The organism is Winogradskyella aquimaris, assembly GCF_042676105.1.
In the GTDB taxonomy this organism is placed as follows: domain Bacteria; phylum Bacteroidota; class Bacteroidia; order Flavobacteriales; family Flavobacteriaceae; genus Winogradskyella; species Winogradskyella aquimaris.
Map to the genome: position 1 here is coordinate 461,373 of NZ_JBHTJQ010000016.1, position 57,671 is coordinate 519,043.

A 57,671-nucleotide genomic window follows, 5' to 3' on the forward strand; every position below is an offset into this window, starting at 1 on the left:
TATCTTAGATACCCACTCATCTTGAACAACACCTTCAAAAACTTTAGATTTTGAGCCACTTCCATAAGCTATAAAACCTATGGTTTTTCCAGACAAATCCAAGTCATTATTGTAGCTATCGGATAATAGGCTCAAAAGCGACATGAATATCGATGCCGTGTACATATTACCAATTTCCGAGGAAGCTAACTCACCTTGTGCAATTTTTGAGTTGATAAACGTTGTATACATTTCAGACTTGTAGGCTTTTTTAGACCATTCCTTTTTATCGGTATCCACCATTGGACCAATTTCATTCTCTAGACTGAAGTACAAACCAGAGGATTTAAGCCAATTGAGCCAGTTATCAAAAATAATACGTCTACCGTGAAACGCATAGGGTAGATGAAACACAATTTTATGCCAATTATCATTAAAGGACACCTCCTTTTGTTCGCTAAAATGATTGAGTGCTTCCGTTATCCTATCATTGTAGCATGCGTTAGAGAATTGTCCGTCAAAAACAGGTTCTTCCTTAAAGACTTCAACATTCGTATTGCTATCCGACCAGAATTCAGAATCTGAAGACGCCATAAACTCTTGAATCTTCTCATCGGATGCATCTAAATTTAAATCTTTAAATACTGCTTTTAGAAGAGCTGCTTTTTTGAACGTACGTCTGGGTTTAAAAAAATCACCCTCACTCTTGGAAGCTACACCCCAAACATCCTTTATTTCTAATATAGATGGGTTATGGCTTATTAATAGGGCAACGGCACCTGCGCCCTGTGTATATTCTCCAGTAGAATTTATATCATATTTAGATAGATCTGAAGCAATAACGACAGCTTTTCTCTTAGGGTTATTTCTTACCCAGTCTAAACTGTTGTGTAAGGCGTCAACGGCACCTACACAAGCAAAGGTCATATCTAGGATATCACAATGTTTAAAACTGCGCTCGCCATAAGTGCTTGCAAGTTGGTTTTCAACGATTTCTACGGCATAAGTCGCTGTAGGTTTTGAGCCATCAATGGCGCTTTCCGTACCTAAATACACGCGCCCAATGTCGTTTGGATTAATATTGTTCTGCAGGATTAAATTTAGCAATGCATTAGCTGCAAAAGTTGCGGCATCTTCACCAATATTTGGTACTGCCATTTTTTGAAGCCCTAATCCTTTTTTTAATTTTTCAGCAGGTATACCTCTTGCCTCGGCAAGCTCATCCATTGGCACATAAAGTTGAGGTACGTAAAAAGCGATGGCATCAATTCCTGTAGCACTCATAATTTTAGTTTATAACATTCCTAATTCTAACTTAGCCTCTTCGCTCATTAAATCTTGAGACCAAGGTGGGTCAAAAGTGATTTCGACTTCGGCATCTTTAATCTCGTTTATGGATTTTACTTTTTCCTCAACCTCAAGTGGTAAAGTCTCAGCGACAGGACAGTTTGGTGTCGTTAGTGTCATTAGTATTTTTACCTCGTGATCTTCATTTACAAAAACGTCATAAATTAAACCAAGTTCATAAATATCTACAGGAATCTCTGGATCGTAGATTGTTTTTAATACCCTTACGATTTTATCTCCTAAAACATTGGTATCTATAGTGGATTCACTCATCTTAATTCAATTGTGTTTGGTATGCTATAGCATACATTTTTAATTGTTTAATCATGCTAACTAATCCGTTAGCTCTAGTTGGTGACAAGTGTTCTTTTAAGCCTATCTTATCAATAAAGTCTGTATTAGCTTCAATAATATCCTTTGGATGTTGATTGGAGAATACTCGGATTAAAATTGCAATTATACCCTTAGTAATAATGGCATCACTGTCTGCAGTAAATTCTACTTTATCGTCATTCAATTCGGCATGAACCCAAACCTTGCTTTGGCACCCTTTTATGATATGGTCATCTGTTTTGTATTGTTCATTGATAAGCGGAAGTGTTTTTCCTAAGTCTATCATGTATTGATAGCGTTCTTCCCAATCATCAAACATAGAAAACTCGTCAATAATTTCGTTTTGAATTTCTTCGATACTCATCATCATTTTATTTGGTGCAAAGTTACAAAATCACTCTTGTTTCGTTAGCTTTTCCCTTATGGTTAATATTTTATTAACTAATGCTTCAATTTCTTTAGGTGGATGCCCATGGTCAAAGGTAGGTGTCATCAATTCATTCTCACCTCTTATAATTGTGACTGTGGCGTGCGCAGCCCCATCATAATGACGTTTGCTAGTGGGCGCTTCAAGATTAACAAATTTTACTTCATCGATGGCTGCAACCATCGAATCGAGAATTTTCCAATCGTCATTGGCTGTCGGATAGTATCTTTTCTTTTCAAAATTACGATCTTCGGTAAGCATAACCTCATCTTTTGAGATTAAGGTGTATTCAAATACCCCTCTTGTTGAAGCTCTGTATGCTATTTCAAAATCGCTAGAGTTTTGAAAGTTCTTTTTTTCCATGGCTAACTTTTCTGTGTTACCGGCAACGCTTTCCCTTCTAGTATTGCAAGATTCCGTAACTATGACAAAGGCTAAAAGACTAAGTAAAAATTTCATAGGTTTATATTTAATATCAAATATAAAGATTTATAATCCAAAAACATGCCATAAAAAAAGGCGCTATATAAGCGCCTTTAGAAACGGTAGTTATCTACTATTAATTACCTGTAAATTCTGCTCTTGGTCCACCAGCTGCTAAAACAGATCGCATTCTTATTTTTTGTCCTTCAGTGAATAATCCCATACAATCATCGTCTGTATAATCCATGTAATTCTCAACCATGTCCAATGATCTACAGTGTGTAACAGCGCCTGGGCAACCATAGTTTGGTCTGTCAGAACTAGGAGTGTCATCCACAAAATCATCTCTGTTGCATCTACCATCTCCCCAAATATGTCTTAAGTTTAACCAATGACCAACCTCGTGAGTTGTAGTTCTACCACCATCAAATGGTGCTTGTGCTGTACCGGTTGTTCCGAAATATTGAGGTGAAACTACAACACCATCGGTTGAGGCATTCCCCCCTGGAAATTGAGCATACCCAAGAATCCCACCTCCAATATTTGCTACCCAAATCGTTAAATATCCAGGTTGTGCAGGATACACGGATTTGACGGCATCATTGGTTCCCCATTGGGAAGTAGAGTTTGCACGTCTGTCTACTACAGCTAAAGAAAATGTAATATCTACATCTGCACCTCTCTCTGGATATGAACTCACATCACTAAAGTTGGTGTCATTAAAATCGGCATTTAAAACACTAATTTGCGAATTAATTTGAGCATCACTTATATTTTGACTACTGTTTGCATAAATAACATAGACATAGACTGGAATATTAATAGAACCTAAACCATCATCTACTGGGTCTCCGCCGCCAGTATCACCGCCACCGCCATTATTTCCACCTCCATTACCATTACCATTGCCAGGCCTTAGATGATAGGTAAACTCCCTTGATTTTTTTTCAATCTCATACATTTTTTGATATAAATCCGGTTTTTCATTGAGTTGTCGGTTAAGAATTTCCATTGATACACAGTTTTTTCCTCCCACGGCTCTATTCGCCGTTCCAGCTTCTACAGGATCGGTATAAGCATAGAAATCACTCATGTCAATTTTTTGTTGGTCAAGCTCTGTGTTTTGGTTTTGGTCGTCGCTACAACTGACAAAAACTGTAGCTGCGATAGCCAAACCTAAAATAGATTTTTTCATAAAAAAATGGTTTGTTGTTAAATAATTGGTTGAATATATAACAAAACAATAAAGATTTAAGAAAAAATTAACAATAAAATGATAAAATTCGATGAACTACAAAATGACAGAATTTTGTTCTCGGTGGTAGGTTAATTTTAACTAATTGTTTGTGAGTAATTTAAGACAGCATTAAGATGGCTTTCTTCAAAGCCGAAATAAATATATCGATTTCCTCTTTAGTATTGTAGAACATGAATGACGCTCTAATAGTGCCAGGGATCTTATAAAAGTCCATGATTGGCTGGGCGCAATGATGTCCTGTGCGTACTGCAATTCCCATTTTATCTAATATGGTACCGATATCATAAGGATGAATGTTACCAACGTTAAAGGAAATAACTGAAGTTTTATGTTCAGAGGTGCCATAAATCGTTAAGCCTTCAATGTTTTGAAGTTGCTTAGTGGCATAGACTAAAAGTTCATGCTCGTATTGCACAATAGCATCAAAACCAATAGAGTTCATGTAGTCTATAGCCGCACCAAAAGCAATGCCACCACAAACATTTGGTGTACCAGCTTCAAACTTATGAGGTAAATCGGCGTAAGTGGTTTTTTCAAACGAAACTTCGGCAATCATTTCGCCACCTCCTTGATAAGGGGGTAACTTTTTGAGCCATTCTTCTTTTCCGTAGAGCATACCAATACCTGTAGGGCCACAAATTTTATGTGCTGAACATACATAGAAATCAACATCTAATGCTTGTACATCGGGTTTTATATGCGGGCACGACTGTGCACCATCTACTAATACTGCAGCGCCAACTTTGTGCGCTTTTTCTATAATGGTTTCAATAGGATTAATAGTCCCTAAAGCATTTGATATATGATTAACAAAAACAAGTTTTGTGTTTTGATTAAGCAGTTTGTCAAATTCTGAGAGTACCAAATCACCATTTGTGTTCATTGGTATAACTTTAAGAACAGCACCAGTGCTCTCGCAAAGCATTTGCCATGGCACAATATTGCTATGATGTTCTAAGGCAGAAACAATGATCTCATCTCCTTTCTTTAAAAGTGAAGAAAACCCATTGGCCACCAAGTTAATACCGTGTGTAGTGCCAGAAGTAAAAATAATCTCGTACGCTTTAGCGGCATTAAAGTGCTTTTGAATTTTAATACGTGCTTGCTCGTAAGCATCAGTAGCTTCTTGGCTCAATGCATGAACACCTCTATGTATATTGGCATTATAATTAGAATAATAATCAACTATTGTATCGATAACTTGCTGTGGGGTTTGTGAGGTTGCAGCATTATCGAAATAGATTAAAGGCTTACCATTAACTTTTCGCTTAAGGATAGGAAAATCCTTCCTTATCTGTTTTACATTGAACGTGGTATGACTTAAAGCTTCACTCATTTATAAATCAAACCCAATATTAACTCCTAATTTTCCGGCTATAATTTTAGTGATTCTATTTTTAATTTCTGGGATTTTCACAGAGTCCAAAACGTTATTACTAAACGCAAACATTAACAGTCCTCTGGCTTCTTTTTCAGGAATACCACGAGATCGGAGGTAAAACATAGCACTTTCATCCAGCTGCCCAATAGTACAGCCATGGGAGCACTTGACGTCGTCTGCAAAAATCTCAAGTTGAGGTTTAGTGTTTATTGAAGCTTTATCACTTAACAAAATATTATTATTCGCTTGAAAGGCATCCGTTTTCTGCGCTTCTTTTTCAACCAAAACCTTGCCGTTAAACACACCTGTTGCACTATCGCCAAAAATACCTTTATAATCCTGATGGCTCTCGCAATTAGGTTCAATATGGTGCACCAAAGTGTTATGGTCTACGTGTTGTTTATTACCAATAATGGTAATGCCTTTCATGGTCGAGTCGATGCGCTCTCCGTTTTGATAAAAGTTTAGATTGTTTCTAGTAATCTTTCCGCCAAAAGAGAAGGTATGCACCTTTGCAATACTCTCTTGTTTCTGGTTGATAAACGTGTTATCGATTAATGAAGCCGTTTCTCTATCGTTCTGAATTTTGTAGTAATCTACAATGGCACGTTTGTTGGCAAATATCTCTGTCACAGAATTGGTTAAGACAGGATTGTCTGTTAAGCTCTGATGACGTTCTATAATCTGAACATGCGAATTTTCGTCAACAACAACTAGATTTCGAGGTTGAAGCATTAAAGCTGCTTCATTACCTGTAGAAAAGTGTAAAATTTGTATTGGCTTTTCAACCAATTTATTCTTAGGAATATGAATATAAGCACCTTCTGCTGAGAACGCAGTATTTAAAGAGGATAGACCATCTTTAGCAGCGATTTTATTGAAATAATTTTCAATGACCAATCTGTATTTTGGCTTGGTCAGTGCAGCAGACATTAAACAAACATCGATGCCATCATGTGTAGTTTGCGATAAATGGGAAGAATATTTACCATCAATAAAGACGATTTTGTAAGCGTCTATATCGTGGATAAAATACTTCTTTACGTCTTTGAAATCTAATGCTTCTTCATGCTTAGGAAATACACTATAATCGTACTTTAAAATTGAATTTAATGAGGTATACTTCCATGCTTCCTGACGTTTGGTAGGAAACCCTTCGTTTTCAAAATGTTTTATAGCCTCCGTTCTTATATCATGGACTGGTGAGTCTACATCTACCGTATCCTCAAAAGCCATAAAAGAAGACACTAACTTTTCTTTTAATTCCATTTTGCTTTCCAATTAGGCGTTTACTTCTTCTTTAATCCAATCGTAACCTTTAGCTTCTAACTCATGGGCTAAGTCTGCAGATCCAGATTTCACAATGCGTCCATTGTGTAAAACGTGAACATAATCTGGAACTATGTAATCAAGCAGTCTTTGGTAATGGGTAATAACAATAACTGCGTTATCTTTTGATTTTAATTTGTTAACACCGTTGGCAACAATTCTAAGGGCATCGATATCTAAACCTGAGTCAGTTTCATCTAAAATAGCCAGCTTTGGTTCTAACATCGCCATTTGAAAAATCTCATTACGCTTTTTCTCACCACCCGAAAAGCCTTCATTTAATGAACGTGATAAGAACTTTCGATCTATTTCTAACAGCTCCGATTTTTCGCGAATCATTTTCAACATCTCGTTAGCAGGCATATCCTCTAATCCTTTAGCTTTTCGGGTTTCGTTGATAGCTGTTTTCATAAAGTTGGTAACGCTTACTCCAGGTATTTCTACTGGATATTGAAAGGATAAAAATACACCTTTGTGTGCGCGTTCTTCGGGTGCAAGTTCATTAATGTTTTCACCTTCAAAAATAATATCGCCTTCCTCAACCTCGTAATCTTCTTTACCCGCTATGACAGATGCTAAGGTGCTTTTTCCAGAACCGTTCGGGCCCATTATAGCATGGACTTCACCAGGCTTAACCTCTAAGTTAATTCCTCTTAATATTGCTTTGTCTTCTACACTGGCGTGTAAGTTCTTTATCTTTAACATAATATCTAGTTTGCTAATTTTATAACGTCTTCTTTATTTGAATTCGGTTTTTCAACCTTTAATATGTCTTTAATTTCAACTCTATATGGCCACCCTTCCTCGTTTTCCGGCTTTTCAAATTTTCTCACTCGTATAGTCACTGGAACCATATCGGTAGCTTCCTTTTTAAAAGGTTTGACCTGATTGTTCAGGCGGTGCATGTTTTCGTCGACAACCACACCGTAAATTTCATTTTGTGTCTGAAAAACGGCTGCATCTGCGTAATACAAAAACTCACCTTTCATGGTTATGTAGCCATCATTTTGGTCGTAGGACTTTGAACGATTTTCCTCAAGATTAACTTCAGTTTTTGTATCGTTTTTACAACCTAAAAAACCTATGACAGCCAATAAAATGAATATGCTTTTTTTCATGGTCTTATCCTACAGAACCTTCTAAACTAATCTCTAATAATTTTTGAGCCTCAACAGCAAATTCCATTGGTAACTTATTCAATACCTCTTTACTAAAACCGTTGACGATTAAGGCAATGGCTTTTTCGGTATCAATCCCTCGCTGGTTACAGTAAAAAATCTGGTCTTCACCAATTTTACTAGTTGTAGCCTCGTGTTCTATCTGTGCTGTTTTGTTTTTAGCTTCTATGTAAGGGAAGGTATGTGCACCACACTCATTGCCCATCAATAAACTATCACACTGGGAAAAGTTACGTGCGTTTTCTGCTCTTGGACTTATTTGTACCAAACCTCTATAAGAGTTTTGTGATTTACCTGCCGAAATACCTTTAGAAATTATGGTTGACCTGGTATTTTTTCCCAAGTGAATCATCTTAGTTCCTGTATCTGCCTGCTGAAAATTGTTAGTCACTGCGATGGAGTAAAATTCACCAACAGAATTATCGCCTTTTAATATACAGCTCGGGTATTTCCATGTTACAGCAGAACCCGTTTCTACCTGTGTCCATGAAATTTTTGAATTTTTTTCACACAAGCCACGCTTGGTTACAAAATTGTATACACCACCTTTGCCTTCAGCATTTCCTGGGAACCAGTTTTGTACGGTTGAATATTTTATTTCCGCATCCTCTAATGCAATTAATTCTACAACCGCAGCGTGCAGTTGGTTTTCGTCTCTACTAGGCGCCGTACAGCCTTCTAAATAAGAGACGTAACTACCTTCATCTGCAATAACAAGCGTTCTTTCGAATTGACCTGTTCCAGCTTGGTTAATACGGAAATACGTCGATAGTTCCATAGGGCACTTAACGCCTTTTGGAATGTAACAGAAACTACCATCACTAAATACGGCAGAATTTAGAGCCGCATAGAAATTATCTTTTTTGGGCACAACCGTACCAATATATTTTCTGACAAGTTCAGGGTGCTCTTTGATAGCTTCTGAAATACTCATGAAAATAATTCCTTTTTCGGCTAAGGTTTCTTTAAAGGTCGTTGCAACAGAAACCGAATCTACGACGACGTCCATCGCGACACCAGCTAATTTCTTTTGTTCGTCCAAAGAAATCCCCAGTTTGTTGAAGGTTTCTAATAGTTCAGGATCTACCTCATCCAAACTATTGTACTTTGGTTTTTTACTGGGTGCAGAATAGTAAGAAATAGCTTGAAAATCTGGTTTTTCATAATGTACATTTGCCCATTCCGGCTCAACCATATGTTGCCATATTCTGAAAGCTTCAAGTCTCCATTCTGTCATCCATTCAGGCTCTTCTTTCTTTTTAGAGATAGCCCTTACGATGTCTTCGTTTAGGCCATTAGGGAATGTTTCAGATTCAATATCTGTATAAAAACCATACTCGTATTCCTTGGTCTTTAATTCTTCTCTTAAATCGTCTTCAGTATATTTACTCATTACGTTTTTTTAAAGTGAAAATGATTCTCCGCAACCACAAGTGCGATTGGCATTTGGATTATTAAATACGAAACCTGTACCGTTTAATCCTCCTGAATATTCTAAAGTGGTACCTATGAGATATAAAAAACTCTTTTTGTCGACAATGATTTTTACACCGTTATCTTCAAAGACTTTATCTTCTTCTGCTTTAGTTTTATCAAATTTTAAATCGTATGACAAACCAGAGCACCCACCACTTTTAACACCAACTCTAATGTAGTCAGTGTCAGGGTTAAAGCCATCGTCATTCATAAGCTCGATGACTTTTTTCTTTGCTTGTTCAGAAACTTTAATCATAATATTAAAGTAGATTAATTCTAAATTGAATGCAAATATACGATATAACTAAGGTTTAACCATATTTACTAACATTATATTAGCATATGATTTAATAGAGTTTTCCTATGAATTAGGAAAATTTTGGCTTTGAGGATTGAAGCTTAAGATGAAACAAACGCCTTAGGGTAGTTTGAACATGTTTGTTGGATATACTTATTGCCTCAAAATTGCCATTCGTGTCTGTTTTTACAACCGTATTACAGTGTGAGCAGACTAACTCTAATGTGTGGTCAGGGTTTGTTTTGGATTTAACGTAATTATGACCAAACACAGCACAAGGTAATGCTTTACTTGAAGTAGGTTTCATCTCATAAGAATTGGGACCGAAAATTTAAATAAATGAAACGAGTAATAAGATTAAAAACTCTATTTTTCGATGAACAACATTAATTAAAATGAAATATCCTACAAACTTAATTTTGAAAGTTTGGATTATTTAAGAACGAAGGATCGGATAGGGTTAATAAAAATGCCTTTAAATCTGCTTTTTCTTGATTGGTTAATTGTACCCCTCCTTGGGCAATTTGCTTCATAAGCGGGTCAATAGTAGGTGAATTTTGTAGTCCTTCACTGTAATGGTCTATTACTTCATCTATAGTCGCAAATCTACCATCGTGCATATATGGTGCGGTAAAGGCTAAGTTTCTTAACGAAGGGGTGCGAAATTTTCCATTGTCATTTGGGTCTCCTGTAACCGCACCTAAGCCCAAATCTGTAAAGGTAGCATCCAGGCCATTATTATGAAAATCATTATCCGTCCATAGTGGATTGTTCGGGTTGCCATGACAGTGAAAGCAGTCTCCCTTGTCTTCTCTCAAGAAAATATCAAGTCCGTTCAGTTCTTGCTGTGTCAGCGAAGTTTGGCCTAAGGTGTATTTGTCAAATTTAGAGTTAGCCGAGATTAACGTGCGTTCAAACTGAGCAATAGCCTTGGTCGTTAACGCTTTTGTAATGGTTGAGGTATTAAATGCCAGTTGAAATAGTTGGGGATACTCCGGATGATTCTGTAATCGCTCTACAACATTATCCCAATTACTATGCAGTTCTATAGGATTTTGAACAGGTTCTTCAGCTTGTTGTTCTAAACTTAAGGCAGAGCCATCCCAATTAAAACGATCTCCATAATTCCAAGCAAGGTTAAATAATGGCATGGCATTTCGCGTTCCGGAAACTCCATCGATACCAATACTTTTAGGCAGATTGTCGGCAAAAGCTTTTTGTGGTGCATGGCAGGTTGCACAAGATTGGGTGCCGTCTGCAGACAAAATTCTATCAAAGAAAAGTTTTTTTCCAAGTGCTACTCCTTCTACAGTTTGTGAATTGTCATTTGGCAAAACGGGATCAATAATGTAGTTTGAAAAGATATCTGGAATATCCAATGGTTGTGCTGTAGGTTGATAACCTGAATTATTAGAGTCATCCGAACATCCTGCACTTACTATTAGTATCAGAATAAAAAACCAGCCTTTTTTCATATTCTATTATTCGTCGCTTACATCACCCAAGGTAAAAACACTTTGCCCATTTTCATACATTAAAATTTGGGCTGTTGAGTTGGGCATTAGCGCTTGATTATAAACATTTAAATCCCAAAGGTTGGGATTTTTAAACCAACCGGCAATATTCATTTTTACTTCAATTTCAACAGTATTGGTAATGCTTATAGCACCAAGATTAACCGTAAAGAAAGTGTCTTGTGGAAATGTTGGGTTATCACCAGGATTATCTACTGCTCTAATGGCATGATAGTTAAAGCCTTGCTCTTCCATATTGTTATTAATGAATTTACCATCAAACTGCATGTAATGGTAGCCGCCACCCAGCATGTCAGGTACATTAAAGGATGCTGAGTTTAAATCTGGATAATTTTGGGCATTATCTTGGTTATCAAATCCAAAAGTGAAGGATACATTTGAATAATTCCCAACGGGAATTGTACTTTCAAGAGCATAGTTTAAACCATTATTGTTGGTCACATCCACAAAATTATAAAGGTTGGTATTTAAAACCTCGCCATTATTGGTAGTAAAGGTGATGTCTGAAATGACGTAGCGTAACCGTTCAATACTCACTGATTCTCCATTTTCAGTTGTGAATATAAAATCATTAAAGTCCGAATTGCTAACAGGTGTACCATCCCAATTATGGGTAAAAACAAATGTTGGTGATGTTTGCGCTGTATTTATAGCACCACTATCATCACTGTCACATGCCCAAAGGCAGAGGCCAATACAAAGAAGCAGTATGTTTTTTTTCATCATTTTCAATCTTCAATTTTTAGTATGAGTAAATCGGTAAACCCTTTATTTTCTATAATGTCTCCATCATTACTTGCTGTATCACCAACGGCAATAATAGAACCATCCAATAGTTCGGCAATATCATAGGCGAAATCTATATTAGAGCCACCTACTGTTTTTTCCCAAATTAAAGTTCCGGCGTGATCTGTTTTTAACACCCAGGCATCATTTTGTCCATTGTTTTCAGACACATCCATATCACTACTTCGGGAACTGCCCGAAAGTAAGAATCCATTATTTGCAGATTTTTTAATGGCTCGGGCCACATCAAAACTAGAACCTCCTATGGTCTTTTCCCAAATGAGGCTTCCATCGGGTGAAATATTTACCAGCCACAAATCAGCGGCACCGTTATTTTGGGAAACGTTGTTATCATCACTCCGTGTATCACCGGCAATAATAAAGTTACCGTCAATGGTGTTTACGACACCTCTAGCTTCATCGATTTGAGAACCTCCAAAAGACCTTTCCCAAATTAGTTCACCAGACAATGACAGTTTAATCACCCAATAATCATAGGTGCCAATATTGTTGGAAATATCGGTATCATCACTATCTGAGCTGCCTACAATAATGTAAGCATTGTCATTAGTTTCTATTGCATTATAGGGTGTATCTGTAAAATTGCCACCAAAATAGCGGCTCCATTCCAAGTCACCCGAACTATTTAATTTCAACACCCAGTAATCTCCACCTGCATGTCTATTGGCCGTTCTTGAAGAATTTCCTTCACCACCTGAGGCGGTGACATCTAAAATACCTGATAATAAAAAACCTTGGTCACTGGTTTCAATAATTGAAATACCAGAATCCGCTCCTTGGTATCCAAAGGACTTTTCCCATATGATATTTCCATTAGCATCTAATTTTACCAACCAGTAATCTTGTAAACCCGCATTTGTGGTAACATCACCATTATTACTAAAACTATAGCCTAAAATGGCATAACCACCATCTGAAGTTTGTATAATAGCATTACCTCGGTCGTCACCACTACCTCCATAAGTCTTTTGCCATTGCAATTGATCTTGAGCGTCAAATTTTAAAACCCAATAATCAAAACTTTCATCTTGCTTATCGGTAATATCGTCATCGTTACTTTGGGTGTAACCCAAAACGGCATAGCCTCCATCGGTGGTTGCAATAACGGATTGGGCACTATCATTTTTTGAACCTCCAAAAGTTTTCGCAAAGAGAATCTCGGCATTGGTACTTGAATTGCTTGCATCATCACTGCTACAGTTTAACAGAATCATACCCATGAAACAATATGTGATGGCTTTGCCAAGCATAACTTTAATTTGAAGGTCTTACAATAAACAAACCTCCATCAATATCACTAACCAAAATATGTCCGCTCTCGAAGAATGGATAAATGTTCCAAGCACCATTAAAGGCCGTATTATCATTTGGTATAAAGGTGTCTATATATCCAACTTCGGTCATGATTCCAGCATCTAGGCTCGAAATGTCTATGGCTCTTAATCCTGCTGTATAATTGGCAACATAAAATGTATTGCCTACAACATATCCATTGTGATCAATAGCGGCAGTTGGTCCAAGATATTCCATGTGATATTCAGGGTTGTCCAAATCACTAAAATTAAAAACTATAGTTCTCGAATTAAGGCCAAAATTGATTTCATCAACCTCGTCCCCAAGCAGAAAATAAACCATATCATCGGTAAACCAACCTTGGTGGGCATAACCCAGGTTCCCATAATCTATCGTTGAGATTTGAACCGGATTGGTCTTATCAGTTACATCTACAATGACGACTTCGTTTTCATTACTGCCTATTAAAATTTCTCGACCAATATAATCAGCGTCAGGACCGTTATAAGTCACGACTTGAGCATCGTGGGAATAAGCGTCTTCAGCATAACCACCTGCGGCAATCGGAGATGTGGGGTTTTGGATATTCACAAAATGAGGACCTCCGTTAAACGTATCTGACCCTACGGCATAAGCAAAGCCACTTTCTTCATTAATCACAATATTATGAGCGCTGCCAAAACCATTATAATTGGCATCTGCTGTAAAGGTCTCAGGTGGATTTGTGACCGATCTTAAACGGGTTAAATCAAATACCTGCATACCGTGCCCAGGAGCTTCACTTACTACAAAGGCGTGATTGTTATACACTTTAACATCGCGCCACGGACTATTTGCAGTTGCTGTAGGGAGCGTTCCTACTATAATGGGATTTGACGGGTCAGAGATATCCACAAACGCCGTGTTTGTAGTGGTGCACATTAAGGCATATTCAATTCCGGTTTGGGGATCTGTCCAACCCCAAGAATCATTACCTTCTGCACCAGCACCACCTAAATCAGCAATTGGAATATGGCTCATTAAATCAAACCCACTACATGGGTGTCCGTTGGCAAATCCGTTTTCACAAGGAAACTGCGGTAAAATTGTATTGTCATCACAGGCATCACCAAGGCCATCATTGTCGGCATCTTCTTGCAAAGGGTTTGCCGTTAAGGGACAGTTGTCGTTTTCATCCAAGATGCCATCATTATCATCGTCTTCATCACAGGCATCACCAAGACCATCACCATCGGTATCCAATTGGTCTTCATTGGCAATGGTTGGGCAATTATCAGAACTGTCAAAAATGGTATCGTTATCTGTATCTAAATTGGCTGGCGTATCATCATTGGAACATCCTAAAACCATGAAAACCATAAAAATCACACTAATAACTGAGAAGAAATATTGTTTTGGAGCCATAAATTTCATCAACTTTTTTTTAGCAATTTACAGTAATTTTTGAATATGCTTAAAATTAGGGATTAATAAACGTTGACAATGATGCTTTTATTTAAAAAAAGCATAATATTTTTGTAGTATGATAGAAGATAAGAACCCTAAGCGTACTCCCTTAAGTGAGCTAGGAGAGTTTAAATTGATAGACCACCTCACGGAACATTTTAAGATTAGTCACAAATCGACTGTAAAAGGGATAGGTGATGACGCAGCTGTTTTAAACTACGGTAAAAAACAAATCGTGGTCTCTACGGATTTGCTGGTCGAAGGAGTGCATTTTGATTTGAGCTATGTGCCCTTAAAACACTTAGGGTATAAAGCGGTTATGGTGAACCTTTCCGATATTTATGCCATGAATGCGGTGGCAAGCCAAATCACGGTCTCGATAGCGGTTTCCAACCGCTTTCCACTGGAGGCTTTAGAAGAACTTTACGCAGGGATTACTACGGCCGCTAATTTGTATCATATTGATGTTGTTGGTGGTGACACCACCTCGTCAACTTCTGGACTGATCATTTCCATTACAGCGATTGGTGAAGTTGAAAAAGGACGAGAAGTGTTGCGCTCAGGTGCCAAGCCAAATGATTTACTCGTCGTGACTGGTGATATTGGTGGTGCGTATATGGGATTGCAAGTACTAGAACGTGAAAAGGAGGTCTTTAAAGTAAATCCAAATTCACAACCAGACTTATCCATGTACACCTATATTGTTGAACGACAATTAAAACCGGAAGCGAGAAAAGACATCGTTGAGTTACTTCAAAAATTAGAAGTAAAACCAACAAGCATGATTGATATCAGTGATGGTTTGTCTTCAGAGATTATTCATTTGTGTAAACAAAGCAAAGTGGGTGTTGATCTTTATGAAAATAAAATTCCTCTAGATCCCCAAGTGATTTCAACTTGTGAGGAGTTTAATGTTGATAGCACCACCGTGGCCTTAAATGGAGGTGAGGATTATGAATTGTTAATGACGATTTCACAAAAGGACTATCCGAAAATTAAAGGGAATCCCAATCTAACAGTGATTGGTTACATGACAGAGGAAGCGCAAGGTATGCATCTGGTCACCAGAGGAGAACAGAAAATTCCGATAATTGCAAAAGGTTGGAATGCGCTTAATAATCAGCCATAAAAAGCTTTTGGCTTTTTTCAAGACGCTTGTTGTGTACGCGATTTAATACCGAGTTGATTTCTTTGTACTTTGGGGTTAAGGGAATAAATCGTCCATTACCATCTATGGTCATTTCAGATTTACAATGCTTGCACTTGTATTCCTTAACATGATAGGTAACTACTTTGGAGACTTTATATTCATGTCCGAATAACGAGCAATACAGATGTTTCATTGTGAGGGCTATTTTTCTTAATTAAGGATTAATCTCTTTTAAGGAAACTAAATATAAGAAAAACAGTTATTCACAGGTTATTAACAATCAACAAATCGATGAATTGAGTGTTTTTCGCTTTAAACGCAACATTCTATTGTTATAAATACGTTCTAAAGCCGAATTGATATCCTGATATTTTGGGGTTAATTCGGTAAGAGTACCATTGCTGTCTGTAGTGAGCTGTTTCTTGCAACAGCTGCACGTATACTCCTTAACGTGGTTGGTTACTTTTCTAGTCATTTGATAGTTGTGACCAAAGAAGTCGCAGTAAAGTTTCGTTGCTGACATAGTAGGTTAAATTTAGGGTAAACATGATTTACACGTTAAACTTAAAATAATTTCCACAAAAAAACGCCTAAGAGTATTATTTTTCGATAAAATGTAATAAAAAGTAAGTTAATTCTGATTTATTTTCAATATGGCTCATGTGTCCTTCAGATAATTCAGCATAATCTATATCCGTATTTTCAAGTTTTGAAAGGAGTTGTTCTCCATTGATAAGCGCATCTTTTTTGCCAATAATAATCAGCTTATGAGCCTTAAGCGATTTGAAAATTTCAAATCGATTAGACCTTAGCTTCATACCTTCATTAGCAGCCATATAGCCTTGTAGTGATGTTTTAAGGGCAATGTCCAAGGCCCATTCATATTCGGTTTTAAAGCTTACTCGGCTTTCAGGGGCAAAGAGGTTGGCAAAGGACATGCGGACTAAATTATCAAAATTGGTTTTGGCCATGTCGTTAGCGCGCGTCCTTAAGCGCTTTCGTTCTTTACTATCCGCTTCAAACGTAGAATTCATTAAACAGAGCCCTTCAAAAAGCTGAGGTTGTTGTTCTGCCAATGCCAAAGCCACATAGCCACCCATAGAATGGCCTACCACTTTAGCTCTTTTTATCTTTAAGTGTTTTATGACAGTTAGCACGGCATCCGCCATGTCTTCCATGGTGTGCACATAGCCTAAAGATTCCGTTTGGCCATGGCCTAACAAATCGATACAAATTACTTGATGGGTTCTAGCAAATTCAGGTTCTAAATCTTTCCACATTTCGATGGTTTCTAAAAAACCATGCAACAGAACTACAGTGTCACCTTTGCCTGAAACCGTATAATGTAATTTAATGTTTTTGTAGTCTAAGGTCATGCTTGCAAAGATAGGCTTAGATTTGTCATCAATAAATATTTCAATCATAACATTTGTTATATTTGAAGTCTTTCATATTAACTCATAAATCCATGCTTTTAAAACGCTTGTTTGTCGCCATTCTTTTTGTATGCAGTTCCTATGCCTTTGCTCAACTCGAAGAAGCTGAAATTGATAAACTCGTCCAAGAAACGCTCATTACCTTCGATGTGCCTGGTATTTCGGTTGGTGTGTTTAAAGACGGCCAAGAAGTTTATGCCAAAGGGCATGGAGTGCGTTCCCTAACTACTAGGAAGGAAATGAATTCTGAAACCTTGGTTGGGGTAGCTTCCAACAGTAAGGGATTTACCTGTTTTGCATTGGCCATGCTTGTTGATGAGGGTAAATTAAATTGGGACGATCCCGTACGTAAATATATTCCTGAGTTTCAATTGCACGACCCATGGGTTACCGAAAATTTTACCGTTAGAGATTTGGTAACGCATCGCAGTGGTATGGGCTTGGGTGCTGGTGATCTCATGTTTTTTCCTGAAGGCAATGATTTCACAGTTCAAGATATTATTGAAAACGTGAAGTATTTAGAGCCCGAAACCTCATTCCGAAGTCAGTATGCCTACAATAACAACATGTTTATTATTGCAGGTGAAGTGTTGAAACGTGTGATTGGTCTGTCGTGGGAAGACTATATTGAAACTCGAATCATGAAACCTGTGGGCATGACCAGCTCTAAAGCATCTTATAATCGCGTGAAGGACAAGTCAAATATTATAGACGCGCACACCAGAGCTGAAGGAAAAGTGATTCAGATTCCACACGACTGGAGTGAAACCGCAAATGCAGCAGGAGGCATTGTCAGTAATGTACACGATATGATGACTTGGGCAAAGTTCTTAATGAATGATGCAATTACCGAAAACGGAGAACGTTTATTGAGTGAAGCCCAATTCCATGAACTTTGGCAATTACAAACTCCATTAAAAGTAAGAGCCAACGATTCCTACGATTCTAATTTTAGAGGTTATGGTTTGGGTTGGTTTGTGACGGATGTAAAAGGGGGTTACAAACAGGTCTATCACACAGGTGGCTTGATTGGTACTGTGACGCAGTTTACCATGATTCCAGATTTAGATTTGGCCATTGTGGTGTTAACTAACCAAATGAACGGTTCGGCGTTTAACACCATTACCAACACGATTAAGGATTCCTATTTAGGCTACGACAATAGAAACTGGTTAGAACGTTTAGGGAAAAATAATGCCGACTTTTTAAAGTATAACGACAGTATTAAAGCTGAGGTGTTTGCCCAAGTTGAAAAGGCAAAAACGCAATTGACCATCCCAAATCCTGAACAAATCGTAGGGACGTACACTGACGATTGGTTTGGTGATATTACGATTTCCCATGATGGCAATCAATACAGTATCAATTGTGAACGCTCGCCACGTTTGTTTGGAGAACTATTACCCTACAACGCCACCACCTTTGTAGCCAAATGGAAGGACAGAAGTTACGATGCCGATGTCTTTGTGCAGTTTACCTTTAATGAGAAGGGAGACGCTGTTTCTGCCACCATGAAATACATAGCTCCCATTACCGATTTCAGCTTTGACTTTCACGATTTAGAACTTAAAAAGACCAAGTAATGAGCGACACCAAGCGTATTTTTCTATTTGGCTTTGCTTTATTTGCTGGCTTTTTTGGAGCAGGAAATTTAATCCTTCCACCATTTTTAGGGTTCAACGCTGGGCCAGATTGGTGGTTGGTAGCCATTGGCTTTATGATTACTACAACGGTAATTCCAATGCTCTCGCTGTTTGGTCATGCCAAACTGCAAGGTACCATGTTGGATTTTGGGAAAAAAGTATCATCGACATTTAGTCTGGTGTATTGCTTAGTGATGTTTCTTATCATTATTGTATTGCCAGCACCGCGTACAGCAGCGGTTACCCACGAAATGGCCATAGCACCATTATTTGGAACGTCTCCCTTGCTAACCAGTTGCATCTATTTTGCCTTAGTGTTGCTTTTTGTACTGAACCGTTCAAAAGCATTGGAGATTTTAGGAAAATACCTCACACCTATCATCGTGATTATGGTGTTAACCATTGTGGTGTTAGGACTGGTGGCACCACCAGATCTTATGCGTTTGGGGAGTTTAAAAGCACCATTGGTAGATGGCTTGTTGGAGGGCTATCAAACTTACGACGCTGTTGCAGGTATTGTGATGGGAAGCGTGATTATCATTTCCCTAAATAAAGACGGTTTAAAAACTTATACCGAAAAGAAACGCATTATTGCCAAATCTGGCTTTATTGCCATGTTTGGTCTGTTTGTTATTTATGCAGGACTTATTGCCTTAGGCGCTTTATATAGTAATGCGTTTTCAGAAGAGACTACCAGAACCGGTCTGTTGTTGGGCTTGTCCAAAACCATGATTGGAGATATAGGTGGTACTTTTGTAAGTGTTTTGGTAGCACTTGCTTGTTTTACCACAGCGGTGGCTATTGTGGTCTCCTTGGCCGATTTCTTTAAAGCGCTGTATAACCAAAACGAAAGAGCCTATGTTATTGTAGCCATTATTTGCTGTGTGTTTGGAGTGATTATGGGCAGTTACGATGTGGGTTTTATTATTGATATTGCGCTACCAGCCTTATTCTTTATTTATCCCATGTCTATTGCTATGATCATTCTTAATGTATTACCCGATAGATGGGCCACACCACTGATGTTTAAAATAGTAGTGATGACTACCATGGTGTTTAGCATACCTGATGTGATTGGATATTTTAGTCCAGAGGCTATCAATGCATATGTGGAACTTATGCCATTGGCACAATACAGTTTAGGCTGGTTATTACCAGCTTGTGTAGCTTATGCCATTTCAATGATGGTACAACGCATACAAAAACGTGGTCTATGAAATACATGGGAAGCAAGGCACGTTTTGCCAAGGACTTGTTGCCAATTATTTTAAAGGACCGTCAGCCAGGACAAGCTTATGTGGAGCCTTTTGCAGGCGGTATGAATATGATTGACAAGGTGGATGGCATTAGAATTGCCAACGACCAGCACGAGGAACTCATGGCGATGTGGCACGCCTTGATTTATGAGAATTGGGATCCGCCAAAATCGGTAAGTGAGGATGAATACATAGCCATTAAATACAACCAAGAAGACTATCCAAAATACCTTGTGGCTTATGTAGGTTTTAACTCCTTTGGTGGCAAATGGTTTGCAGGTTACCGACGCGATAAGCAGGGCAAACGCGATTATTGGTCTGAGCATTACCGCAACATCACCAAGCAAGTGCCCCATTTAGAAGGAGTACAACTCTCTTGTCAATCTTATCTCGATTTAGAAATACCCAAAAACAGCATCATTTATTGCGATCCACCTTATGCCTCTACGACCAAATACAGAGATGGTTTTGACCATGAGCAATTTTGGGAGTGGTGCAGACAACAACATAAAGCAGGGCATCACGTCTTTATTAGCGAGTACAAGGCACCAGAGGACTTTACCTGTATTTGGGAAAAAGGTGCCAAAACCACCTTTTCTTGGCATGCCGAAAATTTAGCTCCTAAAGAAAGTATAGAACGGTTGTTTGTTTATCGATGATTGCTAGTAGTAAAACAGCAATATTTTACTTTTAGTTGATATTAGCGGCAAGATAGAAACCTTACAGAAGTTGCAATTTTATGTGTTTGAGGGTGATTTTGTGTGAGTTTAGTTTTACCTTATTCAATCTTTTTGACTTCTAAATGATACTTATTGTATGTTGAATACTGCATACAATAAGTATAGTTTTGGTTTATGGTGAATCAATTCATATTAAAAGAATTTGGAAATCGAATACGTTTTTTAAGAAACCAAAAAAATCTCAGTCAAGAAGAACTCTCCTTTATTACAGGTTTTCATAGAACTTATATTGGAATGATTGAGCGTGGTGAACGCAATATTTCGTTGACCAATATTTTGGTTTTCGCTAAAGCATTTGAAATGGATGTATCAAAGTTATTAGATTTTCAAGAGCAAAATTCAAAAATCAATTACAAAGATTATCAATTTAAAAACTAGAAATGAGTATAGAATCAATAAGAGAATTTATAAAAGAAAAGTCAATAGAATTTGGGGCAAAACCAGAAAATGAATTCAATAAGCCATATGTTGAGAGGAATAATACAGGAAAGGAGGCTCTGAAAGACAATGGCGCTTATTTTGGTTTTATTCATTCTGAGGAGGAAGCTTCTGGGCCTTTCCACGATTTTTCATTTACTATTTTTCCAAGTGAAAATGATAAGCCTTGGTTGATTTGCTTAGGTGTTGGGTCAAGTGGGTTTAAAAATGATTACGAACTCGCAACCTTTCCAGGTTTAAGAAGATTGTATTCAAGACTTACTAATGATAGAGGGTTTTGCAAATCTGATTTCTCTGATATTGAAACCAGTTTACCAAAAAGTATTACTGCTAATTCAGATTTACAACATTTAAAGAATACCATAAAAACATATACTAAAGTTTTACCCGCATGTCAGATAGTTGATAATCCGGAGAGTATAGACGGTAAAAAGGTGATTGCAGCTTTTTTAGCTGGTTATGCTAAATTAAGAGACTGGCCAACAAATAAAAGTCATCGTAAAGCAATTTCTGATGCTTTAGAACCTTTCATTAAAGATGAATTGGTAGATGACAGCGTTGAGATTAAAAAACTATTTGAAGATAGAAAATATTTAGTTTTACAAGGCCCACCTGGAACCGGAAAAACAAGAATGGCAAAAAAGGTTGCAAATGAAATTGGTGCAAGAACATTCTTTACCCAATTTCATGCAGAAACAACATTTTCTGATTTCATTTACGGCATTAGACCAGATATAAAAAATAAAGAACTAAGTTATAAAGAAACTTTAGGCATTTTCACACAATCATTGAAATACGCATTGAACAATGATAATGAAAAAGTTATTTTAATTGTAGACGAAATTAATAGGGCAAATCTTTCTAATGTTTTGGGACCTGTCTTTTATTTATTTGAACATAAAATGGAGGTATCTAATATTCAAATAGAAATCACACCAGAATTAAAAATTACTAAGTTGCCAGAAAATTTTTATGTTATCGCCACAATGAACACAGCTGATAGAAGTTTAGCGGTTGTTGACTTTGCACTTAGAAGAAGATTTGCTTGGTATTCATTAAAACCTAAACCAATCAAAGCAAAAAGCTTTTATAAGGAAGATTTTGCTAGGATACAAGAAATATTTGATTGGTATGCATCTAGTAGTGAACTTTCTTTACAGCCAGGACAAGGATACTTTATTGCAGACAGTAATGAAGAGATGGAAAATAGAATTAAATATGAAATATTTCCTTTAGTAAGGGAGTATTTGCAAGAAGGACTATTAAAGAATGCAAAGGAGGAGTTCAATAATTATTTCACTTCTAGAATAAACCAATCTTTATTTGAATAACTCAAAGTATGGATGTATTCTGCGAAATACCTTGTTTAACTGAAAATTCAAAGCAATTTAATGGAATATTTTTACAAAAAAAGTGGTTTAAATCCGCAGATAAACGGGTAATTGGTCAGTATCTTCAAAAGTTTATAAATTACAACGCTAAGGAGTTTAAATTTTTAGATGTTCAGCCTTTAATAGTTGGGACAGACCAAAATGTTTCAATTGCTTTTCGTACTTCACGACTTATAGGTTCTATACCATTAAGAGCACCTGATACAGGTAAACAAATTGGTGATTTTGTAGTTACACCAAGGTTTTCAGGATATAATCGGTATGAAGATTATATTGAAATTTTAAATCTACTTGATACAGAAATAAGTCCAGATATTTTAGATAGTCTTCCGTTGGCTTCAGGGAAAAATTTTAGACCACCCTTGTACCTTGAAGCTGTTAAGTACATTAAATCCTTAGAGAGTTTGATAAAATTGAATTGGAGAAAATTTGACAATATTGAAAAAACTTCAGGGGAACCTACTGGTAAAATAAATTGGCAGAAATATTCCAAAATTGAATATAAAGTTGAAAACCGATTAAAGTTTCCTGTACGTAAGAATATTTTAAGTGAATTTCATCCAGAATATTCAGAGTTACGCTTTGTTTTTGATATATGTAAAAAAGAAATACTTTCAGCAAATACTCCAATTAGAATAAAAACGAACTTAAGAAGTAGACTAAATTTTTTAGAAGAAAAATTGTATTATCATCAACCGAAGTATACCACAAACATATCTATTAAGTTTTCAGATAACCCTAAAGTTACTAAATGTAAGCAGCAGGCTAATAAAATTTTAAATTTTAACTTGTTAGATAGTACAGCATGGAAGGTCGATTTTTCGGATGTTTTTGAAAAATTTGTTCAACATATTTTTAAGCTTGTTGCAAAAGAGGTTGGTGGGCAGCTTTTAACAAATTATAAATTAAAGGCTTATTCAAAAAAGTTTTACTCATGGGAACTCAAACATATTGAGCCAGATGCTATATATCAGAAGAAAAATTTACTTGTGTTTATTGACGCAAAGTACAAGTCTAATCTATATAATAAATTTGGTGATAGCGAAAATCTTAAAGACGACCATCGTCATGATTTGCACCAAATTATGGCGTATTCATCGTTCAGTAAAACAATTTCAAAAAATGGTGTCCTTTGTTATCCTTCAGAAAAATTAGAATCAAAAACTATTGAGTATAGGAATCGAATAAATGAAGTTTCGAATTTAATTACTATCATTGGAATCCCATTGAAAAAAGAAATTATTCATCAAACTAAAACTCTTTTAATGAGTGAAATTCATGCAATTGAAAAATCATATTCTAATTAAAGTAACTAATTCATCAACTCCTCAATCTCTTCCACTTCAATTGGGATGTTACGCATCAAGTTAAACGGTTCTCCAGAGTCTTGGATCACCACATCATCCTCTAAACGGATGCCAAAGCCTTCGTCTGGGATATAAATACCAGGCTCTACAGTAAAGACCATGTTGGCTTGCATCGGTTCGTGCAGCAATCCGTAATCGTGGGTGTCCAAGCCAATGTGGTGCGATGTTCCATGCATAAAGTACTTTTTATAGGCTGGCCAATCTGGGTTTTCGTTTTGCACATCGGCTTTGTCCAATAAACCAAGGCCTAATAATTCTGAGGTCATCAGTTTGCCTACTTCCACATGATATTGTTCCCAAAGCGTGCCAGGCACCAAGAGTTTGGTGGCTTCGTCCTTCACATGGTTTACGGCATTATACACTTGCTTCTGTCGGTCGGTAAACTTACCAGATACTGGAATGGTTCTGCTCATATCACTAGAGTAGTTCGCATACTCAGCGCCAACATCCAATAAGATGAGGTCGCCTGCTTTACACTGTTGGTTATTTTCAATATAGTGCAATACATTGGCATTGTTGCCTGAGGCGATAATCGGTGTATAGGCAAAGCCTTTGGAACGGTTATTTAAAAACTCGTGCATAAATTCGGCTTCAATATTGTATTCCCAAACACCAGGTTTTACAAAATTGAGGATGCGTCTAAAGCCTTTTTCGGTAATATCACAGGCTTTTTGCATCAGTGCCAATTCTATCGGGTCTTTTACAGAGCGTAAACGTTGTAAAATGGGATTGCTCTTGGCCACACTATGTGCAGGATATTTGTCCTTTAGCCACTTGGTAAAGCGGTCTTCGCGGGTTTCGGTCTCCACATTGGCGCGGTAATGCTCATTGGTATTAACATACACGGTATCGCATTGCGTCATCAGTTCAAACATAATTTTTTCCATATCCTGAAGCCAATACACGGTTTTAATACCTGAGGTTTCAAAAGCTTTTTCTTTGGTCAATTTTTCACCTTCCCAAACCGCAATGTGCTCGTTCGTTTCTTTTAAGAATAAGATTTCACGATGCTTTTCCTTTGGACAATCTGGAAAGATGACCAAAATACTTTCTTCTTGGTCCACACCACTCAGGTAAAAAATATCGCGATGCTGTGCAAACGGTAAGGTGCTATCGGCACTCACTGGATAAATATCGTTAGAGTTAAAAACCGCTAAACTGTTGGGCTTCATTTGAGCCGCAAAGTTTTTACGGTTGTTTATAAAGAGGTTACGGTCTATTAAATCGTATTTCATTTGTTGGTTATTTTTAGTCCCACAGTTTGCACTCAAATCTATTGAGTAGAAAGTGGAAATCTTATTAAACAAAGTATGGTCCCAAAAATACTATTTTGAAAGGCATAAAAAAAGGCAATCCGTAATAAGATTGCCCACTTTTAGGTTCGTTATATGAAAGTTACTTGGCCATCGCTTTTTTTACCATGCCAATGATAGCCATTAAGATACCACCACCAACGCCACCGCCAGCAACACTTCCTAAAATACTGCTTAAATCCATACTAGTAGATGCTTCTGCTGCTTCTACTCCTGTTAATCCCAACATCCCTAATACGCTTCCTCCTAGCCCACCACCAAGAATACCAACAACAGAATTCCATAAGGTGCCAAGAGATGAATTTTTCATGAGTTTGCCGGCAAGATTTCCACCAACAGCTCCACTAATTAATTGAATAATCAAAGGTAAATACTCTTCCATTTTATAAAAATATATTAGTTAATTAATCCTAAAGTAGTGAAATAATTTAATAAAGTGTTAAAAAAGTAAGAAAAACAGAATAAATAAGTGTAAAAAATATGAAATACATAAATCATTATGAGTGTTAAACTTGTGTTGACTTTTTTGAGGTTTGTGTCAATATTCATTAATTTCATACATCTTAAAACTAACCGACATGACATATTCAAGATTCTTTTCGTTCTTACTTCTCGTAAGCTCGTGTTTTACCTTTGCACAACAACCTGCAACCGCTGCAGAAACTGTTAATAAAGCCTTGGAGCAAAAGCGCGACATGGCAAAAACTTCATTGGTAAAGAATGTTCCTTTTGAAAATATTGGTCCGACCATAATGAGCGGTCGTGTGGTGGATGTGGATGTGAATCCAGACATGCCTTCAGAGTTTTATGTGGGTTATGCCTCTGGTGGTGTTTGGCATACCGTAAATAACGGAACCACGTTTACTCCGATTTTGGATAGTTCGGATACACAAAACGTGGGTGATATTGCAGTGCACTGGCCAACACGAACTCTGTATGTGGGAACTGGCGAAAATAATGCATCGCGTTCCTCTTATGCTGGTATTGGTTTGTTAAAGTCCACCGACAATGGCAAAACTTGGGAGAATCTTGGGTTGATGGATGCGCATCATTTTGCACCCATTTTAATTCACCCAGACAATCCTGATGTGTTGACCATTGGTGTGACAGGGCATTTGTATTCTCGAAATCAAGAACGTGGTGTTTACAAAACTACTGATGGTGGTAAAACATGGAAGCAGACCTTGTTTGTAGATGATATGAGTGGTATTATTGATTTGCAACATAGTCCTAATAATTATAATGTGATGTTTGCCACGTCTTGGACCAAAGATCGTAAAGCTTGGAATTTCAAAGGAAATGGAAGCAATTCTGCCATATACAAAAGTACAGATGCAGGAGACACCTGGACCAAAGTTTCTACTGAAAAAAGCGGTTTCCCAATAGGTGATGGCGTTGGTCGCATTGGTGTAGCCGTGTTTAATGATGATGTGGTGTATGCCGTTCATGACAGTCAGTTTAGACGACCAGACGATAAAAAGAAAGGAGACAATGACGGTTTGACCAAAGACGATTTTAAAACCATGTCCAATGCCGATTTTCTGGCTTTGGATAACAAGAAACTCAATACTTTTTTAAGAACGAATGGTTTTCAGGAAAAATACAGGGCTGAAAACGTTAAGCAAATGGTGCGTTCTGGCAACGTAAAACCTATTGATTTAGCCAAATATCTTGAAGATGCCAATTCGATGTTGTTCGATACTCCTGTGGTTGGTGCTGAGGTGTACAAAAGTACCGATGGAGGTAGTACTTGGAAGAAAACCCATGAAGATTATCTAGATGGCATTTACTACAGTTATGGCTACTATTTTGGACATATTCATGTGTCGCCAGCCAACGAAAATCATATTTATATCTATGGGGTACCGATTGTAAAATCTAAGGATGGTGGTAAGACGTTTACAAGCATTAGTGCAGAAAATGTCCATGCCGATCATCATGCACTTTGGATCAATCCTAAAAACCCAAATCATTTAGTGGATGGTAATGATGGTGGTATCAATATTAGCTATGATGATGGTGCGAATTGGATAAAGAACAATTCGCCTTCCGTGGGACAGTTTTACGCTATTAATGTGGATAACGAAAAGCCATACAACGTTTATGGCGGTTTACAAGACAATGGTGTTTGGGTCGGTGCTCACAATGCGCGCGAAAACAAAGCCTGGCATCAGCAAGGGCAATACCCTTGGAAATCCATAATGGGAGGTGATGGTATGCAGGTGCAGATCGATAACCGTAATTCTAATATTGTGTACACAGGGTATCAATTTGGAAACTATTACAGGCTCAACCTCGACACTGAAGAGCAAACCTATATTCAACCGAAGCATACTTTAGGTGAAAATCCGTATCGCTTCAACTGGCAAACACCGATTTTATTATCGCCACACAACCAAGACATCTTGTACTTAGGTGGTAATAAACTCATGCGTTCTATGAATCAAGGGAACGATTGGGAAGCCATTAGTGCCGATTTAACCAATGGTGGTAAAAAAGGCAACGTGGCCTATGGGACCTTAACCTCCATTTCCGAAAGTCCGTTTCAATTTGGATTGATTTACACTGGAAGTGATGATGGTTTGGTGTATGTTACTAAAAATGCAGGTGGTAGTTGGACTAACATTTCAAACGCATTTCCAAAGGATTTATGGGTGAGTCGCGTTATTGCTTCGCAGCATAAAAAAGAACGTGTTTACGTGACTTTGAATGGTTACCGTTGGGACGATTTTAAAGTTTATGCGTATATGAGTGATGACTATGGACAGACTTGGAAAGACATTAGCGGCAACATTCCAGCCTCTCCAGTCAATGTGATTAAGGAAGATCCCAAAAACGAAAACATGTTGTACTTAGGAACTGACAATGGAGCCTACCTCTCTTTTGATATGGGACAATCCTGGGAGGTATTTTCTGAAGGATTACCAAACGTGGCCATTCATGATATGGTTGTGCAATCTGAAGCTAATGATTTGCTATTGGGAACGCATGGCCGAAGCATTTACAAAGCCAATATTGAGGCCTTACAACAAATGAATACGGATTTAACTGCAAAACCAATCACTATTTTTGAGGTGAGCCCTGTAAGACATTCTAGCCGTTGGGGAAGCGCTTGGAGTCAATGGTCAGATGCTTACGAACCGAGTAAAACCATTCAGTATTTCAGCAGTACATCGGGTGAAAAAACAATGACGGTGATGTCTGAAAATGGTGCGGTCTTAAACAGTATGCAGCTGAAGGCAGATAAAGGGTTCAATTACGTGGATTACGATTTAACATTGTCTGAAAAAGGAAAGAAAGCCTTAGAAAAAGCAAATAAAGAATTACAAATTGGTAAATCTGGCAACGGAAAATATTATTTGCCAAAGGGGAATTATACTTTAAAGATTGGTGAATCCGTGGCAAAATTAGAAATAAAGTAGGCTATCTAATTAAAACGATTCTAAATAAATAATTATAGTTTACACTTGTTGTCAAAACGCCATTTCTACTGTATTTTTGTAGGACTAACAAAAAGATTAGATCTACAATGAGCGGAATTCTAAATTCGTCAATTGGAAGAAAGTTTGCCATGGCACTTTCGGCACTCTTCCTAATGGTTTTTCTCGTAATGCATGTTTCCATCAATTTCACTTCAGTGTTTAGTGAGGAACTATTTAATGAAATGTCACATTTCATGGGAACGAATCCTTTAGTACAAGGGGTGATGCAACCGATATTAATTTTTGGAGTCATTTTCCATTTTATAATGGGATTTGTGCTCGAAGCTAAAAATAGAGCATCTAGAAATATAAAATATGCTAAAAATGAAGCCTCAGGAAACTCTAGTTGGGTCTCAAGAAACATGTTGTTAACTGGGTTGGTAATTTTAGCATTCTTAGGGATTCATTTTTACGACTTCTGGGTACATGAAATGACGGTTAAATATGTGAATGGTGACATGAGTGGCCTTATTGATCCTAATAATGCAGAATCAGGCTACCGTTATTATGAGGAATTAAGGGAAAAATTTGTAAGTCCTGTCAGAGTAGGGATTTATGTAGTGGCATTTATCTTACTTTCATTACACTTACTTCACGGATTTAATTCGGCATTCCAATCTATTGGTGCAAACAATAAGTATATTAAAAGTCTTAAAGGATTTAGTAAAGTGTATTCGATAGGAATTCCTGCTTTATTCATCTTTATTGCAGTTTACCATCACTTTACACACTAAAAAATAAAGCTATGTCAATATTAGATTCTAAAATACCAGAAGGTCCTTTAGCGGACAAATGGACTAAACATAAAAATGAAATTAATCTTGTTAATCCGGCCAACAAACGTTTAATAGATGTTATCATCGTTGGGACAGGTTTAGCAGGTGGATCTGCTGCTGCTACTTTAGCTGAGCTGGGGTACAACGTTAAGGCGTTTTGTTTTCAGGATTCGCCAAGACGCGCACACTCTATCGCAGCACAAGGTGGTATCAATGCGGCAAAGAACTATCAAGGAGATGGTGACTCTACCTACAGACTTTTTTATGATACTGTAAAAGGTGGGGATTACCGCTCTCGCGAAGCGAACGTTTACCGATTAGCAGAAGTTTCTACAAATATTATTGACCAATGTGTGGCACAAGGTGTGCCTTTTGCCAGAGAGTATGGTGGACTATTAGACAACCGTTCTTTTGGGGGTGTATTAGTATCCAGAACTTTCTACGCCAAAGGTCAAACAGGACAACAGTTATTGCTTGGGGCTTATGCTGCAATGAACAGACAAATAGGACGTGGTAAGATAAAAATGTACACACGTCATGAGATGTTAGATGTTGTTATTGTCGATGGTAAAGCCAGAGGAATTATTGCACGTAACTTAGTGACAGGTGAAATTGAACGTCATTCAGCACACGCTGTAGTTCTTGGTACAGGTGGTTATGGAAATGCATTTTACTTATCCACCTATGCGATGGGAAGTAACGTTACGGCAGCATGGAAAGCACACAAACGCGGAGCTTTCTTTGCGAACCCATGTTATACACAGATTCACCCAACCTGTATACCAGTTTCTGGAGACCATCAGTCTAAATTGACATTGATGTCTGAGTCTTTACGTAATGATGGACGTATATGGGTGCCTAAACATAAAAAAGATGTTGAAGCGATTAGAAATGGAAGTCTAAAACCAACAGAAATCGCTGAGGAAGACAGAGATTACTATTTAGAGCGTCGCTATCCTGCTTTTGGTAATTTGGTACCAAGGGATGTGGCCTCAAGAGCTGCTAAGGAGCGTTGTGATGCGGGATATGGTGTTAATCAAACAGGCGAGGCCGTTTATTTAGATTTCGCTTCAGCTATTGAGCGCTATGGAAAAGAACAAGCGTATGTGAAAGGACTTGACGTTAATGATAAAAAGGTGGTTACGGAATTAGGTAAAAAGGTGGTTGAGAATAAGTATGGTAACTTATTCCAGATGTACGAAAAGATTGTAGACCAGAATCCATACGAAACTCCAATGATGATTTATCCTGCGGTACACTACACGATGGGTGGACTTTGGGTAGATTATAACTTAATGACAACGGTACCTGGATTATATGCCATTGGAGAAGCTAATTTCTCGGACCATGGTGCTAACCGACTTGGAGCATCTGCACTGATGCAAGGTCTTGCAGATGGTTATTTTGTGTTACCATATACTATCGGTGATTATCTAGCCCATGATATAAGAACGGGAGCTATACCAACGGACACCAAAGAGTTTGATGAAGCAGAACAAAATGTAAGAGAGAATATCAGTAAACTCATCAATAATAAAGGGTCTAAATCTGTAGATTATTTCCATAAACGTTTAGGTAAAATTATGTGGAATAAGTGTGGAATGGCGCGTAATGAAAAGGAATTAAAAGAAGCTATAAACGAAATAGCGGAATTAAGAGAAGAGTTCTATAAAGACGTATTTGTGCCTGGAACGGAAAATGAATATAACGAAGAGCTGGCGAAGGCTGGTCGAGTTGCTGACTTCTTGGAGTTAGGAGAATTATTTGCTAAAGATGCTCTAGAACGTGAAGAGTCAGCAGGGGGGCATTTTAGGGAAGAATACCAAACAGAAGGTGGAGAAGCTTTAAGACGACCAGAGTTTCAATATGTTTCAGCATGGGAATACAAAGGAAAACCAAGTGAAGCGGTTCACCATAAAGAAAAACTGACTTACGAAAATATTGAAGTTAAAGAACGAAGCTATAAGTAATACTCAATAAACCAACCATCAATACGCTTAAAAATGAATTCGGATACAATAAAATTAAAACTCAAACGCATAGACCCAGTTAAGTATGCTACTGTTGCTACACTAGTATATTTACTCATTTTACTTATTGTCTATGTGCCAATTATATTATTAGCCTCACTCGTCGGAGGGTTTTCGGATATTGGTGCCGGAGCGGCGATGCTTGGAGGTGGTATTTTGGGTGTAATTTTTATGATTATATTCTTAGGGATATTCGTTTTTATAATTACCCTTATAGCATGCTCACTTCTAAATTTTATTTTAAAGAAAACAGACGGTATCGACATTGATTTTGAGAAAGCAGGTTTAAATATTTCTCAGATTGGTGAAGACCGTGGAATAGAAAAATAAAAAAGCTATGATGAATTTAACATTAAAAATATGGCGTCAAAAAGACGCTAATGATAAAGGAAAAATTGTTGACTATCCAGTCAGTGGGATATCTCCAGACATGTCTTTTTTAGAAATGTTAGATGTTCTCAATCAAGAGTTGATTGAAAAAGGGGAAGAGCCAGTGGCTTTTGATCATGATTGTAGAGAAGGTATTTGTGGAACCTGTTCGTTATACATTAACGGAAGAGCACACGGCCCTCAAACTAAAATTACGGCATGTCAATTGCACATGCGTAGTTTTAAAGATGGAGATACCATTTACATAGAACCATGGAGAGCAAAAGCCTTTCCTGTAATAAAGGATTTAATTGTAGATCGTTCATCTTTTGATCGTATTCAACAAGCTGGAGGTTTTATTTCTGTAAACACCTCTGGTAACACTCAAGATGCAAACGCCATTCCTATCGAAAAGGAACATGCAGATAAAGCTTTTGATGCCGCAACATGTATTGGTTGTGGTGCTTGTGTAGCAAGTTGTAAAAACTCTTCAGCCATGTTATTTGTGTCTGCTAAAGTATCGCAGTTTGCATTATTACCACAAGGTCGTGTTGAAGCGACTGATCGTGTTTTAAACATGGTGAAGCAAATGGATGAAGAAGGTTTTGGTAACTGTACCAATACAGGTGCTTGTGAGGTAGAATGTCCTAAAGGTATTTCTCTAGAGAATATTGCACGTATGAATAGAGAGTATCTAGCGGCAAGTTTAAAAGGCTAATCCTTCCTAAAGATTTTAGGAATTTTCAAATACAAAATCCCAAGGTAATGCATTATCTTGGGATTTTTATTTTTATCCTATCTAATGAAGAACGCGATTTCATTCTATAACATACAGCTTGAAGAACACATTTCGGAAGCCAAAAGCATTTACAAGAAAATGAGTTTGTTGAGTGTGCTACGCTTAACCGTTTTTGGACTTACCGTTTTTGGTATATATCTCACTATTGAAAAGTGGCACGTAGCCTCAGTAATAGCAGCTGTTGGATTAGCTCTGTTTTTGGTTTTACTATCAAAATATACTGATCTTAAGACCAAACGCGAACTACATAAACGCTTAGCAAAAATAAATGAAGAAGAACTAAAAATTGCATCAGGGGATTTTCATCATAGAGCAGATGGAAACCATTTTCAAAATCCAGCACATGCTTACAGTTTGGATATTGATTTGTTCGGAAGAGGTTCTTTTTTTCAATACATCAATAGAACCACTATTAAAGAAGGAACCCAAACTCTCGTTAGAAGTTTGCTTGCCAACGACATTACAAATATTAAAGCGAGACAAGACGCAATTAAAGAACTTGCTAACGAGCCAAAATGGAGACAATACTATTCTGGTGTGGCACAAGGTGTAAAAGTTGAACATTCTGCTAAGTCGATAATTACATGGTTAAAAGATTACAAGCCATCTCTAAATGCAATAATTTATTGGTTAACAATTGGTTTTAGTGTAGCTTCCATAACCATTTTAGCCTTAGGAATAACCGAGATTATACCCATAAAATATGCGGGTTATTGGTTGCTTTTAGGCTTAGCAATTACAGGACGTTTTTTAAAACAAATTAATCATGTAGCTCAAAGCACTGAAAAAGCTAAAGATACCTTTAGGCAATATGCTTTATTGCTAAAAGAGATTGAGCAAAAGGAGTTTCAATCATACTTATTAAATGAAAAGCAACAAAAAATTCAATCCGAGGGGCAAAAAGCATCACAGATTTTTTCAAAATTTTCAAAAGCACTAGACGCATTAGATAACCGAAACAACTTTATATCGGCCATTTTTGGTAATGGCTATTTGCTTTGGGATATTAGACAAACCTATTATATAGAGCAGTGGATTGGTAAGTATGCGCATATGGTTGAAGATTGGTTTGATGTGGTCACGTTTTTTGATGCATATAACACCTTAGGAAACTACGCCTATAATCATCAGGAATTCACCTATCCAGAAATCACTTCAGGAAATGTAATTATCAAGGCCAAGGATTTAGGACATCCATTACTCAATAAAGCAAAGCGTATTGATAGTGATTTAGAAATGTTACAAGAACAGTTTTTTATTGTCACAGGAGCGAATATGGCTGGTAAGAGTACGTTTTTAAGAACTGTTGCTTTACAAATTGTCATGGCTAATGTGGGGCTGCCAGTTTGTGCCAAAGAAAGCCAATACAATCCTATTAAATTGATAACGAGTATGCGAACGACAGATTCCTTAACAGATGATAGTTCGTACTTTTTTAGCGAGTTAACACGACTGAAGCTTATCGTAGATACGATCGCAAAGGACCAAGACTATTTTGTGATTTTGGATGAAATACTAAAAGGGACCAATAGTACCGATAAAGCCATTGGCTCAAGAAAGTTTGTGGAAAAACTGGTAGCGCAAAAAGCCACAGGTATCATAGCTACACACGATTTAAGCCTTACCGAAATTGAGGCCGAATTAAAAGCGGTAAAAAACTATTACTTTGATGCCGAAATTAAAAATGACGAACTTTTTTTTGATTACAAACTAAAGAAAGGGGTTTGCCAAAACATGAATGCAAGTTTTCTGTTAAAGAAGATGGAAATTGTGTAATAAAAAACCCTCTCTGAAATCAGAAAGGGTTAGTTATAGTTAAAAGAAATAAGTTTCTTAAGCCTCAAATGGTGCTATAGAAACATAAGACTTATTGTCTTTTCTTTTTGTGAATTGTACGATACCATCAACTTTAGCGTGTAAAGTGTGGTCTTTTCCTTGGTATACGTTCTCACCTGGGTGATGTGTATTACCTCTTTGTCTTACGATAATGTTCCCAGCCACAGCAGCTTGTCCACCAAAAATCTTAACACCTAGTCGTTTCGATTCTGATTCTCTACCGTTTTTAGAACTACCAACTCCTTTTTTATGAGCCATTGTCTTAAGGTTTTATTTTGTTAATATTAATGGATGCGAAAAATTATTTTTCAATTCCACCGTCTAATCTGTCTTGTAATTCTTTTAATTCGTCCCACTTACCATCAGCAGCTAATTTAGCTTGCTTAGGCCAAGTTTCAGTAACGATGTGTGCTAATCTAGAGCTCGCTTCAGAAAGAACATTGCTTAATTCTTCCGGTGTTGCTTTAGCTACTTTAGCAAACGTTTCATATCCAGCGTTTACTAATGCTTCAGCAGCTTTAGGTCCAGCACCTTCAATTTTCTTTAAATCATCAGCTTTACCAGTTGCTTTCTTAGCCTTAGGTGCTGCCTTTTTAGTTTCAGTTTTAGCAGCAGCTTTTGGTTCAGCTTTTTTGGTTTCTTTTTTAGGAGCAGCTTTCTTAGCTCCAGAAGCCGTAATGCCTTCAATCACGATTTCAGTTAAGGCTTGTCTGTGACCATTTTTTACACGGTAACCTTTACGTCTTTTCTTTTTGAAAACAATTACTTTGTCACCTTTAAGGTGCTTTAAGACTTTAGCACTTACTTGTGCACCGTCTATAGCTGGGGCGCCTAAAGTCACATTGTTACCATCACCTATTAGAAGTACGTTGTCAAAATCAACTTTTTTACCTTCTTCAGTAGATAAACGGTTAACGAAAACTTTTTGGTCTTTTTCAACTTTAAATTGATGCCCTGCTATCTCTACAATTGCGTACATAGCGTAACGTTTTTATTAAATTGTTTATTAAATAAATGTGCTTTTCTCAGAAAGCGGATGCAAATATACTCCTAAATTCCTAATCTACAAACGTTTTAAGGCTTTTCGAGTATTTTCATTGCAAATGTGTTAGTAATTCCAATTGATAAAAACATCACCGCTTCAGTTTTCACATTTTATTATGTTAAAAACGGGTTTTGATTCCTTATTTTTGTAACGCTTTACGTAACAAAGCATATGATATATAAGACAAACACTAAAACAATTTAAATTTAAAAACTTTAATAATGAGAAAAAGCTTATTCACTCTAGCACTCATGTTGTTTGTTGGATTTATGGCCAATGCACAACAAGTAGAATTTGAGGAGTATGATTTAGATAATGGCATGCATGTGATTTTGCACCAAGATAATTCTGCTCCAGTAGTCACAGTTTCGGTAATGTACCATGTTGGTGCAAAAGATGAAAATCCAGAGCGTACTGGGTTTGCACATTTTTTTGAGCATTTATTGTTCGAAGGCACAGAAAATATCCCACGAGGTGAGTGGTTTAATATTGTGACCTCAAATGGTGGGAGTAATAATGCAAATACAACGGATGACAGAACCTATTACTACGAGGTTTTTCCTTCCAATAGTGTAGAGTTGGGCTTATGGATGGAGTCAGAGCGCTTGCTACACCCAGTCATCAATCAAATAGGAGTAGACACACAAAATGAGGTTGTTAAAGAAGAAAAACGTCTTCGTGTAGACAATCAACCTTATGGAAACATTTTAGCAGAAATTAAAAAGCGCATGTTTAAAGTGCACCCTTATAAAGGAACTACAATCGGTGAGATGGAGCACTTAGATGCCGCCACATTAGAAGAGTTTCAAGCTTTTAATAAAAAGTACTATGTGCCAAATAACGCCGTATTGGTGGTTGCAGGTGATATTGATAAGGCTGAGGTAAAAAAGATGATTCAGGACTATTTTGGCCCTATCCCAAGAGGTGAGGATATTGTTAGAGATCTTCCAAGGGAAGAACCTATTACAGAACCAATGAGAGATAAGGCTTATGATCCTAATATTCAAATTCCAGCAGTTATTGCAGCTTACAGAACTCCTTCTTTTAAAAATAGAGATGCTTATGTTTTGGATATGATTTCCCAATACTTAAGTGGTGGTAAAAGTTCTGTATTATACAAGAAAATGGTAGATGAACAAAAGCAAGCTCTACAAGTAGCTGCGGTTAACATTAGTCAAGAAGATTATGGAATTTATGCGCTATTTGGTTTGCCGTTAGGCGATGTGTCTTTAGATACATTAATTACAGAAATGGATGAGGAAATTGTTAAGATTCAGGAAGAATTAATTTCTGAACGTGATTATCAAAAACTTCAAAATCAGTTTGAAAACCAATTTGTTAATTCAAACTCTAGCATCGAAGGTATTGCTAACTCCTTAGCAAGATATTACATGTTATACGACAACGTGAATCTTATCAATGACGAGATAAATATCTATCGTTCTATCACACGCGAAGAAATGAGAGACGTTGCCAAGAAGTATTTAAATCCAAACCAACGTTTAATTTTAGAATACTTACCAAAGAAAGATGAACAATAAAATAAAAATGAATCTTAATATGAAAACTAAAATATCAGCATTTATTGTATTGTTTTTAATGGCAATAGGAGTCAATGCACAAATAGACAGATCTAAGCAACCAGAGCCAGGTCCTGCACCAAAAATTACCCTAGAAAAACCAGGTGAGTTTAAGCTAGATAATGGCATTGAGGTATTGGTAGTAGAAAACCATAAATTACCAAGAGTTTCTATTACATTGAGAATAGACAACAAACCAATTTCCGAGGGTGACAAGGCAGGTATATCTAGCATCCTTGGTGCTATGTTAGGAAATGGGACTACAAATATTCCTAAAGATGAATTTAATGACGAAATAGATTTTTTAGGAGCTAATCTAGGATTTGGCTCACAAAGCGCATTTGCGAGTTCACTTTCTAAATATTCAGACAGAATTATCGAATTAATGGCAGATGCTGCTATTAATCCATTACTGACTAAGGAAGAATTTGAGAAAGAGAAAGAAAAGCTTATTGAGAATTTAAAGTCTCAGGAAAAAAGTGTAGATGCAGTGGCTAGCAGAGTAGGCTCTGCACTATCTTACGGAGTAAATCATCCTTACGGAGAATTTGTTACTGAAGAAACGGTAAATAATATTGAATTTGCTGATGTCTTAGCATTTTATGAAAAATACTTTAACCCTAACAATGCTTATTTGGTGGTTATTGGTGATATAGAAATGAAAAAGGTTCAGCGAAAAATAAAAGAACATTTTGGGAAGTGGAAAAAATCTGCAGTGATTGATACTACACTTCCAGACCCAATGCCAAATGCACAGTACACTCAAATTAATTTTGTGGATATGCCAAATGCAGTACAATCCAACATTTCATTGACCAATAATGTGGATTTTAAGATGACTGATGATGACTACCACGCGGTATTAATTGCTAATAAAATATTAGGTGGTGGCTTTGGCAGTTATTTAAATATGAACCTACGTGAAGAGCACGGTTATACCTACGGAGCGCGTACAAGTATAAGCCCAAGTAGATGGGGTGCTTCACGTTTTACAGCAGGTGCAGCAGTAAGAAATATGGTTACTGATAGTGCGGTTGTAGAAACACTAAAAGAAATAAACAGAATTAAAACTGAACCTGTTGACACTAAGGATTTAGAAAATGCAAAGGCAAAATATGTTGGGGATTTTATTTTAGATTTAGAGAGCCCAAGAACTATTGCTAATTATGCTTTAAATATTAAATTGAATAACTTACCGGAAGATTTTTATTCTACGTATTTAAAGAAAATAAATGCCGTTACAAAAGAAGATGTTATGCGTGCGGCCAACAAACACTTTAGACCTGAGAATGCACGTTTTGTTGTTGTTGGTAAAGGAAGTGAAGTATTAGAGAATCTTGAGAAAACAGGAATTCCGATTAAGTATTACGATGCCTATGCGAAGCCAACAGAAAAGCCGGTATTCTCTAAGCCGTTACCAGAGGGTTTAACAGCAGAAACTGTCATTAAAAACTATGTCAAAGCAGTAGGAGGTGAAGAAGCTCTTAGAGCTGTAAATACCACTTTGACAACTTCAGAAATGACAATTCCAGGAGCACCGTTTAAGCCAACAGCTATAATTAAGCAGATGTCCCCAAACAAGTTTTCGATGGAGGTTGTAGCAGAAGGGATGGGAACTTTAATGAAGCAAAATTTTGATGGTGAAAATGGTTATATGGTTCAACAAGGTCAAAAAATACCTATGGACGAAAAAGACGTATCTTCAAGAAAATCTACAAAAGGGTTATTTGAAGAATTGTTTATGGAATCTGCCAATCTTGAGTTAGTGAGTAAAACAACTATAGATGGTACAGACGTTTACAAGATTAAAGTAACTAAAGATGATAAGTCGTCATATAGATATTACGATGTTGAAACAGGTTACTTAGTGAGAACAGAAGAGACCAACGAAGCCCAAGGACAATCAATTACAACAGTAACGGATTATTCAAACTATAAAGAAGTCAATGGTGTGATGATGCCATTTACCATGAAGGTTACTGCAGGTCCTCAAGCTTTCACTTTTGAAACAAAAGAAGTAAAAATCAATGAAGGAGTTACTGAAGAAGATTTTAACTAATTTTTTTCAGAGATACACAACTAAAAACCGAAGCATTAGCTTCGGTTTTTTTATGTCTTACGACGATGGGATAAATAAACTCCAAATAAGATGAGTACAGCTGCCAAGGCTTGAACAATACTAAAAGCTTCACCATCTAAAATTCCCCATATCAGAGCGATGATGGGCATAATATAGGTAACTGAAGATGCAAAAACAGGTGTGGAAATTTGAACCAGCTTATTAAACACCACCTTTGCTATAGCAGTACCAAATACCGAAAGTATCACTACAAACCCCAAAGATGAAATTAAATGCGGATGATGTAATCGTTCTGATGAGAAAAATCCCGAAAACAGTAAGACAATAAAAGCTGGCAGGACGATAAATGCATAGTTCCCAGCTGCAATGGCCAAGGGTTTAACATCTTGTAGGTGACGTTTTATTATATTCACATTAGCGGCGTACATCAAGGTAGAGGCAATAACAAAACCAGCATAAAGGTAGTTCTGATTTGGATTTAACTCAGAGCCTTTTAAAATAAGAACTGATGTGCCAATGAAACCCACAATAACACCAATAATCTGGCGTTTAGTTGAGGCTATTTTAAAAATGGCAAAACCTAATATGATAGTATTAAGAGGAACTAACGAATTCAGTATAGAGGCTACAGCACTATCAATTTCGGTCTCTGCAATAGCAAAAAAGAAGGCAGGAAAAAAAGAGCCTAGAAGACCTGAAAGCAGTAACCATTTCCATTTTGATTTGGGCACATTTTTTAAATGGAAGAACCCTGCTGAAAGTAAAATTATTCCTGTAAAAATGGTCCTTAACGCTCCAAGTTGATAAGGTGTAAGTCCTAAAAGTGATTTTTTAATGAGAATAAAAGAGCTCCCCCAAATGACAGAAAGGATAAGGAGATAAATCCACTTAATGTTAGGGCTTTTCATACAAATGTTTCCTAAAGAGTCACAAAAATCGTTAATTCTTTCGCAAGAAACGGCAATATTTATTAGATTTATCCAAAATTTAAGAGTTTATACTTATGATGAAATTTAAAAATATAATTGTAGTCTTAGCAGTGGTACTAGCTGTTTCTTCTTGTAAGGACAATGCTGAGCCAGAAGTTAAAACTGTAGATATTGAAGTAACTAACAAGGAAGTTGCAAAGACATTAGATCCTAATGCTACTTATGCCAAAGTAGAGTTCGGAATTGAAGGTATGACTTGTGCTGTTGGTTGTGCCAAAACCATTGAAAAGAAAATGGCAAAAATGGACGGTGTTAAATCAGCTAAGGTAGATTTTGATAATCGTTTAGCAATGGTGGAGTTTGATGAAGCTAAAGTTACACCAAAATCATTAGAGGAAGCTGTAGCCAAAGTTGGTGATGTTTACAAGGTAAAAGACATGAAGCTTGTAGATAGTTTTGGCGGAGAAGCTAAAAAATGTAAAGAAGATTGCAACAAGGCGTGTTGTGCTAATAAAACTGAAGCAGAAAAAAAGGCTTGTAAAGCAGATTGCAAAATGCCATGTTGTAACAAAGAAGACGATAAAATAACTGAGTAGATTTTAAAGTATCTAATTAAATGATTAAGCCATCCATAGGATGGCTTTTTTTATAGTACTTGAAGAAGTATAAATGCAAGACCAATACAAGCAAACGGTAAAAGCCAAATAATAGAAATGGAATGTTTTACCTTATGTTTTGCGTTTAGGATATTTCTTTTTTTACCATTGTAGCGCATCCAGTTTTTAAAAACTATAAAAAGTGAAACCAAGCTGAAGAGTAGCCAGAATTTTTGTAAAGACATGGTTACTATTTTCATTTGATTGGCAAAAGCCAAAAAGAAGGATCCCAAAGCTAAATAAATAGAAATTTCTAAGACGTTAATATAGAATAGCGCAATTGCAATGGTTTGTTTTTTAAAACGCTTCTTGTAGTAATTAAATACAGAAATATAAAACGTATCTAGCATAAATGTACAATATAAAAAAACCACGCCTAAACTACGGCGTGGTTTAATAACTAAACTATAAGTTTTTAGTTACCTGTTACAACAATATTGTCTACGTGGTATCTCGTTGTGGCGCTAGGATCAGATCCCTCATATAGAAAAGCAAAATATGCGGTACCATCAACACATGAGATATTGATTGGTCCAACGCTTTCAAAAGTTCCGAAGCCACTAGCAGGACCTGAAGGGATGCTCGCATCCAAAATTTCCCATGTTGCCGTTAAAGGATCGCCAGTAAAATCTGTAGAAACTAATACAGATAGTATCTCACCATTATCAAAATTGGTCTGAATATCAAAACTAATCTCTTCTCCATCGGTAGTATCCATATCAACACCTGGTGTCACTAACCATACATCTATTTCGTCCTCATCACTATTAAATCCAGATATTTGAGCGTAAGTAGAACCACTAAAACTTCCAGTTATCCAAGTGGTACTTCCACCACTAACGTTTACATTTGTCCAACCCTCTGCAACATAACCACCAAATCCTTCAAAATCCTCTTCATAAATAGCAGAACCACCACCAGAAGGGCCAGTGCACTCTAAAAAGTCAGGATCACAACGCTCAGCATTATCCATACTTATGTCTTCAGGTGAGTTAACAACGATATTAAAGGTGTCCCCAAAAAAGTTTTTGGTTAAAATTGCATTCATACTTCCTCTACCTGAAGGTAAGGTTAACCCTTTAAAATCAGCAAACGTACTCGTACTAAAAATAACTGATGTTCCAGAAACACAGCTTTCTAAAATACGCTCACCATCAAACTCATCCGATTCTTCAGAAGCATAAGTCTGAGCGTTATCACCAACTATATTTCTGTTAAACTGTACGTCTTGTAACTGAACAAATAAGTTGGTTTTGTCATTTGTAAAATTGGAAAATTCCAATGGCATTGGAACCAAAGTTTCAATCGTAGAAGACCTGAAAATAATATCACTTTCTGAAGCAGAAGGTATTTTATCCACTTCATTACCATTTAATACACCAAGTGTTAATACACCATTAGTAATTCCTACAGATAAACCGTTTAACTTAACGTACACCTTTCTACCTGGTTCGTATCTAACAAAAAGTGGATTGACATCGATTAGTACTTTGATACCAATGGTTGGGTTTTCAAAATTATCCTGGATAATGATTTCTTCAAAGAAGTTACCACCTTCGTCCGAAGATACCACATAACCTTCCATGAATAAATCATTTTCATTAAAGGTATAAGAGTAAGTTGTGTCTTCATCATTGTAATCTAACGAAGTGTTGCCTTGCTCTTGAGATAATTCGCCAGCAAGAGCACTGATTTGAACCTTTGAAGTCTCAGGAATATTTGGCTCTACAATAGACGTGTTTGGAGTATCAAAGTCATCGTCTTCAACACAGCCATTAAATACTACTAATCCGATTAGTAATAGTATTAATTTGTTAATTTTTAAAGTTTTCATTTTTTGTATTTTATTTTGTTCTGACATAGCTTTTTTAGAATCTTAAGTATACGTTTAAATAATACGTTGTACCATTACCGAAGAAGTATCTTGGGCCAAATATTGGACCATTATCTCTAGATTGGTCCTCTTGCATACGACGGAAGTTGGCTAAACGTGATTGTTCAAAACCTCCTGTTTTATATTGTTCATTAAATACGTTATTGATAGTTGCAAAGAAACCAACAAAGTAATCATCAATTTTCCATGATTTACCACCAATAATATTAACTAACATATAGTCATCAAACTGTTCTTGTTTCAACAAATCTCTAGCATCAGATTCGTCATAATCATTAAACGTGTTGCCATCATAATCTGATGTGAAGTTTGCAGACCTTGCCAAATTACTAACATCTAAATAAGCATTAGAGAAGAAGTTACTTGTAACTCCTATATTCCAGTAATCTGGATCTCTATATTCAAATCCAACTTGGAAAGCGCGCTCTGGTCCACCAGCCACGTGATAGCCGTCTAAGTTAGTAGTACCATCACCAAAGGTCACTTGAGGGTCAATATCACTTCTGTTCAAGAAATCCACACTGGTTAAGTATAAATTAGGATTATTTTGAAACGTATATTGGCCTACTGACGCAGCACCTTTTAATTTGATCGTTGGTGTAATTTGGGCTTCGATACCAAATTCAATACCCACATGTCTACGCTCTATATTCGTCAGGATTTCTTGCACAAAGGCATCGCCAGTATCTACACCTAAGCCAGCTAGGTCTTCTGTAAAATAGAATCCGATATCAGAACCGTCTTTGAACCCTGAATAAAAACCGGTTAATCTGGCCTTGACTATGGGTGACCTAAAGATATAACTTGCATCGATGGATTGAATCTTTTCGCTTTCAAGTCCGATTACGGTTGCATTGGATTGTCTGGCGTTACTAAAGGAATTTCTAATAGATGGTGCTTTTGTAAAATAACTCGCATTCACATCTATAAGGTGTTTACCTGTAACTTTATAAGTAAATCCACCTTTGATGCCGTAATTTGAAAAATCTAGCTTGTCACTATCCCCAAATGATCCATCATTACCACCACCTTGAAAGAATCCGTTTTCATAAAGACCTGTTCTTTGGTAAGTAGTTTGTGATAAGTTAGCACCAATATAGAAATCTACTTTGTTGTATTTAAACTGTGCCTGAGCAAAACCACTAATAACATCAGCATTAATTTCATAATTATATTTATAACGGTCTCCCTCACCAACAATCCTATTAGGGTTTCTAACATCACTTTGTGCTAAGTTCGCAGCAACTTCGTCACTAATGGTGGAATTATCGTCTTCTTCAGCAAAGAAATCAACATCCAAATATCCTGTACCACCCAACAAGTCCTCTAATCTTGCAAAGTTTTCACTTTTTAGAGATCTGTAATTGACTGCAGCATTTAATCTAATATTATCTGCAAGTTCAGCATCTAAAATAGAGTTAAATGTTAGTTGTTGATCTTTTATAACGTCTGCTTGTACTGCATATAAAGAATTACCGCCTTGTGCTCTAAGGGTCGCATTTCCTTCGTAAAGGGCATTCCAGTTTAATTGACCTTCATCTAAAAAAGCTTGCTCTGCTAAATAGGCTTGTTGATAATCATAAGCTGTTGGATTAGCATCCTGCAGAAAGAAGCTTGGTAAGTTCTGATAATAAGTTGGGTCTGGATTTCTGGCTCCACCAAGATAGGCATTCTCACCATTGATAGTAACCAATCTTGTACCACCATTATCTATTCTTGTATTGGCAATTTCACCAAACTGATAAGCAATATTAGTATTTAACCTAACCTTAGGGGTAATGTCCCAGTAGTGGTTAAGCATAAGTATGGGCTCGTCAATTTCACGCATTCTAGAATTACGTTGCTCACCATTTAGCATTCCCCAAAACGGATTGTAACGTCTTCCTTTTAAATCGTATACTTCTTGGGTAATAGCAGTAGAACGACCACGTCTGTTTTGAGCATAAATACCTGTAAAGTTAAGACTGTGTTTATCGTTTAATTGTTTTTCAACAGCAACGAATAAGGAGTTAGCATCGTACAGCGTTCCGTCAATGTAACCCTCTTCACCAAAACGTCTAGAGCCTAAGACGGAATAGGACCAGCCACCTTCTAAAAGTCCAGAACTATAACTTGCCATAACTCTACCAGTATAGCTTCTGTTCGCAGATGCGTAAGATACACGACCACCTCTTCTGTATTTTGAAGCACGCATAACAATATTGTTGGTACCTGCTAAATCGCCAAAATTGTAATCGTTGGCAGACATACCCATTGAGAATTCTTGGTTACGTTGAACATCATTTAATCCACCCCAATTTCCCCATTGTGGTCTGCCATTGAATTGCTTGTTCATCTCAACTCCATTGATTAGCACCTTACCATTGGCGTTGTCTAAACCTCTTGGTCTAAAAAACGTAGCACTAAAATCAAAAGCTGCGGCATTTAAAAACACATCTCTAGATGCTTGTAAAAGACCAGAAATGTTGTCTGTAAGACCATCATCCTCACTATTTAAGTTATCATCAGAAATGGAAATAATAAAGAGATCTTTTTTGTCACTCGTATCAAAGTCTAGGGTCATTCCACTAATGTCTACGGTCTGCCCTTCGTTAACAATGATAGGGTAACGTTTGGTAACGTAACCTACTTTTTCGATTTTCAGAACTTGTTCACCTAAAGGTACATTCTGAGTAAAACTAAACTCACCTTTAGCATCAGTTTTCAAGGTCTGTCCAGTTTCTTCAATAGTAATCGTTACATCAGGAATCGGTTCTCCTGTAGTTCCGTCTAAAACGCTTCCCTTAACAATCGTTTGCTGAGCAAAACTTGTTAAAGAAAAGGCGAGTGAGAACAGAAAGAGTAAAAAACTTTTTTTCATACCTAATTTTAAATTGATTGTTTGAGTAGATTAAATAATAGTTATTTAAGGCGTGCAAATGTACATTTTTTATAATAATTACCTACTTTTGGCAAGCAATTTGCTTTGGATATAACAATAAAATAATATAGTATATTAAGTACACTTTAGGATTTATATTGTTTCGTCATGATACTAAAACTAAGGTGTTCTACATATAGAAAATTTAAAAATAATAATTATCAGATGAAAATATTAAAATGTCTTCTACTTATGCTCATAATGATGAATATTTCATTAGTTGAAGCACAAGAAGAAAAACGCTTTAAGATCCATACTGTAGCATTCTACAATTTAGAAAATCTTTTTGATACTATTAACGATCCCTTAAAGTATGACGAAGCTAGCCCAATCATGGAAATGAAGGCTAACCGCTCTGAAGTATACAAGCAGAAGGTTAAGAACATGGCTAGGGTAATTGCCAATATCGGTGCGGATATGGCCAATAATTCACCTGCGGTAATTGGAGTTTGTGAGATTGAGAATAGGGACGTTCTGGAAGATTTGGTAAATGATCCCCTTTTACTTGGTAAAGACTATGGTATTATCCATTACGACGGACCAGATAGAAGAAGCATCGATGTAGCACTACTTTACCAAAAAGCATTATTTAAGCCAATAGAATCGAGTTCTCATGAGTTATTGATTTATGATGATGTTACAAGAAAAAGAGTTTATACAAGAGATCAATTATTGGTTAGTGGAAAGTTGGATGGTGACTTAATTCATATTATTGTTAATCACTGGCCGTCGCGTAGTGGTGGTGAAGCACGTAGTCGCTCAAAGCGTGTGGGAGCGGCAAAATTGAATAAACGTATCATAGACTCACTACAATCTATAGACCCTTATGCCAAAATCTTTACAATGGGAGATTTGAATGACGACCCAACAAATGACAGTGTAAAGGAGGTCTTAAAGGCCAAAAAAGAGAAAGATGAAGTTCCTTTTAAAGGCATATACAACCCTTATGAAAAAATGTTCACTGAAAAAGGCTGGGGAACAACAGCATATAGAGATGCCTTAAGTTTATTTGATCAGATCATGATGACAAAGCCATTGCTTGATGACGATTATTCTTCATTCCGATTTTGGAAAGCCGGCATATACAATCCATCATACATGTTTAATAAACGAGGACGCTACGAGGGTTATCCTTTTAGAAGTTTTGCCGATGGCGGATTTACAGGGGGTTTTAGTGATCACTTCCCTGTTTATGTTTACCTAATCAGGCAAGTAAAAGAAGAAGACGTTACGAAAGGCTAATTAAACAACAGATTAACAAAAAAGGTGCAAATTTTTATTTGCACCTTTTTTGTTAACTTAACCATTGATTCCAAGGAATCATATAAAGGACTGCAATAAGCGCGATACTGTAAAAAATTGAAAGCAATTTAAATTTAGGTTTAGATACCAATTTCTTTTTGTGTTTAGAATAGCCAATTGTAACTAAAGCCACCGCAATAATCATTAAAGTTGGATGCTCTACTGCTAATTTTCTAATGCTATCATTTTTCATGACTTCGCCGACACTCATCTCATCAAAATATCCCTTTGTAAAAAATAAAATGATACCGATTAAGAGTTGAATATGCATTGTGATTAAAGAAAACAGAGCAAGTCTAAAATCTAAGGCACCATATTCCTTATTACCAAAAAACTTAATGAGTGCATTAACAGTTGCAATAATTAATACTAATAAAACAATATAAGCCCAGCCTGAGTGTATAAATTGAATCGTTTCCATTTTTTTGAATTGTTAGATTACAAAAATAAGGATTTGACTATTAATAATACGTTTTAATCAGCTACAGTTATTGTATGTTTTATTTCGTTGCCTAGTTCATCAACAACAGTTATACGGTGTTCACCTTGTTGAGGTAAAACGGCCATATCATGTATGTCTTTGGTTTGACCAACAAAAGTATCGTCAATATACCAATACAAGGTGAGTTCTGGTTTTGAGTGGGCTACTTTGAGCACCAAATCGTTAGTGTTGCCATCAAAGTCCTTAGGTAAGAAAATGGTGTTTTGCTGATTGGGGTAAATAAATTCCATGCGTATAGCCGAAGTCTCGATACAATCACTTCTGTAAGGTGGTAATGGTTTGTAAAAAGGATTTTTTGTTTTAAAGTAATATTCCTGAAGAGGTGGCAAAACAAACCAAGACACTGTTTTTAACTTTGAAACTGATTCACAGGAAGAATTCACTTGAAATCGTTCTGAAGCATCGAGATGGACCAACTTATGAAAGGGACACGGTGCCGTTTTTTGCCCAGACCTTTGAATAAATTGCTTTTCTATGTCATCACAAACCGTTGAAGCTTGGTAACCACTGCTTTTACAAATGCTCACCTCTATCATTTCGTCATAAGGCTTAGCAAACCATTCACTTTTTGGCAGAAGGTCAAAAATATCAAATAAGATTGGTGCTGCAGTTTGTACGCCAACTAAACCGTGACGACCTTCACCATCTGCATTACCAACCCAAACACCAACAACATAATCTTTAGTAGTACCAATGGCCCAAGCATCTCTAAATCCAAAGCTGGTACCAGTTTTCCAAGCAATTTCTTTAGACGAAACATAAAATTCCCAACTTTCATCGCTTTCAGGACGATTGACTTGTTTCATACTTTCAAAAGTGAGATAGATGGACGCTGCATCAAAAACGGATTTGTCTGAAACCAACTTTCCGAAGTTCACGTTTGATTCAAAACCATAGACAGGTTCTACAAACTCATTCGTATAATATGTACTCGAATTGTCGCTAAAATGATTCAATGTTGAAGCCATTGCCGCATAGCTTTTACATAAGTCCCATAGATTACTTTCCGCACCACCCAGTACTAAGGACAACCCATAATGATTGGCAGTATATCTTAGGTCTTTAAGTTTTAACTGTTTTAAATAATGATAAAAACGGTCCAGTCCAAAATCCTGGAGCATTCGCACTGCAGGTACGTTTAGCGAACGAGACAGAGCTTCATTGGCATGTACGGCACCATCGTATGATTTGTTAAAATTTTCAGGTTGGTAGCTACCAAATTGTGTTGGCACATCAGCCACCAAGGTTTGAGGTAATAAATCTCCAGCATCTAGCATAGCTGCATACAAAAACGGTTTTAAAATACTACCTGTACTTCTAGGTTTGTCAATAATATCCACACTTTTTTGGTGTGCATTATCTGTTGGAGAATTACCGATATAAGTCAGAACTTTTCTGGTATGAACGTCTAACACTAATACTGAAATATTATAAATCTCATTTTGCTTTAATCTATTGTAGTGTTGTTTTACTATGCGATTCGCTTGAGATTGTAGAGCCAAATCAATGGTGGTTTTTAGACGCTCTCCTTTATGCTGTTTCGCTACTTTTTGTAATAAATGTGGTGCAATTTGTGGCAGTGGATATGGTTTTTGTGGTAATGCTTCAGATATGGAAAGTTCATAGGTCAGCTCATCAATAGTACCATTGTCAAATAGTTTTTTTAATAAGCGATTACGCTTATCGAGCAATCGTTGTTGATTTTTACCTGGATAAATTAAGCTGGGTGCATTTGGCAAAACCGCTAGTGTGGCACTTTCTGCCCAAGATAAATTTGATGCTTCTCTATTAAAATAACGCCAAGCAGCAGCATCTATACCAACGACGTTGCCACCAAACGGTGCGTGACTAGCATATAATTTTAAAATCTCGTCTTTAGAATGTCTAAATTCCAAACGTGTCGCAAGAATAAGTTCTATTGATTTTTCGAGATAAGTTCGACGTTGCCCTTTTCTAGACAACCGAATGACTTGTTGCGTGAGTGTGCTTCCACCACGTTTCACAGATCCAGAACTTAAGTTTTCTTTTAAAGCTTTAAAAATTGAAATAGGATTGAAACCAGGATGTTTATAGAAATACTCATCTTCAAAAAGTAGCAAACAGGTTTTAAATTTTTCTGGTACAGTATCTGTTTCAGGAAATCGCCACTGGCCATCCTCAGCAATTTGAGCTCCTAGAAGACGATAATCATTACTTGTTATTACAGTCGCCGTTGGATCTTTAAATAACTGTGATGGCAGGCAGAAGCAATAAACTAATAAAAGAACGCTAAACACAAAGGTTTTTGTCTTATGCCGTTTAATATATCTAAGTAACCTATACATGGACTATACAAAGGTCTGTGAAATTAACTTATTACCTAAATTTACAGACGTTACACAAATTTATCTATATATTTAAACGTGCGAAAACCTCAATTAGATCTTAAACTACTTTTATTTTTATGTTTTTCTGTATTTACAGGGAATGCCATAGCTCAATTGGGATTTTGCCAAGGGAATTCTGGCGATCCCATTTTTGTTGAGGATTTTGGAACTGGTACAGATTATGGCCCACCACTACCAGCAGGTACTACCACCTATACGTTTGTTGGATTTAATGGACCACAAGATGGAGAGTACACCATAGGTAGTAATACATTTGCTTACGGTTGGAATTTACCAAGTGATCATACGCCAGGTGATACTAATGGTAAAGCATTAATTGTGAATGCAAGTTTTACGGCAGGTGAATTTTATAATACTTCTATTAATGGTTTGTGTGAAAATACCACCTACGAATTCTCATCATGGCTTACAAATATATTGCCGAGTTCTGGATGCGGTGGAAACGGAATACCTGTCAATGTAAAATTTGAAATTTGGGACATAACGGATACTAACTTATTGGCCAGCGGAGATACTGGAAATATTTTTGGTACCCCTTCACCAACTTGGGAACAATATGGTCTGGTGTTTCAAACACTAGCTGGTCAGACGTCCGTAATATTAAAAATGATAAATAACGGGGTTGGAGGTTGCGGTAACGATTTAGCGATAGACGACATTGTCTTTAAAAGCTGTGGAGATTTAATTGAAGTTGAGGATAGCACTAGTAATAATAGTATTACACTTTGTAGTTCTCAAACACCATATGCAGATACCATTACGGCTATTCCAGATAATGCCGTTTTCAATGCTCATTTTTATCAATGGCAAATTAGTTCAGACGGTATTACTTGGTTAGACATTGTTGGTGAAACCAATGCCTCCATTAGTTTTACAGGAATTACGACAACCACATATTACAGAGCAAAAGTTGCCGAGTTTCAGGCAAACTTGAGCAATTCAGATTGCATAACTTTATCTGATGTTTATGAAATCACAGTAAATCAGGCTCCGCCTCCACCAATAACGGAGTGCTGGGAGACGGCATCTTTCGATGATGACTCTTGTAGTTGGCTCGTTTCGGGAATACAACCACCTGCACCGACAGATTTAGAATGTTGGGAAACCGCTACTTTTAACAATACAACTTGTGCCTGGGAAGTGACGGGATCCCAACCGCCAGAGCCAATAGATCTGGAGTGCTGGGAAACGGCAACATTCAACAATACTAGCTGTTCTTGGGAAGTAACGGGTGCACAACCGGAACAGCCTTCGCTCGAGTGTTGGGAAACGGCAACGTTTAATAATGTAACCTGTGCTTGGGAAGTTACAGGAACACAACCACCAGAGCCTACTGATCTGGAATGTTGGGAAACCGCAATATTTAACAATACAACTTGTTCTTGGGAAGTTACTGGTTCACAACCGGAACAACCTGCGCTCGAGTGTTGGGAAACCGCAACGTTTAACAATACAACTTGTGCCTGGGAAGTTACAGGAACACAACCACCAGCACCAATTGGTTTAGAGTGCTGGGAAGTCGCAACATTTGATAATGGTACCTGTTCTTGGGAAGTGACAGGTTCACAACCTGAACAACCTGTGCTCGAGTGTTGGGAAACGGCTACTTTTAACAATACAACTTGTTCTTGGGAAGTGACAGGAACACAACCGGCAGAACCTGTTGGTTTAGAGTGCTGGGAAGTCGCAACATTTAACGATGTGACCTGTTCTTGGGAAGTAATGGGCTCACAACCGGAAGAACCTACAGATTTAGAATGTTGGGAGAGCACATTCTTTAATGAAGATACTTGTGAGTGGGAAATTCAAGGTACACAACCTTTGGAATTTAGGGATGAGTTTGTAGTCTTTTGTGAAGGGGAAGAAGTTGATCTCATAGCTTCTACTTCTATTATAAATGCACAATACCAATGGGATTCTGGCGAAATATCAGAATCTATATCTGTAGGTGTGGCAGGGACTTATGTGGTTGAGGTTACAGATGGCTGTTTCACGGAGATTATAACATTCACAGCTACCGAAATAGAAAATCCTGAAATAGAAAGTATAACGTCAGATGGAAGTTCAATCATTGTAAATTTGACTAATAGTGGTATTTATCAATATTCAATTGATGGTGTTAATTATCAGTATAGTAATATTTTCAATAATCAGTCGAGCGGTTTGTATACCATTTATGTAAAGTCTCCTGATTGTGATTATGTAGCGTCTCAAACGTATTTTCATTTTTATATTCAGAAGTTTATAACTCCAAATGATGACGGAGATAATGACTTTTTCGTCCTTAATGTAGCACAATTCTTTGCGTCTTCTGAAGTCTATATATTCGACCGTTATGGAAAACTATTGTATAGTGCCAAAAACGCAAATGTATTTTGGGATGGAATCTATAACGGTAAAGTTTTACCAGCTTCAGATTACTGGTATCGGATAGTTTTGGAGGGAAGAGAAATAAAGGGACACTTTGCTATAAGGCGTTAATCAAGATGTTTTTGATCAGCTTTATATAAAGCGCCCTTAAATAACCTTCAAAGAAATACTATGCCTTAATATGAGTTCAGGATGTAACAATCAAGAACCTTTAGGCATTTCAAATTCAATAATCTTTTCAGTTACCTGATTTTCAAAATCGGTTAAAATTAATTTTATAAACACACGATTCGTTGCAACGCTTACGGGAAAATCTTTAACATTATCAATGGTCTTTACATAATTCAACCAATCTTCACCACACTTATCTATGACATCGTCTTTTAAATCTTTAGTAGCTGTTTCAATAAAAGCAATCCAATCTTTTTCGCTGTAGGTTAAGGTTTCAAATGTATTAGAATTCAACTGCTTTAACGGCTTCCATTCGGTATCAAATTGCGTCCACTCGTTGGTGTTGCATTTTGCATCGGCGCTCATAAAAGATAACCTATTTTCATAACGCTGAAACAAACTGACGTGCTTGTAATCGTTATCCACCAGCACAATGTTTTTGTCTTCTGGTGTAGCATTGACATCAACATTGATGGTTGCCGTTTTGCTATTGTTTAAATTATGCGAACGCTTGTAATCACTCGTTGCCAAATTTTTAATTTCAACATTTAAATCGTTTAGTTTCAAACGAATGGTTTTAGCAATTTTTTCTGACGATAAATAGCCATCAAACACATAGCCAATGTGGTTTCTGGTTTCTACCTTAACCCATTCGCCACTTACTTTTTTACCAGCATCAATGACGACCAATTGCTTGTCGGTTTTTTCCAATAAACCAATGGCTTCACCATAGGCTAATTTTGTTAGCATTTTACCGCTAATATCTGGTTGGTCTCTCAATGACAATCCACTTTCTGCGGCCACATAAACATTTTGTTGCGCTGATACCAATAGGATACTGAACACAAATCCAATCGCTAAAATCATTTTTAAATTTTTACTCACGGCACTTATATTGTTTAGGTGTACGTGATTTTTTTTCAAAAGATTCATAATTTCTAAGTTTTAAATTGAACATTTTAGCGGTTTGTTCTTCTTGGATTCTTGCCTGTCGACCGACAAGTAGTTTAGCTTTGTTTTTTTAATCCCCTACTTTCTTGTGAGTTCGTTTATTTCTCAACTGTTACCCATTGCCCTTTATTGCGTACTAAATAATTGTCATTATCGTACATAGCTTCGGCTTGTGCACCTGGTAAATAGTAAGTGCCTAAATAGGATGCATTGAGCATTACCGTAAAGGTTTTTGTGCCATAATTCCCTTTTCTATTCATATCAAAAAAGAAGTTGACACGGTCGTCTCTAATGTCTGTATATCTAGCTTGACTGACCGTTGTATCACCAAAATCGGTAAAGCGTGTGTTGACAATATCCCAACCCGATGGAAAAATCTGAGTCAGCGCCACATCATTGACATAATCACTCGTGAGGTTAGAAATGCTAACCGTTGCTACAAAATCCTGACCTTGTTGTAATTTGGTCACATCTATTGTATTTCCTTGTAAATCTTTATAGACTGTTGAAATTGAAAAGCCACGTTGTACTGGCAATTCCTCACCTAACTTCAGTTTTCCAGAATTTAAGATTCTAACATAGACCACATTGTCCTTGCTGTTATTGACTGTAATTTGATTTGTACCATCATTCACAGGAATGTTGCGTTGTGCAATACCATTTTTAGTGGCAATAGTTTCTGATTTACCGTTTATGGAATAGTTGAGTTTTAAATCTTTTCCACCATTTTCAACAATAAGTTTACCCATTACCAATAAGCTGTAGGCTGTGGTTTGCGTGCTCATCCATCTATCACTAGATAGCGATTTGGCAATACTTTTTGCCAATTCTACTTTTTTAGAATCGTTGGTAAGCAACATTGCTTCTAAAGCCATTGCTCTGTTTCTGTGTAACGACCCATACGTGTAATTATCAGAATTGATAGGCTGAAAATCGATATTGGCCGTTTTCGCTATCGCTTGGCTCGCTTCTTTTTGTCCGGCCAGAGCATAAGCCGCAGCCAATCGCCATTTAGCATCATTAGAAATGTCATCAAACTCACGTAATCGGTTCATACTCGCTAAATCCGGACTTCCTGCTAGAGCTAAGGTATACAATCTGTAGGCTTGCGTTAAGTCACTATGGTAATGTCTGTAGCTTGGTCGCCAGTTGCGAGCCGCTTGACGTTGATAGGCAATCCAGTTGCTCTTAAAACTTAGAGGTAAAACAAATCCTTTCTTTTCGGCTTCAATCATAAAATGACCTGCATAGCTCGTTCCCCAGTCACTTGCCGTTCGTTCGCCTCGCCAATACCCTAAGCCACCATCTGGATTTTGGAAGGTGCCCAAACGACGAATACCATTTTCAATATTTTGCTGTACTTCCTTTTTCTTTTTATCTGTTAGGTCAAAAATATCCGTTAAGTACAACTGCGGAAATACACTAGATGTGGTTTGCTCAACACAACCGTAAGGGTAACGAATGAGATATTCCATACGCTTAGAAAAATCCATTGGTGGCAAGGTTGAAAATTCTACCGTTGCATAGTTGGTGCCTGGTTCGCCAAAGGTTGAAAAGTCAATCGTTTGATTGCCATTGGCAGCCAATTCCTTATCAATAACTCGAGAGGTCATTGGGTTAGGGTTTTCAACATCAATCTCTACTTTGTAGTTCGATGTTTCGCCATTTCCTGAAGCGATAACTTCAATCGTATTGATACCTTTTGCTTTAGAAACATCCAATTCAAAATATACCATTTTTTCATCTGGTCTATCGAATTGAAGCGATTGTGTTTGCTGACCTTTAACTGTGATTCCATCACTCAATTTTAAAGATAGATTGACGTTCTTCACTTTGTTTTCCATCGCAAAAACGGTAACAGGAAGCGTTACTTTTTCGCCAGGACTCAACTTACGTGGTAAAGTTGCCAAGACCATCAAAGGTTTTTTAACCTGAACAGATTTTTCAGCACTTCCGTAGGCTTCATTAGTATTATTTCCAGCAACAACCATTGTGCGCACAGCACCAATATAATTTGGCATTTTTAATTGATGTGTTTGTGTTTTCCCTGCATCCAAAAGAAACGGTCCTAAATACGTCACTACAGGTTTAAAACGATTGGCTTTTTTGTTCTTGCCTTTAGCAGCAGCACCATCACCACCAATAGCAAAGACTTGGTCTATACTGCCAGAATATGCGCCAATAACATCATCGAAAACATCCCAAGTTTTTACACCTAATGCTTCACGAGCGTAGAAACTATCCCAAGCATTTGGTGTTTTAAATCGGGTTAAATCGAGTAAACCTTCCTCTACAACAGCAATGGTGTAGGTCATTGGTTTGTTGTTCTTTTCAGATACTTTTATTTCGTAAGATTGCTCAGGTCTAATAAAATCTGGCATCTTAATTTGTGGTTCTAATTTGGTGGCAGGATTTTCTACCATCATAGGAATAACACCATACAAACGAATCGGTAAATCGTTAGACGTTATAGCGTGAGGCTGCAACAACGAAATATTGATAAATACGTTTGGAGCCATTTCTGGCGTTACAGGAATATCAACTGTAGTCTCGCCAGGTTGTGTTTTTACCCATTGGTGTTTTAAAACTTCGGTGCCATTTTCTATACTGATTAACGCTCTACCTTCACTACCAGATGGAAAGGTAAGTTTTGCAGTTTCGCCAACATTATAATTGTCCTTATCTGTTGAAAAGACTAACATTTTAGCCGCATCCTTATCGCCAGATGGGGAATTAGACCACCAATTTTTATAGAAATACGCAGTACGACCAGTTGCGTGACCACTCACTGGGTCCACAATTCTGATGAGGTAGCGTCCACGGTCTTTTTCCGGAATATTGATTTTGAAGCTTGCTTTACCTGAAGCATCTGTGTCAATTTCGTACTGTTGCATTGGTCTATGGTAATTGCTAGACACGTAACTAGACAGGTTGTCGTAAGAGGAATTCCACCACCAACGCCATTCAATTTTATAGATTTTTACTTCTAATTTTTTACGCTGAATTGGTTTCCCGTTGGCATCAACCGTTGCAATGTCAAAGGTGTGATTTTCATCCGTGAAGAACGAGCCATAACGATTGCCTTCAGGCGAACGCAAACCAACAAAACTCTCGTAAGGTGCATAAGGCACTGTAAACGCATCGAGTGAAAAACCGCCACCATTTTCAAAAGCACGAACTAAGAATTGTGCGTTTAACATTCCAGGTGCATTTTTTCCAATATTTAATATTGAATTGACTTTTGCATTGCCTTCAGCATCAAGATTACCTTCAAAAACATTAGTTTCTTCCGTACTGAAATTACGAGTTGGGTCGTTGAATTCATAATTTTTATAACCCTCAAAACTGGTATATTTTGTTGTGAATTTTGCCTTAATTTCAGCTTTTAAATTCTTTGCAGGTGCACCGTGAAGCCAGGCCACATTCAAATCGCCTTGAAGTGGTTTGTTGTTGGTTAACACCTTGTCTTCAAAATCTATTTTAATTTTTAAACGGTTCGGTTTTACCGTTTCAATTTTCAAACTTTTGGTAAAATTGGCACCACCAACCGAAACTTTAGCATTGTAATTTCCTGTTTTGTAATCTGACGAAGTAGGCACTTTAAAATCGTAGAAATTATTGATGTTATCTACCGAAACTTTACGATAGACCAACTTACCAACTGGGTCTGTGATTTCTAATTTTACGGGATGACGTTTTGGTAATTTGTTCGCTTTGTCATTTAGCATAAAGGTTAAAAACAGACTGTCGCCAGGTCGCCAAACACCACGTTCGCCATAAATGTAGCCTTTAAGTCCACGTTGCAATCTGCTTCCAGATACATCGAATTTACTTAAAGACAGCGAATTACCATCAAACAATTTTACATAACTCACGTTGTTACCTTTTTGAGCAACCGCAAAAGCTGCACGTTTTTTGGCGTCAATTTCTACAAAACCATCTTGATTGGTAATACCATCTGCCAAAGCTTGTTGTTGATAGTTGTATAATGTGATTTTTGTGCCAGATTCTGGATTAGTATCTAAAATATTGGTCACCGCAAAAAAGTAGGTATTGTCGTTGCCTTTCTTAGCAATAACACCAAGGTTAGAGCCAATAAGGTTGGCAGCAATGCCTTTATTGCCATAGTTAAAATAGGATTCAGTACACGGATTATTTCTTTCGCGATAGTTGTAATTTCTGTTCTTATAACTATAGGTAAGGTTGTCCCAATACTGCTCTTCTCTTAAGTCTTGTTCTTCTTCGGAAATGTCTTCGGAAGCATAAACATCATCCTCATAAAAGTCGTCGTAATAATCATCATAATAATCGTCCTCATCGACGTCTGAAGTTTCAACATTAGATGAAC

General features: G+C 37.0%; 48 protein-coding genes (2 of these 48 cut by a window edge). 18 read left to right on the forward strand and 30 right to left on the reverse strand.

Annotation, left to right across the window (positions count from 1 at the left end; translation table 11 throughout):
* The 15 genes from ACFQ1K_RS12045 to ACFQ1K_RS12115 form a co-directional block, all read right to left on the reverse strand.
* On the reverse strand, positions 1-1,263 hold the 5' portion of the coding sequence (locus ACFQ1K_RS12045; protein ID WP_320554499.1) for a hydroxymethylglutaryl-CoA synthase family protein. The gene continues 177 nt to the left of window position 1, outside the view; only the first 1,263 of its 1,440 coding nucleotides appear in the window; it begins with the start codon at positions 1,261-1,263; the stop codon falls past the left edge of the window.
* A 9-nt stretch (positions 1,264-1,272) separates the two neighbouring features.
* On the reverse strand, positions 1,273-1,599 hold the full coding sequence (locus ACFQ1K_RS12050) for an SUF system Fe-S cluster assembly protein (RefSeq protein ID WP_320554498.1): 327 nt from the start codon (positions 1,597-1,599) through the stop codon (positions 1,273-1,275).
* A 1-nt stretch (position 1,600) separates the two neighbouring features.
* Positions 1,601-2,023 (reverse strand): SufE family protein, encoded by a 423-nt coding sequence (locus ACFQ1K_RS12055; protein ID WP_320554599.1) that lies wholly within the window; start codon positions 2,021-2,023, stop codon positions 1,601-1,603.
* A gap of 30 nt (positions 2,024-2,053) precedes the next feature.
* The gene (locus ACFQ1K_RS12060; RefSeq protein ID WP_320554497.1) at positions 2,054-2,545 is read right to left on the reverse strand and encodes a hypothetical protein; all 492 of its coding nucleotides are present in this window, start codon (positions 2,543-2,545) and stop codon (positions 2,054-2,056) included.
* 100 nt (positions 2,546-2,645) lie between these two features.
* Positions 2,646-3,704, reverse strand: coding sequence for a zinc metalloprotease (locus ACFQ1K_RS12065; protein WP_320554496.1), 1,059 nt, complete (start codon positions 3,702-3,704; stop codon positions 2,646-2,648).
* A 160-nt stretch (positions 3,705-3,864) separates the two neighbouring features.
* Positions 3,865-5,103 carry an aminotransferase class V-fold PLP-dependent enzyme gene (locus tag ACFQ1K_RS12070; protein ID WP_320554495.1) on the reverse strand — a complete coding sequence of 413 codons (1,239 nt, stop codon included), beginning with the start codon at positions 5,101-5,103 and terminating at the stop codon, positions 3,865-3,867.
* Positions 5,104-6,417 (reverse strand): Fe-S cluster assembly protein SufD, encoded by a 1,314-nt coding sequence (gene sufD, locus ACFQ1K_RS12075; RefSeq protein ID WP_320554494.1) that lies wholly within the window; start codon positions 6,415-6,417, stop codon positions 5,104-5,106.
* Between the two features lie 12 nt (positions 6,418-6,429).
* Entirely contained in the window at positions 6,430-7,182 is a 753-nt protein-coding gene (sufC, locus tag ACFQ1K_RS12080) for a Fe-S cluster assembly ATPase SufC (RefSeq protein WP_320554493.1), read from the reverse strand.
* Positions 7,183-7,187: 5 nt separating this feature from the next.
* On the reverse strand, positions 7,188-7,595 hold the full coding sequence (locus tag ACFQ1K_RS12085) for a hypothetical protein (RefSeq protein ID WP_320554492.1): 408 nt from the start codon (positions 7,593-7,595) through the stop codon (positions 7,188-7,190).
* Between the two features lie 4 nt (positions 7,596-7,599).
* Positions 7,600-9,048: a Fe-S cluster assembly protein SufB gene (sufB, locus tag ACFQ1K_RS12090; RefSeq protein ID WP_320554491.1), complete on the reverse strand. Its 1,449-nt coding sequence runs from the start codon at positions 9,046-9,048 to the stop codon at positions 7,600-7,602.
* 9 nt (positions 9,049-9,057) lie between these two features.
* The gene (locus ACFQ1K_RS12095; RefSeq protein WP_320554490.1) at positions 9,058-9,387 is read right to left on the reverse strand and encodes a HesB/IscA family protein; all 330 of its coding nucleotides are present in this window, start codon (positions 9,385-9,387) and stop codon (positions 9,058-9,060) included.
* Between the two features lie 455 nt (positions 9,388-9,842).
* Positions 9,843-10,904 carry a cytochrome-c peroxidase gene (locus ACFQ1K_RS12100; RefSeq protein ID WP_320554489.1) on the reverse strand — a complete coding sequence of 354 codons (1,062 nt, stop codon included), beginning with the start codon at positions 10,902-10,904 and terminating at the stop codon, positions 9,843-9,845.
* Between the two features lie 6 nt (positions 10,905-10,910).
* The gene (locus tag ACFQ1K_RS12105) at positions 10,911-11,690 is read right to left on the reverse strand and encodes an MbnP family protein (RefSeq protein ID WP_320554488.1); all 780 of its coding nucleotides are present in this window, start codon (positions 11,688-11,690) and stop codon (positions 10,911-10,913) included.
* Positions 11,691-11,692: 2 nt separating this feature from the next.
* Complete coding sequence (locus tag ACFQ1K_RS12110) at positions 11,693-12,985, reverse strand: hypothetical protein (protein WP_320554487.1); 1,293 nt, start codon at positions 12,983-12,985, stop codon at positions 11,693-11,695.
* A 40-nt stretch (positions 12,986-13,025) separates the two neighbouring features.
* Positions 13,026-14,477 (reverse strand): choice-of-anchor B family protein, encoded by a 1,452-nt coding sequence (locus tag ACFQ1K_RS12115; protein ID WP_320554486.1) that lies wholly within the window; start codon positions 14,475-14,477, stop codon positions 13,026-13,028.
* A gap of 109 nt (positions 14,478-14,586) precedes the next feature.
* On the opposite strand from ACFQ1K_RS12115, the gene thiL reads away from it, so the two are divergent.
* Complete coding sequence (gene thiL / locus ACFQ1K_RS12120; RefSeq protein ID WP_320554485.1) at positions 14,587-15,639, forward strand: thiamine-phosphate kinase; 1,053 nt, start codon at positions 14,587-14,589, stop codon at positions 15,637-15,639.
* Here the strand turns inward: thiL and ACFQ1K_RS12125 are convergent.
* From ACFQ1K_RS12125 to ACFQ1K_RS12135, 3 genes are all read right to left on the reverse strand, one after another.
* A complete protein-coding gene (locus ACFQ1K_RS12125; protein ID WP_320554484.1) occupies positions 15,623-15,853 on the reverse strand; it encodes a hypothetical protein in 231 nt (76 codons plus the stop codon). The genes thiL and ACFQ1K_RS12125 overlap by 17 nt on opposite strands.
* A gap of 87 nt (positions 15,854-15,940) precedes the next feature.
* On the reverse strand, positions 15,941-16,183 hold the full coding sequence (locus ACFQ1K_RS12130; protein WP_320554483.1) for a hypothetical protein: 243 nt from the start codon (positions 16,181-16,183) through the stop codon (positions 15,941-15,943).
* Between the two features lie 76 nt (positions 16,184-16,259).
* The gene (locus ACFQ1K_RS12135) at positions 16,260-17,084 is read right to left on the reverse strand and encodes an alpha/beta fold hydrolase (RefSeq protein ID WP_320554482.1); all 825 of its coding nucleotides are present in this window, start codon (positions 17,082-17,084) and stop codon (positions 16,260-16,262) included.
* A 44-nt stretch (positions 17,085-17,128) separates the two neighbouring features.
* Here ACFQ1K_RS12135 and ACFQ1K_RS12140 point away from each other — a divergent pair, with 44 nt between their 5' ends.
* The 6 genes from ACFQ1K_RS12140 to ACFQ1K_RS12165 all read left to right on the forward strand — a co-directional run bounded on the left by ACFQ1K_RS12140 (position 17,129) and on the right by ACFQ1K_RS12165 (position 23,871).
* Positions 17,129-18,679: a serine hydrolase gene (locus ACFQ1K_RS12140; protein WP_386134249.1), complete on the forward strand. Its 1,551-nt coding sequence runs from the start codon at positions 17,129-17,131 to the stop codon at positions 18,677-18,679.
* On the forward strand, positions 18,679-19,956 hold the full coding sequence (brnQ, locus tag ACFQ1K_RS12145) for a branched-chain amino acid transport system II carrier protein (protein ID WP_320554480.1): 1,278 nt from the start codon (positions 18,679-18,681) through the stop codon (positions 19,954-19,956). Before ACFQ1K_RS12140 ends, brnQ begins: the two co-directional genes overlap by 1 nt.
* Positions 19,953-20,654 (forward strand): DNA adenine methylase, encoded by a 702-nt coding sequence (locus ACFQ1K_RS12150; protein WP_320554479.1) that lies wholly within the window; start codon positions 19,953-19,955, stop codon positions 20,652-20,654. The genes brnQ and ACFQ1K_RS12150 overlap by 4 nt, the downstream gene beginning before the upstream one ends.
* 195 nt (positions 20,655-20,849) lie before the next feature.
* Positions 20,850-21,113 (forward strand): helix-turn-helix domain-containing protein, encoded by a 264-nt coding sequence (locus tag ACFQ1K_RS12155; RefSeq protein ID WP_320554478.1) that lies wholly within the window; start codon positions 20,850-20,852, stop codon positions 21,111-21,113.
* Between the two features lie 2 nt (positions 21,114-21,115).
* Positions 21,116-22,504: an McrB family protein gene (locus tag ACFQ1K_RS12160; RefSeq protein ID WP_320554477.1), complete on the forward strand. Its 1,389-nt coding sequence runs from the start codon at positions 21,116-21,118 to the stop codon at positions 22,502-22,504.
* 8 nt (positions 22,505-22,512) lie between these two features.
* Entirely contained in the window at positions 22,513-23,871 is a 1,359-nt protein-coding gene (locus ACFQ1K_RS12165) for a hypothetical protein (protein WP_320554476.1), read from the forward strand.
* A 5-nt stretch (positions 23,872-23,876) separates the two neighbouring features.
* On the opposite strand, the gene ACFQ1K_RS12170 is transcribed toward ACFQ1K_RS12165, so the two are convergent.
* Both ACFQ1K_RS12170 and ACFQ1K_RS12175 read right to left on the reverse strand, forming a co-directional pair.
* On the reverse strand, positions 23,877-25,166 hold the full coding sequence (locus ACFQ1K_RS12170; protein ID WP_320554475.1) for an aminopeptidase P family protein: 1,290 nt from the start codon (positions 25,164-25,166) through the stop codon (positions 23,877-23,879).
* Positions 25,167-25,326: 160 nt separating this feature from the next.
* Entirely contained in the window at positions 25,327-25,626 is a 300-nt protein-coding gene (locus tag ACFQ1K_RS12175) for a hypothetical protein (protein WP_320554474.1), read from the reverse strand.
* Positions 25,627-25,822: 196 nt separating this feature from the next.
* On the opposite strand from ACFQ1K_RS12175, the gene ACFQ1K_RS12180 reads away from it, so the two are divergent.
* The 6 genes from ACFQ1K_RS12180 to ACFQ1K_RS12205 all read left to right on the forward strand — a co-directional run bounded on the left by ACFQ1K_RS12180 (position 25,823) and on the right by ACFQ1K_RS12205 (position 34,476).
* Positions 25,823-28,666, forward strand: coding sequence for a WD40/YVTN/BNR-like repeat-containing protein (locus ACFQ1K_RS12180; RefSeq protein ID WP_320554473.1), 2,844 nt, complete (start codon positions 25,823-25,825; stop codon positions 28,664-28,666).
* 107 nt (positions 28,667-28,773) lie between these two features.
* Positions 28,774-29,460: a succinate dehydrogenase cytochrome b subunit gene (locus ACFQ1K_RS12185; RefSeq protein WP_320554472.1), complete on the forward strand. Its 687-nt coding sequence runs from the start codon at positions 28,774-28,776 to the stop codon at positions 29,458-29,460.
* 11 nt (positions 29,461-29,471) lie between these two features.
* The gene (locus ACFQ1K_RS12190) at positions 29,472-31,472 is read left to right on the forward strand and encodes a fumarate reductase/succinate dehydrogenase flavoprotein subunit (protein WP_320554471.1); all 2,001 of its coding nucleotides are present in this window, start codon (positions 29,472-29,474) and stop codon (positions 31,470-31,472) included.
* A 33-nt stretch (positions 31,473-31,505) separates the two neighbouring features.
* Positions 31,506-31,862: a hypothetical protein gene (locus tag ACFQ1K_RS12195; protein ID WP_320554470.1), complete on the forward strand. Its 357-nt coding sequence runs from the start codon at positions 31,506-31,508 to the stop codon at positions 31,860-31,862.
* 10 nt (positions 31,863-31,872) lie between these two features.
* On the forward strand, positions 31,873-32,619 hold the full coding sequence (locus tag ACFQ1K_RS12200) for a succinate dehydrogenase/fumarate reductase iron-sulfur subunit (RefSeq protein ID WP_320554598.1): 747 nt from the start codon (positions 31,873-31,875) through the stop codon (positions 32,617-32,619).
* A gap of 84 nt (positions 32,620-32,703) precedes the next feature.
* Complete coding sequence (locus ACFQ1K_RS12205; RefSeq protein WP_320554469.1) at positions 32,704-34,476, forward strand: MutS-related protein; 1,773 nt, start codon at positions 32,704-32,706, stop codon at positions 34,474-34,476.
* Positions 34,477-34,533: 57 nt separating this feature from the next.
* On the opposite strand, the gene rpmA is transcribed toward ACFQ1K_RS12205, so the two are convergent.
* Both rpmA and rplU read right to left on the reverse strand, forming a co-directional pair.
* Complete coding sequence (gene rpmA / locus ACFQ1K_RS12210) at positions 34,534-34,794, reverse strand: 50S ribosomal protein L27 (protein ID WP_299366844.1); 261 nt, start codon at positions 34,792-34,794, stop codon at positions 34,534-34,536.
* Between the two features lie 43 nt (positions 34,795-34,837).
* Entirely contained in the window at positions 34,838-35,515 is a 678-nt protein-coding gene (gene rplU, locus ACFQ1K_RS12215) for a 50S ribosomal protein L21 (protein WP_320554468.1), read from the reverse strand.
* A 287-nt stretch (positions 35,516-35,802) separates the two neighbouring features.
* On the opposite strand from rplU, the gene ACFQ1K_RS12220 reads away from it, so the two are divergent.
* The gene (locus ACFQ1K_RS12220; RefSeq protein WP_320554467.1) at positions 35,803-37,122 is read left to right on the forward strand and encodes a M16 family metallopeptidase; all 1,320 of its coding nucleotides are present in this window, start codon (positions 35,803-35,805) and stop codon (positions 37,120-37,122) included.
* Positions 37,123-37,141: 19 nt separating this feature from the next.
* Entirely contained in the window at positions 37,142-39,220 is a 2,079-nt protein-coding gene (locus ACFQ1K_RS12225) for an insulinase family protein (RefSeq protein WP_320554466.1), read from the forward strand.
* 50 nt (positions 39,221-39,270) lie between these two features.
* Here ACFQ1K_RS12225 and ACFQ1K_RS12230 read toward each other — a convergent pair whose 3' ends face one another.
* Positions 39,271-40,149: a DMT family transporter gene (locus tag ACFQ1K_RS12230; protein ID WP_320554465.1), complete on the reverse strand. Its 879-nt coding sequence runs from the start codon at positions 40,147-40,149 to the stop codon at positions 39,271-39,273.
* Between the two features lie 95 nt (positions 40,150-40,244).
* Here ACFQ1K_RS12230 and ACFQ1K_RS12235 point away from each other — a divergent pair, with 95 nt between their 5' ends.
* Entirely contained in the window at positions 40,245-40,766 is a 522-nt protein-coding gene (locus ACFQ1K_RS12235; protein WP_320554464.1) for a heavy-metal-associated domain-containing protein, read from the forward strand.
* A 50-nt stretch (positions 40,767-40,816) separates the two neighbouring features.
* On the opposite strand, the gene ACFQ1K_RS12240 is transcribed toward ACFQ1K_RS12235, so the two are convergent.
* The 3 genes from ACFQ1K_RS12240 to ACFQ1K_RS12250 all read right to left on the reverse strand — a co-directional run bounded on the left by ACFQ1K_RS12240 (position 40,817) and on the right by ACFQ1K_RS12250 (position 45,580).
* A complete protein-coding gene (locus ACFQ1K_RS12240; protein WP_320554463.1) occupies positions 40,817-41,176 on the reverse strand; it encodes a hypothetical protein in 360 nt (119 codons plus the stop codon).
* Between the two features lie 65 nt (positions 41,177-41,241).
* Entirely contained in the window at positions 41,242-42,660 is a 1,419-nt protein-coding gene (locus tag ACFQ1K_RS12245; protein ID WP_320554462.1) for a DUF5689 domain-containing protein, read from the reverse strand.
* Positions 42,661-42,694: 34 nt separating this feature from the next.
* Positions 42,695-45,580, reverse strand: coding sequence for a carboxypeptidase regulatory-like domain-containing protein (locus tag ACFQ1K_RS12250; protein WP_320554461.1), 2,886 nt, complete (start codon positions 45,578-45,580; stop codon positions 42,695-42,697).
* Between the two features lie 225 nt (positions 45,581-45,805).
* Between ACFQ1K_RS12250 and ACFQ1K_RS12255 the strand changes: the two genes are divergently transcribed.
* Entirely contained in the window at positions 45,806-46,882 is a 1,077-nt protein-coding gene (locus ACFQ1K_RS12255; RefSeq protein ID WP_320554460.1) for an endonuclease/exonuclease/phosphatase family protein, read from the forward strand.
* Positions 46,883-46,934: 52 nt separating this feature from the next.
* Here the strand turns inward: ACFQ1K_RS12255 and ACFQ1K_RS12260 are convergent, their stop codons facing one another.
* The gene (locus tag ACFQ1K_RS12260; protein WP_320554459.1) at positions 46,935-47,363 is read right to left on the reverse strand and encodes a hypothetical protein; all 429 of its coding nucleotides are present in this window, start codon (positions 47,361-47,363) and stop codon (positions 46,935-46,937) included.
* Positions 47,364-47,416: 53 nt separating this feature from the next.
* Entirely contained in the window at positions 47,417-49,768 is a 2,352-nt protein-coding gene (gene pbpC / locus ACFQ1K_RS12265; protein WP_320554458.1) for a penicillin-binding protein 1C, read from the reverse strand.
* A 78-nt stretch (positions 49,769-49,846) separates the two neighbouring features.
* Between pbpC and ACFQ1K_RS12270 the strand changes: the two genes are divergently transcribed.
* Positions 49,847-52,312: a T9SS type B sorting domain-containing protein gene (locus ACFQ1K_RS12270; protein ID WP_320554457.1), complete on the forward strand. Its 2,466-nt coding sequence runs from the start codon at positions 49,847-49,849 to the stop codon at positions 52,310-52,312.
* Between the two features lie 90 nt (positions 52,313-52,402).
* On the opposite strand, the gene ACFQ1K_RS12275 is transcribed toward ACFQ1K_RS12270, so the two are convergent.
* Positions 52,403-53,305: an SH3 domain-containing protein gene (locus ACFQ1K_RS12275; RefSeq protein WP_320554456.1), complete on the reverse strand. Its 903-nt coding sequence runs from the start codon at positions 53,303-53,305 to the stop codon at positions 52,403-52,405.
* A gap of 116 nt (positions 53,306-53,421) precedes the next feature.
* Positions 53,422-57,671 carry the 3' portion of an alpha-2-macroglobulin family protein gene (locus ACFQ1K_RS12280; protein WP_320554455.1) on the reverse strand. The gene runs 1,339 nt beyond the window's last position, so only the last 4,250 of its 5,589 coding nucleotides appear in the window; its start codon lies off the right edge, out of view — the gene reads right to left on this strand; the stop codon is at positions 53,422-53,424.

Excerpts from the sequence above, each read along its gene's own strand:
- ACFQ1K_RS12050 (WP_320554498.1), bottom strand. The coding sequence starts at position 1,599 with ATGAGTGAATCCACTATAGATACCAATGTTTTAGGAGATAAAATCGTA.
- ACFQ1K_RS12055 (WP_320554599.1), bottom strand. The coding sequence starts at position 2,023 with ATGAGTATCGAAGAAATTCAAAACGAAATTATTGACGAGTTTTCTATG.
- ACFQ1K_RS12060 (WP_320554497.1), bottom strand. The coding sequence starts at position 2,545 with ATGAAATTTTTACTTAGTCTTTTAGCCTTTGTCATAGTTACGGAATCT.
- ACFQ1K_RS12065 (WP_320554496.1), bottom strand. The coding sequence starts at position 3,704 with ATGAAAAAATCTATTTTAGGTTTGGCTATCGCAGCTACAGTTTTTGTC.
- ACFQ1K_RS12070 (WP_320554495.1), bottom strand. The coding sequence starts at position 5,103 with ATGAGTGAAGCTTTAAGTCATACCACGTTCAATGTAAAACAGATAAGG.
- sufD (WP_320554494.1), bottom strand. The coding sequence starts at position 6,417 with ATGGAATTAAAAGAAAAGTTAGTGTCTTCTTTTATGGCTTTTGAGGAT.
- sufC (WP_320554493.1), bottom strand. The coding sequence starts at position 7,182 with ATGTTAAAGATAAAGAACTTACACGCCAGTGTAGAAGACAAAGCAATA.
- ACFQ1K_RS12085 (WP_320554492.1), bottom strand. The coding sequence starts at position 7,595 with ATGAAAAAAAGCATATTCATTTTATTGGCTGTCATAGGTTTTTTAGGT.
- sufB (WP_320554491.1), bottom strand. The coding sequence starts at position 9,048 with ATGAGTAAATATACTGAAGACGATTTAAGAGAAGAATTAAAGACCAAG.
- ACFQ1K_RS12095 (WP_320554490.1), bottom strand. The coding sequence starts at position 9,387 with ATGATTAAAGTTTCTGAACAAGCAAAGAAAAAAGTCATCGAGCTTATG.
- ACFQ1K_RS12100 (WP_320554489.1), bottom strand. The coding sequence starts at position 10,904 with ATGAAAAAAGGCTGGTTTTTTATTCTGATACTAATAGTAAGTGCAGGA.
- ACFQ1K_RS12105 (WP_320554488.1), bottom strand. The coding sequence starts at position 11,690 with ATGATGAAAAAAAACATACTGCTTCTTTGTATTGGCCTCTGCCTTTGG.
- ACFQ1K_RS12110 (WP_320554487.1), bottom strand. The coding sequence starts at position 12,985 with ATGATTCTGTTAAACTGTAGCAGTGATGATGCAAGCAATTCAAGTACC.
- ACFQ1K_RS12115 (WP_320554486.1), bottom strand. The coding sequence starts at position 14,477 with ATGAAATTTATGGCTCCAAAACAATATTTCTTCTCAGTTATTAGTGTG.
- thiL (WP_320554485.1), top strand. The coding sequence starts at position 14,587 with ATGATAGAAGATAAGAACCCTAAGCGTACTCCCTTAAGTGAGCTAGGA.
- ACFQ1K_RS12125 (WP_320554484.1), bottom strand. The coding sequence starts at position 15,853 with ATGAAACATCTGTATTGCTCGTTATTCGGACATGAATATAAAGTCTCC.
- ACFQ1K_RS12130 (WP_320554483.1), bottom strand. The coding sequence starts at position 16,183 with ATGTCAGCAACGAAACTTTACTGCGACTTCTTTGGTCACAACTATCAA.
- ACFQ1K_RS12135 (WP_320554482.1), bottom strand. The coding sequence starts at position 17,084 with ATGATTGAAATATTTATTGATGACAAATCTAAGCCTATCTTTGCAAGC.
- ACFQ1K_RS12140 (WP_386134249.1), top strand. The coding sequence starts at position 17,129 with ATGCTTTTAAAACGCTTGTTTGTCGCCATTCTTTTTGTATGCAGTTCC.
- brnQ (WP_320554480.1), top strand. The coding sequence starts at position 18,679 with ATGAGCGACACCAAGCGTATTTTTCTATTTGGCTTTGCTTTATTTGCT.
- ACFQ1K_RS12150 (WP_320554479.1), top strand. The coding sequence starts at position 19,953 with ATGAAATACATGGGAAGCAAGGCACGTTTTGCCAAGGACTTGTTGCCA.
- ACFQ1K_RS12155 (WP_320554478.1), top strand. The coding sequence starts at position 20,850 with ATGGTGAATCAATTCATATTAAAAGAATTTGGAAATCGAATACGTTTT.
- ACFQ1K_RS12160 (WP_320554477.1), top strand. The coding sequence starts at position 21,116 with ATGAGTATAGAATCAATAAGAGAATTTATAAAAGAAAAGTCAATAGAA.
- ACFQ1K_RS12165 (WP_320554476.1), top strand. The coding sequence starts at position 22,513 with ATGGATGTATTCTGCGAAATACCTTGTTTAACTGAAAATTCAAAGCAA.
- ACFQ1K_RS12170 (WP_320554475.1), bottom strand. The coding sequence starts at position 25,166 with ATGAAATACGATTTAATAGACCGTAACCTCTTTATAAACAACCGTAAA.
- ACFQ1K_RS12175 (WP_320554474.1), bottom strand. The coding sequence starts at position 25,626 with ATGGAAGAGTATTTACCTTTGATTATTCAATTAATTAGTGGAGCTGTT.
- ACFQ1K_RS12180 (WP_320554473.1), top strand. The coding sequence starts at position 25,823 with ATGACATATTCAAGATTCTTTTCGTTCTTACTTCTCGTAAGCTCGTGT.
- ACFQ1K_RS12185 (WP_320554472.1), top strand. The coding sequence starts at position 28,774 with ATGAGCGGAATTCTAAATTCGTCAATTGGAAGAAAGTTTGCCATGGCA.
- ACFQ1K_RS12190 (WP_320554471.1), top strand. The coding sequence starts at position 29,472 with ATGTCAATATTAGATTCTAAAATACCAGAAGGTCCTTTAGCGGACAAA.
- ACFQ1K_RS12195 (WP_320554470.1), top strand. The coding sequence starts at position 31,506 with ATGAATTCGGATACAATAAAATTAAAACTCAAACGCATAGACCCAGTT.
- ACFQ1K_RS12200 (WP_320554598.1), top strand. The coding sequence starts at position 31,873 with ATGAATTTAACATTAAAAATATGGCGTCAAAAAGACGCTAATGATAAA.
- ACFQ1K_RS12205 (WP_320554469.1), top strand. The coding sequence starts at position 32,704 with ATGAAGAACGCGATTTCATTCTATAACATACAGCTTGAAGAACACATT.
- rpmA (WP_299366844.1), bottom strand. The coding sequence starts at position 34,794 with ATGGCTCATAAAAAAGGAGTTGGTAGTTCTAAAAACGGTAGAGAATCA.
- rplU (WP_320554468.1), bottom strand. The coding sequence starts at position 35,515 with ATGTACGCAATTGTAGAGATAGCAGGGCATCAATTTAAAGTTGAAAAA.
- ACFQ1K_RS12220 (WP_320554467.1), top strand. The coding sequence starts at position 35,803 with ATGAGAAAAAGCTTATTCACTCTAGCACTCATGTTGTTTGTTGGATTT.
- ACFQ1K_RS12225 (WP_320554466.1), top strand. The coding sequence starts at position 37,142 with ATGAAAACTAAAATATCAGCATTTATTGTATTGTTTTTAATGGCAATA.
- ACFQ1K_RS12230 (WP_320554465.1), bottom strand. The coding sequence starts at position 40,149 with ATGAAAAGCCCTAACATTAAGTGGATTTATCTCCTTATCCTTTCTGTC.
- ACFQ1K_RS12235 (WP_320554464.1), top strand. The coding sequence starts at position 40,245 with ATGATGAAATTTAAAAATATAATTGTAGTCTTAGCAGTGGTACTAGCT.
- ACFQ1K_RS12240 (WP_320554463.1), bottom strand. The coding sequence starts at position 41,176 with ATGCTAGATACGTTTTATATTTCTGTATTTAATTACTACAAGAAGCGT.
- ACFQ1K_RS12245 (WP_320554462.1), bottom strand. The coding sequence starts at position 42,660 with ATGAAAACTTTAAAAATTAACAAATTAATACTATTACTAATCGGATTA.
- ACFQ1K_RS12250 (WP_320554461.1), bottom strand. The coding sequence starts at position 45,580 with ATGAAAAAAAGTTTTTTACTCTTTCTGTTCTCACTCGCCTTTTCTTTA.
- ACFQ1K_RS12255 (WP_320554460.1), top strand. The coding sequence starts at position 45,806 with ATGAAAATATTAAAATGTCTTCTACTTATGCTCATAATGATGAATATT.
- ACFQ1K_RS12260 (WP_320554459.1), bottom strand. The coding sequence starts at position 47,363 with ATGGAAACGATTCAATTTATACACTCAGGCTGGGCTTATATTGTTTTA.
- pbpC (WP_320554458.1), bottom strand. The coding sequence starts at position 49,768 with ATGTATAGGTTACTTAGATATATTAAACGGCATAAGACAAAAACCTTT.
- ACFQ1K_RS12275 (WP_320554456.1), bottom strand. The coding sequence starts at position 53,305 with ATGAATCTTTTGAAAAAAAATCACGTACACCTAAACAATATAAGTGCC.